Below are 56707 nucleotides of genomic sequence, written 5' to 3' on the forward strand. Positions count from 1 at the left end.
CGGCCGTGACATAACCCCTGGGGGCGCCGCCGGCGGCCTGGAGGCGCTCCCGTCCGCGCCGGAGGGGGGCGCGCAGCTTGGCATCGAGCGACGACAACGGCTCGTCCATCAGATAGATCGAGGGCTTGCGCACCAACGCGCGCCCGATGGCGACGCGCTGCATCTCGCCGCCGGAAAGTTTGGTGGAGCGGTTGTTCAGCTTGTGGTGGATACGCACCATCTTGGCCACATCCTCGACGCGGCGGCGCACCGCGTCCTCGCTCAGCCGCCGCGCCGGCGAGCGCAGCGGAAAGGCCAGATTGTCGTAGACCGACAGATGCGGATAGAGCGAATATTGCTGGAAGACGAAGGCGGTGTCGCGCTCGGCCGGCGACAGCATTGTCGCATCGCGGCCGCCGATATGGATCGAGCCCGTATCCGGCCGTTCCAATCCGGCGATAAGTCTGAGCGTCGTCGTCTTGCCGGCCCCGGTCGGGCCGAGCAGCACGACGAATTCGCCGTCGGCGACGTGCAGATCGAGAGTGTCCACGGCGACATGTTCGCCGAAGCTCTTGGTCACGCCATTGATCTGCACGTCAGCCATGATGCGCTCTTCCCTGGGAAGCCCCGTCATGGATTGCGGTTCGCACCGCGCGGCCGGAGCCCTTCTCGAACAGCGACAGCCGTGCGCTGCTCAGGGCCAGGCCGACATGGTCGCCCGCATTGAGCCGGATTTCGGCCGGCACCCGCGCCTTGATGATGCCGCCGGATGTCTCCACCGCAACGATCTGCGTGGTGCCGAGATATTCGGTGCCATAGATGGCGCCGCGCAGCTTCGAAGCGTCGTCGAAGCGGATGTGTTCCGGTCGGATGCCGAGCGCCATGTCGGCCGGCGCGATGTCCTCGCGCACCTCCGGCACCGCCACTTTGGCGCCTTGCACCAAAATCTCGCTGGCGCCCTTTGTAAGCCCGCCGCCAAAGCCGAGAAAATTCATCGGCGGCGAGCCGATGAAATCGGCGACAAACATCGTCGCCGGCCGGTCGTAGATTTCGCGTGGACTTCCGAACTGCTCGATGACGCCGTGGTTCATCACCGCGATCTTGTCGGCCATCGACATCGCTTCCATCTGGTCATGCGTGACGTAGACCGTGGTGGCGTGGATGCGGTTGTGCAGTTCGCGCAGCTCATGCACCATGAGATCGCGGAATTCGGTGTCGAGCGTGCCGAGCGGCTCGTCCATCAGGAAGCATTTTGGCCGCCGCACGATGGCGCGGCCGAGCGCCACGCGCTGGCGATCGCCGCCGGCAAGACCGGAGACCGACTTGTTGAGCAGATGGTCGATGCGCAACAGCTTCGCCGTCTCTTCGACGCGCCGGCGGATTTCGATGCCTGGCGTGCCTTGCGCCAGCAGCGGGAAGCCGATGTTCTTGCGCACATTCATATGCGGATAGAGCGCGAACAGCTGGAAGACAAAGGCGATGTCGCGCTCGCGGGCACGCCGCATGGTAACGTCCTCGCCACCGAGCAGGATCTTGCCGCCGGTCGGCAATTCCAGGCCGGCGATCATGCGCAGCGTCGTCGTCTTGCCGCAACCCGACGGCCCCAGCATGACGAAGAACTCTCCATCCCCGACGACGAAGTTGGAATCCTGCACGGCGACGAAATCGCCGAATGCCTTCCTCAGATGCTCGACCCTGATCTCCGCCATCGTCTACTCCGGAAACTTCGAGACGATGATGAACATCGCCGTGCCGGCCAGCATGGTGATGAAGGAATAGGTGTAGAGCGGCAGCGCGAACGGCTGGAACAGCATCAGGAAGCCAATGGCAATGATTACCGTGGCGATATTCTCCATCAATCCGCGCCTCGCCCAGACCGGCCAGCGCGACTTGCGTTTTGCGGGTTGGGTCATGCTCATTTGCGCACCGCGCCGAAAGTGATGCCGCGCAGCAACTGCTTGCGAAGCAGGATGGTGAACACCAGGATCGGCACCAGGAAGATCGTCGTGCCCGCGGCGACCGCCGGCCAGTCCTGGCCGCCTTCGCCGATGATGGTCGGGATGAAGGGCGGTGCGGTCTGCGCCGTGCCCGAGGTCAGCAGTGCGGCGAAGGCATATTCGTTCCAGGCGAAGATCAGGCAGAAGATGGCGGTCGCGGCAATGCCGGTGGTCGCCTGCGGCAGCACGGTGCGCCAGAAGGCCTGCAGCCGCGTATATCCGTCGATCATCGCCGCTTCTTCGTACTCGCGCGGGATCTCGTCGATGAAGCCCTTCAGCAGCCACACGGCGAGCGACACATTGACCGCCGTATAGAGCAGGATCATGCCGAGCGCGGTGTCCGACAGGCCAATCTCGCGATACATCAGGTAGATGGGAATAGCGACCGCGATCGGCGGCATCATCCGCGTCGACAGGATGAAGAACAGCAGGTCGTCGGCCAGCGGCACCTTGAAGCGCGAGAAGCCATAGGCCGACAATGTGCCGAGGAATACCGCGCAAAAGGTCGAGCCGAAGGCGATGATCAGCGAATTGACGAAGCGCGGCATGAAATTGGACGGGCCGGCGATCACCATGTTGCGCTTGCGCACTGTCTCATCGCAGATGCCCGTCGCCGGTCCCAGCGCGTTGATGTATTCCGGTGTCTGCCGGGTGCGGGTCGAGAACAGATTGCAGTAGCCCTCGAGGCTCGGCTGGAATAGGATTTTTGGCGGATAGGCGATCGAGTCCGGCGGCGTCTTGAAGCTGGTGGCGAAGATCCACAGCAGCGGCACGATCGAGATCAGCGCGTAAAGCACGATAATTGTGCCGGCGACGCGCTTCGAAATCGCCGAGGGTGCGACAACAGAATGGGCTGACGTCAGGCTCATCTCTGCTTCACCTTGTTGAGCGCCTTGACATAGATGTTGGCCAGCCCGAACACCGCAACGAACAGGATGATTGCGAAGGCTGAGGAATAGCCGGTTCGCCAGCTTTCGAAGGCCTGCCGCTTCAGCGTGATCGAAGCGACCTCGGTGGTCGATCCCGGTCCGCCGCCGGTCAGCAGGTTGACCATGTCGAACATCTTGAAGTTCTCGATGCCGCGGAACAGCACCGCCAGCATGATGAAGGGCAGCGCCATCGGCAGCGTGATCGACCAGAACTGCCGCCAGTTGGAGGCGCGGTCGACCTCGGCTGCCTCATAGATGTATTCGGGGATCGAGCGCAGGCCGGCGAGACAGATCAACATCACGTAAGGCGTCCACATCCATGTGTCGACGACGACGATCGACCACGGCGCCAGAGACACGTTGGAGAGCATGCCGATCTGCGTTGCCGGAATGCCGGTGACGAATGAGATGGCATAGGCGAACAGGCCGATCTGCGGCTCGTAGAGGAAGCGCCAGAAATTGCCGACCACTGCCGGCGACAGCATCATCGGCACCAGAATGATGGTCGTCCAGAAGGCGTGGGCGCGAAACTTTCGATCGATCAGCCAGGCCAGGGTAAAACCGATCAGCGTTTGCAGCAGGATGGTCCAGAACACGAAATGCGCCGTCGTCTGCATGGCGATCCAGATGTCCTGGTCGCCGAGGATGCGCTTGTAGTTGGCAAGGCCGACGTTCCTGACCACCTCGTTGGGACGGTTGGCGCGGTAATTGGTGAAGGACAGATAGATCGCCCAGAACAGCGGGAAGATGTTGACGGCGAGCAGCAACAGGATCGTCGGCGAGATGAACAGCCAGGCGAGGCCCTTGTCGCTGATGCCTCGGACCTTGCGGGCCAACGGCTCAGGCGTAGCCCGGGCGACGCTGTCCGCAGTCCGATTGAGCATGGTCAGTCCCGCTTCGGTCACTTGGGTCGTCTCGACAGTGGAATTTATCTGAGCTGTGTCCCGTGCCAAGGGTGGCACGGGACACGCGGTCGTGGCTCGGGAGGAGCCGATTGGATACTGCCCCAACTACATCTTGCCGTCGTCCTGGAAGACCTCGGTCCAGTCCTTGACCAGGCCATCAAGTGCATCCTTGGCCGAACCCTGGCCGGCGACGACATAATCATGGAAGCGCTTCTGCGACGCCTGCAGCAGCGGCGCATAGCTTGGCTCTGCCCAAAAATCCTTCACGATGGCCATGGAGTCGAGGAAGGTCTGCGCGTAAGGCTGGCTGGCCGGGAAGCCTGGATCCTTGACGACTGCGTTGAGGCAGGAAAAGCCGCCGAGCGACCACCATTTGGCCTGAACATCCTTGTTGGCGAACCACTTGATGTATTTGAGCGCAGCCTCCTGCTTGTCGGAGTAAGAGACCACCGAGATGCCCTGGCCGCCAAGCTGGGCGAATTGATCGCCGTCGGGCCCCTTGGGATTGGCGAAATAACCAATCTTGTCACCGCCGACATTTTCGTCCTTCTGCAGGCCTGGCCAGGTAAAGGCGAAGTTCATGTGCATCGCCACCTGGCCGGATTTGAAGGCGTCGACGCCTTCGCCCATGTAGCTGTTGGAAGCCCCGGGAGGCGTGCAGCAGTCATAGAGCGCCTTGTAGAACTCAAGACCCTTCACCGATTTCTCGGAGTTGACGAAGCCGTCCATCTCGTATGGCTTGTCGGGATTCTCATATTTGAAACCGAAGCTGTAGAGCCCGTCCATGGCGCCCATGGTGATGCCTTCGGAGCCGCGCTCGGTATAGATCGATGCGCCATAGACCGTCTTGCCGTCGATCTCGCGCTTCTGGAAAAACTCGGCGATCTGCTTCAGCTGGTCGAAGGTCGTCGGCGCTGCGAGATCCCAGCCGTACTTTTCCTTGAATTCCTTCTGCAGTTCCGGCTTGGAGAACCAGTCCTTGCGATAGGTCCAGCCGACGACGTCGCCCATGGCCGGCAGCGCCCAGTAATTCGGCGAGTTCTTCGGCCATTCGGAGTAGCCGACGACGGTCGCTGGCACGAAGTCGTCCATGCTGATCTTCTCCTTGTCGAAGAAGTCGTTCAGCTTGACGTAGTGGCCGTTCTCGGCCGAGCCGCCGATCCACTGGCTGTCGCCGATGATCAGGTCGCACAGCTTGCCCTTGGAATTCAGTTCGTTGAGGAAGCGATCGGCATAGTTGGTCCACGGCACGAATTCGAATTTCATGCCGATGCCGGTTTCCTTGGTGAAATCCTTGGACAATTCGACAAGCGCGTTGGCCGGGTCCCAGGCTGCCCAGCAAAGCGTCAGATCTTCAGCCTGCGCGACATTCGAAACGGCGGTCGACGCAAACATCGCCGATGTCAGTCCCAACGTCAGTTTCAAGGTCGATTTCATGCCTTCCTCCCATTTGCGAAACGCGCCCGGATGACGGTTTCAAAACCTCAACCCCCTCCTCAGGGGTCTAAACATGACGACGCAGTTAAGCGGCGGATGTTTAGTAATTTGTTTAGTGATGCAATTTTTACTAAACAACGCAAGCGAATTCGTCGCTGCGCCGCAGCATAATTTGCTTGTATCTGGGCGGTGATCCTGGCCGCGCCGTTCTATCAGGAAATATCCCGACTTCCTGTCGCTCCTCGGCCGCGCCATGGTCGGTGGCTCCCGCCTTTGACCATGGCGAGTAGGTGGACCCACTTTGAGTTGGTCCGTTGCCCGGTTGCGCGGCGACCGCCACCGCTGATATGCGGGGCGCGACCGACCTGCCGCGATTGGATGGATGCATCCCTGAAACAATGACCAGAAAACCCTTGCCAGAGCTTCCGGTCTCCGCCGTCCTGCCGGCGCTCGGTGAAGCGCTCGGCCATGGCAACAGTGCCGTGCTGGTGGCGCCGCCCGGCGCCGGCAAGACGACGCTGGTGCCGCTGGCGCTGCTCGATGCAGCTTGGCTCGGCACGGGGAAGATCATTCTGCTCGAGCCGCGCCGGCTCGCTGCCCGCGCAGCCGCCCGCCGAATGGCGGAACTGCTCGGCGAGGAGCCCGGCGAAACGGTCGGCTATGCCATGCGGATGGAGAACCGCACTTCTGCGAGGACCAGAATTCTTGTCGTCACCGAAGGCGTGCTGTCGCGGATGATCCTCGACGATCCGGAGTTGCCCGGTGTCTCGGCGGTATTCTTCGACGAGTTCCACGAGCGCTCGCTCGACGGCGATTTTGGTCTGGCGCTGGCGCTCGATGTGCAAGGTGCGCTGCGGACCGATTTGCGATTGCTGGTCATGTCGGCGACGCTCGACGGCGCGCGCGTCGCTCGGCTGCTTTCCGGCGCCCCGGTGATCGAGAGCGAAGGCCGCGCCTTTCCCGTCGACATCCGCTACGACGAGCGGCCGGCCGGCATCGCCATCGAGGACGCGATGGCCAAGGCGATCCGCGCGGCACTTGCCGAGGAGAGCGGCAGCGTGCTCGCCTTTCTGCCCGGCCAGCGCGAGATCGAGCGCACCGCCGAGCGGCTGCAAGGCCGCGTCAGTGCCGACACCGACATCGTGCCGCTCTATGGCATGCTCGACAACAAGGCGCAGGACGCAGCGATCAAGCCGGCGCCGTCCTGCCGCCGCAAGGTGGTGCTGGCGACCTCGATCGCCGAGACCTCGATTACCATCGACGGCGTGCGCGTCGTCATCGATTCCGGCTTGTCGCGCCTGCCGCGCTACGAGCCGGCCAGCGGCCTGACGCGGCTGGAGACGGTGCGGGTCAGCAAAGCCTCCGCCGACCAGCGCGCCGGCCGCGCCGGCCGCACGCAGCCCGGCGTCGCCGTCCGGTTGTGGCGGACCGAGCAGACCGCGGCACTTCCCGCCTTCACGCCGCCGGAAATCCTCGAGGCGGACCTTTCCGGACTTCTGCTCGATTGTGCAGCCTTCGGTGTCGCCGACCCGTCGAGCCTCTGCTTCCTCGATCCGCCGCCGGCCCCGGCACTCAGCGAGGCAAGGGCGCTGCTTCGTGCGCTCGACGCCATTGACGAGGCAGGGCGACTGACGCAATCGGGTGCTGCGATGCGCAGGCTGGCACTGCCGGTGCGGCTGGCTCACATGGTCACCGAGGTGGCAAACACCGGCCGGGCGTTCGAAGCGGCCATGCTCGCCGTGCTGCTCACCGAGCGTGGCCTGGGCGGCGACGGCGCCGACCTCGAACGGCGGCTGCTTCGGTTCCGATCCGAAAGATCGCCGCGCGCCACCGCCGCCCGGCAGCTCGCCGAGCGGCTGGCGAAACAGGCTTCACCCTCGCCCTCGAGGAGGGCCGAAGGACGGGCGAGACCCGTGGTTCGCCCCGGTATGTCGATCCGCGAAGCAGATCGGGGTGGGGTTGGGTCGGGCACGTCATCGCCGACCCCACCCCGTCTCCCTCGCCTCGCTGGGCAAGGCTCACTGGCCGACCCTCCCCTCGGGGGGGAGGGCAGCGCCGGCGCTCTCCTCATCCACGCCTGGCCGGATCGCGTCGCCAGGGCGCGCGGAGAGCGCGGCCGTTTCGTGCTGGCCAACGGTTCAGGCGCCATGCTTGACGCCGCCGACCCGCTGGCGGGCGAAACCTGGCTTGTCGTCGCCGATCTGCAGGGCAAGGCGCAGAACGCCCGTATTACGGCAGCGGCGGCGATAGACGAAGCCGACATTCGCGCTTCGCTCGCCGACAAGATCGAGACAAACCACGAAACCAGTTTCGACCGCGACAGGCGTGCGGTGCGTGTGCGTGAAACCGTTCGCCTCGGCGCCATCACCCTGTCCGAACGCATGCTGCCGGCGCCGGCCGGCATCGCCGCAGATCGCGCCATCCTTGACGCCCTGCGCCAACACGGGCTGTCGCTTTTGCCGTGGGGCAAGGAGGCCGAAACGCTGCGCCAACGGCTCGGCTGGCTGCATCGCGGTCTTGGCGCGCCCTGGCCAGATGTTTCCGATGCGGCGCTCATCGACCGCCTCGACGACTGGCTGCTGCCCTTCCTTTCCGGCGCGGCGTCCTTTGCCGCGATCGATCCGGGCGTGCTTTCGGCCGGCCTCATGGCATTGGTGCCGCACGATCTGCAGCGCCGGATCGAGGTGCTGGCGCCGACCCATTTCGACCCTCCATCCGGCAGCCGCGTGCCGATCCGCTATGACGGTGAATGGCCGGTGCTGGCGATCCGCGTCCAGGAGCTGTTCGGTCTCGACCGGCATCCCGCGATCGCCAACGGCGCGGTGCCGCTGACGCTCGAGCTATTGTCACCGGCGCACCGACCGATCCAGACGACGCGTGACCTGCCCGGTTTCTGGCGCGGCTCCTGGGCCGATGTGCGAGCCGAGATGCGTGGCCGCTATCCCCGGCATGTCTGGCCGGAGAACCCGCTTCTCGCCACCGCCACCAGCCGCGCCAAACCGCGGGGGACCTAGCCTTTCTCCTTTTCCGGCTATAATCCTTGGCCATGATAAACATCCTGCGGGCGCCCGACTTCCAGCAAAGCCAGCGGCTGCGCCTCAACACGCTGATCAGGCTGCGCTGGCTTGCCATTGTCGGCCAGAGTCTGACGGTTCTCGTCGTTGCCTACGGGCTGAAATTCCCGCTGCCGGTCAGTCTCTGCTTCGCGCTGATCGCCTGTTCGGCCTGGATGAACCTGTTGCTGACCTTCCGTTATCCGGCGGCGCATCGGCTGACCCCGCTGCAGGCTTTCGCCATCCTGACCATCGACAGCCTGCAGCTTGCCGGTCTGCTCTACCTGACCGGCGGCCTCACCAACCCGTTTTCAGTGCTGGTCACCGTGCCCGTGGTCATCTCGGCGACGTCGCTGCCGCTGCGCCTGACCGCCATCCTCGGCGCGCTGGTGATGGTGACGGCGAGCCTGCTGGTGTTCTTCCATCTGCCGCTGCCCTGGTACGAGGGCGCGCCGCTGGAGATGCCGTTCATTTACGTCGCTGGCATGTGGATGGCGGTGTTTTCCTCGATCGCCTTCACCGCGATCTACGCCTTCCGCGTGGCCGAGGAAGCCCGGCTGCTCGCCAACGCGCTTGCCGCCACCGAGCTCGTGCTGCAGCGCGAACAGCATTTGTCGGCGCTGGACGGCCTTGCCGCTGCCGCCGCGCATGAGCTCGGCACGCCGCTCGCCACCATCACGCTTGTTGCCAAGGAGATGGAGAAGGCGCTCCGCAATGACCCGAAATACGGGGAGGACGTGACGCTGCTGCGCTCGCAGAGCGAGCGTTGCCGCGAGATCCTCAAACGCCTGACCAGCCTGTCCTCCGAGGGCGAGGCGCATCTCTCCCGCCTGCCGCTGACCTCGCTGGTCGAGGAGATGACCGCCCCGCACCGCGATTTTGGCATCTCGATCAAGCTTCGCCCCGGCGAGCGCATCGGCCCCGAACCGGTGGGACGGCGCAATCCCGGCGTCATCTACGGCCTCGGCAATCTGGTCGAGAACGCCGTCGATTTTGCCCGCAAGAGCGTCACCGTGCGCTGGAGCTGGAACGAGGCAACGGTCACCTTCTCGATCACCGACGACGGGCCGGGCTTTCCTCCCGAAATCATCGATCGCATCGGCGAGCCCTATATGTCGACACGCCAGGGCACCGAGGCCGGCGGCGGGCTCGGACTGGGGCTGTTCATCGCCAAGACCCTGCTTGAACGCTCGGGCGCCACGCTCGATTTCCGCAATTCAAACGAGCCGGGCGAGGGCGCCGTCGTGCGGATATCGTGGCCGCGCAGCGTCTTCCTCAATCCTGAATCGGCTTCGGCCACCATGTTTGACACGGCTTGAATTGGACAATAGCGCTCCAAAACTATATCTGCGTAAAATTCGGGCAGCAGGAATGTCAAGACGATGAATGGCGACGAAACGATTGGCGCAATGGTTGAGGGCGAGGACACCTCGCTGCTGATCGTCGACGACGACAGGCCATTCCTCACCCGCCTTGCCCGCGCCATGGAGACCAGGGGTTTCGTGGTCGAGACGGCCGAGAGCGTCGAGGAGGCCGTGGCCAAGGCGCGCGCCAATCCGCCAGCCTACGCGGTGGTCGACATGCGGCTCGCCGACGGCAACGGCCTCGACGTCGTTGCCGCCATCCGCGAGAAGCGCGACGACGCCCGCACCGTCATTCTCACCGGCTATGGTAACATCGCCACCGCGGTTACGGCGGTGAAGCTCGGGGCCATCGACTATCTGTCGAAACCGGCAGATGCCGACGAGGTTTTCGCGGCTCTTACCCGCACTGCGGGCGAACGCGCCGCACCGCCTGAAAACCCGATGTCGGCCGATCGCGTGCGCTGGGAGCACATCCAGCGCGTCTACGAAATGTGCGACCGCAACGTCTCCGAGACGGCCCGCCGTCTCAACATGCATCGCCGCACGCTGCAGCGGATTCTCGCCAAACGCGCGCCGCGCTAACGCCTGACCGTCCTTTGCGCGCGCCAAGGTCGCGTGGCACTGTAAGAACTGCCCTGCCATCGGCGGTTGCGCATCATCGCACAGGGTGATGTTGTCCCTGCCGGCTGGTAGGCGACACGACGGAGACGACATGCAGGACCAGAAGCCGCGGCCGACTTCCACCTTTCGCGAATTCCTGGCCAGCGAGGCGACAGGCGGCATCGTCCTGATGGCAGCCGCGGCCTTGGCGCTGGTCGTCGCCAATTCGCCGCTGGCCAAAACCTATTTCGACGCCCTCCACGCCTATCTGGGACCGCTCAGCGTATCGCATTGGATCAATGACGGCCTGATGGCGGTGTTTTTCCTGCTGGTCGGCCTGGAGATCAAGCGCGAGATGCTGGACGGCCAGCTCTCGACCTGGCCACGCCGCGCTCTGCCCGGCATCGCCGCTGCCGGCGGCATGCTGGTGCCGGCACTTGTCTATGTCGCCATCAACCGCGACAATCCAGCCGCCCTGTCCGGCTGGGCGATCCCGACCGCCACCGACATCGCCTTTGCGCTCGGCGTGCTGTCGCTGCTCGGCAGCCGCGTGCCAGGGTCGCTGAAGGTATTCCTCACCGCGCTCGCCATCATCGACGACCTTGGCGCCGTCATCATCATCGCGGTGTTCTATACGAGCGGCCTGTCGCTCGCCTATCTCGGCGCCGCCTTCGCGGTCATCGCTCTGCTCATCGTGCTCAACCGCATGAAGGTGCTGACGCTGCTGCCCTATCTCCTGCTTGGTGTCGTGCTGTGGGTGCTTGTGCTGAAATCGGGCGTCCATGCCACGCTCGCCGGCGTGGCGCTGGCCCTGACCATACCTTTGAAAATCACCCCCGGCATCAGCCAGGATTCAGACCATTCACCGCTGCACCGGCTCGAGCACGGCCTGCACAGGATAGTGCCCTTCGTCGTCGTCCCGATCTTCGGCTTCGCCAATGCCGGCGTCCCGCTCGCCGGCCTCAGTGGTGCCACCCTGGTCGAGCCACTGACGCTGGGCGTCGCCGCCGGCCTCGTCGCCGGCAAGCTGGTCGGCGTGTTCGGTTCTTCTGCGCTTGCCATCCGGCTCGGCCTCGCCGATCTGCCGGTCAATGCCGGCTGGCTGCACATGGTCGGCATTTCGCTGCTCTGCGGCATCGGCTTCACCATGAGCCTGTTCATCGGCCTGCTCGCCTTCGCCAGCAATGTCGAGCTCCAGGACGCGGTGAAAGTCGGCATCCTCGCCGGCTCCTTCATCGCCGCCATCCTCGGCGCCGCCGTGCTGCTGATGGCGCCGGCAGCGAATGGGATGGACCAAGAGGAAGAGTAGCCGACGAACGTTGCGCCGCCCCTCATTGCCCTGCCGGGCATTTCTCCCCGTTTAGAGACGGGGAGAAAGACGCCTTCGCAAAAGATTTCGCCAATCTCCAGCGTTGCAGAAAGGGTGCAGAGGTTGCGGCCAGCGCCCCTTCTCCCCGTTCACGGGGAGAAGATGCCGGCAGGCAGATGAGGGGCAGCGCAAACGTCGAAGGTTGCAGGGGGATCCGAAAACCCTCTACTCGCTCTCGCCCTCCAGAGCCGGCACCGCCACGCCGGCAAGTTCCGCCGCGAGCAGCCGCGCTGCTCCGGCCCGCGCGATCCTCAGCATCAGCGCCTTGCGCGTCGCCGCCGCCATGCGGTGCTCGGGCGCGTCGCGCAGGATTTCGGCGCCGTAGCCGTCGGAAAGGATAAAACCGCATTCCTGCGGAAAGATCTCCGACGGCACACCGGGATGCGTGGCGAAAAAAAATCGGTCGGAGTGCAGCCGGTAGTCCGGCCATTTGCGGTCGACCTTGAAATCCTCGATCGAGGATTTGATCTCGATGATCCAGATGTCGCCCTGGCGGGTCAGCGCGACGATGTCGGCGCGGCGCCCGGTCGCCAGCGACAGTTCCGGCAGCACATGCGCGCCCATCTCCCTGAGCAGCCGCTGCACGCCGCGCCGAACCAGCATCGCGCGCTCCGACTGGCGGCCATCGATCAGGGGATTGAGAGGAATCGGTGAGATAATTGGCATGGGCGCACCATGACAGACTTTGTTCACGGTTTGAACCGTTTTCTGGAAGGCACCCAAGGCGCGCTTGAAATGTGATTTCTGCGTGAAATCTTGGTACTCAAACGGACGCTGCACGTTCCACACATTAGCAATATGAGATACTGTGCGAATGCGGGTGGCTCCAGGGAGTGTGGATGATGAACGCGGACGAGGTGCAGGCGGTAGCCGACACCCTGATGCGGGTCGTGACGCCTGACATGGCACCCAAGCAATTGATCAAAGCGGCCAGGAAGGAACACCCGAACGCGTCAAAGAGGACATCGCCCGCGCGGCGTTCTTCTCGATTATCGCCAACGCCGAAGAAGACCACGGCAAGGCAAGGAACCTGCAGGCATTCGCCATAGCCGAGCGTGTCGACGGTACCTCTTGATCCCTGGAAATCCCAACCTGCAAAACGGCTGGCATTACGGGTCTCGCCCTTCACACCTGTGCGGGAACGACTTTGTCAGATGGCAAAACCGCCCCCGCAATATCGTCCAGGATTGGGCAGTCCGGCCGGTCATCGCCGTGGCAGGCATGGATCAGCTTCTGCAGGGTCGAGCGCATCGACTGCAATTCGCGCACCTTCTCCTCGATTGCCGTCACATGCGCGGCGGCGATCTCGCGCACGTCATGGCTGGCGCGGCTGCGGTCCTGGTAGAGCGCCATCAGCTGGCGGCAGTCGTCGATGGAAAAGCCGAGATTGCGCGCGCGGCGCAGAAACGTCAGCCGGTGGATGTCGTCGCCCGAATAGTCGCGGTAGCCGTTGCCGGCGCGCTGCGGGCGGATCAGGCCGATCTCCTCATAGTAGCGAATGGTCTTGGCCGGCAGGCCGGAACGCTGGGCGGCATCTCCGACATTCATGATTGGTTCCCTAACTTCCGGCGGCCTGGCGGACCGCCCCATTGAATTTCCTACATAATCTTATGAGTGCCGTTGCCGAAAAGCCACAGCTGCGGACTTACCGGCATGTAAGCCCCTGCATATAGGCATCGCCCGCTTGGCAAGCAAAGCAAATGCCAGCATGAATGATGGCGACAAGGCGGCCGTCTCGTGCCGCTATCTTTCGGGCGGGGCATCGGACCTTTTCATGCGCATGAAGTCATTCGCAATCGTCGCCGCACTTGCGCTGTCGACGGCTATTGCTGGTTGCAGCACCATCGGCTCGCAGATATTCACCAACAACTATGGCCCGATGACCGATGCGGGCTATCAACTGCCGCGCATTCCGATCGAAAAGGTGCCGTTCAAATACCGCCGGCAGATCGTGAGCTACGACACCGGTGAAAAGCCGGGCACCATCGTCGTCGATACGCAGAACAAGTTCCTCTATTATGTCATGGGCGGCGGCGAGGCGATGCGTTACGGCATCGGCGTCGGCCGCGAGGGTTTTGAATGGCGCGGCACCGCCCGCATCGCGGCGAAGCGCGAATGGCCGACCTGGACGCCACCTTCGGCGATGATCAAGCGCCAGCCGGAACTCGCCAAATTTGCCGGCGGCATGGATCCCGGATTGACCAACCCGCTCGGCGCGCGCGCCCTGTATCTGTTCAACAAGGGCGGCGATTCAGGCTACCGCCTGCATGGCAGCCCGGAGTGGAACTCGATCGGCAAAGCGATGTCGTCGGGCTGCATTCGGTTGATGAACCAGGACATCATCGACCTTTACGACCGCACCTCCGTCGGCGCCAAGGTCATCGTTCTCTAGAGCTCATACGCGGACCGTCTAGGCAACAACTGACGTCCCAAAACAAAAAACCGGGCAATTTGGCCCGGTTTTTTGTGTCGCGCGAAGGGGCGAATTGACGTCCTTTGATCTTAAGAGACCTGTTCGACCTGCTGCACCTCGGGCACAAAATGCCGGAGCAGGTTCTGGATGCCGTGCTTCAGCGTCGCCGTCGACGACGGGCAGCCGGCGCAGGCGCCCTTCATGTGCAGGAACACGGTGCCGTTCTCGAAGCCGCGGAAGGTGATGTCGCCACCGTCCTGGGCGACCGCCGGACGCACTCGCGTGTCGAGCAGTTCCTTGATGGTGATGACCAGTTCCTCGTCGGCCTTGTCGTAGAATTCGCCGGTCTGGCTGGTCTCGGCGGCGGGGCCGGCCCTGGCCATGACCGGCGCGCCGGACATGAAGTGCTCCATGATGGCGCCGAGGATCGCCGGCTTCAGATGCTGCCAGTCGGGGCCGTCCTTGGTCACGGTGACGAAATCATAGCCGAAGAAGACGCCGGTCACGCCCGGGATCTCGAACAGCCGGCCGGCCAGCGGCGAAGCCGCGGCAGCGCTGTCGGCATCGCGGAAATCTGCGGTGCCTTCGACAAGCACTTCCTTGCCGGGAAGGAACTTCAATGTCGCCGGATTTGGCGTCGATTCGGTCTGGATGAACATGGACGTCTCCGAGCCCGTTCGGGCATATAGTTTGGAATAATTCTAAATAGGCCCTATCGGCAGGACATTCAAGCGAAAGCCATCGCCGGAACGGCTGGCTGGGAGAATGTTTTTGCGGTCTTCTGCAACACACCTTAGGCCAGGCTGTCGATTTCTTCGTCTGACAGGTTCTGCGGCACCACTGTCACCGGGATCGGGAAGGCGGCGCCCTTGCCGGCGACCGCGCCGACCAGCGGGCCCGGCCCCTCCTTGCCGGCGCCGGCGGCCAGCACGAGGATGGCGATATCCTGGTCCTCCTCGATCAATTTGTGGATCTCTTCCGTCGGCTTGCCTTCGCGCACCACCAGTTCCGGCTCGATGCCGAGCTTCTGGCGCACCTTGTTGGCATAGCTGTCCAGTGCGGCGCGCGCGGTGGCGGTGGCCTCCTCGCGCATGATCTTCTCGACACCCAGCCAATGCTGGAAATCGTCCGGCTCGATCACATAGAGCAGCACCAGCACGCCGCTGGTGCTCTGCGCGCGCTTCGAGGCGTAGACGACGGCCCGTTCGCATTCGGGCGTGTCGTCGATAATCGCCAAAAACTTGCGGCGATGGCCGGCTTCGCGGCTGAGGCGTTTGGAGACCATATTCTACCTTCGATGGTTTCGGTCGCAATCTGCCACCGCCACGGCCCGGCCGCAAGCGACCGGCGGATGTAGCGATATTGGCTGCAGATTAACCCTGCAGCAGGCCGATGATGTCGCGCACGGTCTTCATCGTCGCCTCGGCCAGCAGGCCGGCCCGCTCGCCGCCATCCCTGAGCACCGCGTCGACATAGGCGCGGTCGTCGGAAATGCGGCGCATTTCGCCGGCGACCGGCGCCAGCTTTTCCACGGCAAGGTCGGCCAGCGCCGGCTTGAACACCGAAAACTGCTGGCCGCCAAACTCTTTCAGCACTGCCTCCTTCGATATCTCGGCGAGACCCGCATAGATGCCGACCAGGTTTTCGGCTTCCGGCCGGCCGGCCAGGCCGTCCAATTCGCCAGGCAACGCCTCCGGGTCGGTCTTGGCCTTGCGGATCTTCTTCGAGATGCTGTCGGCATCGTCGGTCAGATTGATGCGCGACAGGTCCGACGGATCCGACTTCGACATCTTCTTCGAGCCGTCGCGTAGCGACATGATGCGCGCCGCCGGTCCGCCGATGATCGGTTCGGTCAGCGGGAAATAACCGTTCACGGTCTCCTCGCCGACCTTCATCTCGACGCCGACGCCAAGGCCGGCGATGCGGTCCGAAAAGTCGTTGTTGAATTTTTGCGCGATGTCGCGTGTCAGCTCCAGATGCTGCTTCTGGTCATCGCCGACCGGCACATGGGTGGCGCGGTAGGCTAGGATGTCGGCCGCCATCAGGCTCGGATAGGCAAGCAGCCCAAGCGAGGCGTTCTCGCGATCCTTGCCGGCCTTGTCCTTGAACTGCGTCATCCGGTTCATCCAGCCGATGCGGGCGACGCAATTGAAGATCCAGGCGAGCTCGGCGTGCTGCATGACCCGCGACTGGTTGAAGACGATGTGCTTCTTCGGGTCGATGCCGGAGGCGAGAAACGCCGCGGTGATCGCGCGCGTCTGGTCCTTGAGATCCTCATGGACAAGCTGCGCGGTCAGCGAATGCAGGTCGACGACGCAATAGATGCAATCGGAGGTGTCCTGCAGGGCGACGAATTTCTTGATGGCGCCGAGATAGTTGCCGAGGTGCAGATTGCCGGTCGGCTGGACGCCGGAAAACACGAGGGGCTTGAAGGCAGGCTGATTGGCGTCAGTCATGGTGTTTCCCTGGCTTGTGGAGGGCCGTTTCGCGCGCGGCGAAAGTCTTGCGACGGCGCGCTTATGGACGAGAGCGAGTAGACGATCAAGGGGCTGTAGGCGATCGCAGCAGAGCGATTGCTTCAGGTCGGATTGCTTGTTCGATGTTGTTGGCGCTGCGCCTATAGCGCCTGTCGGCTTGACAGGTCGGCGCTGCCCCTCATTGCCCTGCCGGGCATTTCTCCCCGTATAGTGACGGGGAGAAAGACCCGTCGTCGACGGTTTCGCCAACGACAGGCGTTGCAGGACGAGCGCCGAGGGGCAGCCAGCTTCTTTCTCCCCGTAAACGGGGAGAAATGCCCGGCAGGGCAATGAGGGGCGGCGCCGACATCGATATGGTATGATAGGAGCATATTCTGCAAACGATCTGACGAGAAATGGATGACCATCTCAAACGAGAAAGCTTTGGAGCACCGACATGGCCGCGAGACGCCGCTAGAGACAGCGGCGCGGCTTCGGGCCGAATTCGGGATCGAACTTAGCAAGCAGGCACGTAAGCCGCTGCCGCGCCCGGTCTATGACGAATTGTCCGGCGAAGACTGATGCTTGTCGACGGGGTCGCTACGGTTAGCTTACGGATCTGGAGACTGTCCCCTGACAGACGGTGATCCCTTCCGCGCCATACTGCGCCGGATCATGCCGAAATCGGCGCCGCCGATGGCGAAGGCGGTGACGAAGTAAAGCAGCGCCCCGCCGGCGACGAGCCCAAGCAGCGTTGCAGTCTTGACCACCAGCGGCGAGCCGGAAGCGAGGCTGGCGGCAAACCAGTGTTCGGCAAAATACAGCGCCGCCGCCATCACCGCGGCCGACAGCACCAGCCGTGGGATGCGTCTCATGAGCGGCACGTCGCGGCCCCAATGGCCGCGCCGGATCAGCACGCCGAGCAGCATCAGCGCATTGACCCAGCCGGCGACGGCCGAGGCGACGGCGATGCCCGGCGCGCCCATCTGCGGAAACAGCGTCAGCGCGGTGGTGATGTTCACCGCCACCGAGATCGCGGCGAAGATCATCGGCGTGCGTGTGTCCTCGCGAGCGAAATAGCCGGGGGTGAACGCCTTGATCAGCACGAAGGCGGGCAGCCCCAAGCCGAAGATCGCCAGGATCGCCGCCACGATCGGCGTCGAGTTGTTTGCGGCAAATGCTCCGCGTTCGTAGACCAGCCCGACGATCGGCTCCGCCAGGACCAGCAGTGCCGCCGCCGCCGGCAAGGTCAGGAACAGCGTGAACTCCACCGACCGGTTTTGCATATTGGCCGCCTCGATCAGATTGCCCGACTTCAGCGCCCGCGACAGTTCGGGCAGAAGCACGATTGCGACGGCGATGCCGACGACGCCGAGCGGCAGCTGGTAGATGCGATCGGCATAGGCGAGCGACGACACCGCACTGTCCTGCGCCGAGGCGATTGCGGTGCCGATCAGCTGGTTGATCTGGGTGATGCCGCCGGTGATCGCCGCCGGCAGCGCCAGGATCAGCAGCCGCTTGACATTGGGCGTCATCCTTGGCCGGCGAAAGCCGATCGAGATGCCGGCATGGCGCACCGCCACCCAGACGATCGCCAGTTGCACCAGCCCCGCCGCCAGCACGCCCCAGGCCAGTGCGAAGCCAACGGTGCGCGCGTCCGATCCCTTGTGCCACGCATAGGCGAGCACGCCGATCAGGATGACGTTCAGGAACACCGGCGCCACCGCGGCGGCGAAATAGCGGCGCAGCGAATTCAGCATGCCGGCCATCATGGCGCCGAGCGACATGCAGATCAGATAGGGAAACATGATGGTCGCGAGCCGGACCGTCATCTCGAACTTTTCCGGCGAGTCGGCAAAGCCCGGCGCCACCAGGTAGCGCACGATCAGCGGCATCGCCAGTTCCATGGCGATGGTCAGCGCCAGCAGCGCCGTGAACAGCACGCCGAACACCTCTTCGGAAAAGCGCTTGGCGCCATCGGTGCCGTGGGTTTCGATCTCCTTGGCGAACAGCGGCACGAAGGCGGCGTTGAAGGCGCCTTCGGCAAACAGCCGCCGGAAGGTGTTGGGAAACTGGAAGGCGGCGTTGAAGGCGTCGGCGATCGGCCCGGTGCCGAGCGCGGCCGCCATCAGCATCTCACGGCCGAAGCCGAGGGCGCGGCTCATCAGCGTGCCGGAAGCGACCGTCGCGAACTTTTTGACAAGGCTCATGCGTCTGGAGACTGCCTGCAGGATTGGGACAAATGAGTGGTGGCTGTCACTCGGCCGCAGCCTTGGCCTTGCCGCCGCGCTCGGGCACGGTGCCTTCGAGGACCGCGATCAGTCTGTTTTTGATAGCGGCCATCCGGGTCGGGCTGTCGATCTTCTGGCCAGTGAGATCGGTGACATAGAAGGTGTCGATGACCTTTTCGCCGAAGGTGGTGATGTGGGCCGAGGCGATGTCGAGCGACAGGTCGGACAACGCCCCGGTGATCTCGGACAGCAGGCCCGGCCGATCCAGCCCCTCGACCTCGATCACCGAGAACCGGTTCGACAGCGTGTTGCGGATTTCGGCGCGCGGCTGGATGCGGAAGACCTTGGCGCCGCGCCGCGGCTTGGTGCGCTTCTCGATCATCTCCGGCAGCCAGCTCTTGCCCGACAGCACGTCCTCGATCAGACGGCCGACGCGCTCGGCGCGGCGGCGCTCGTCCTCGTCGCGGTCGAATTCCCTCGAGATCAGGATGGTGTCCAGCGCGCGGCCATCGGAGGTGGTGAAGATCTGCGCGTCGACAATGTTGCCGCCGGCCGCCACACAGGCGCCGGCAATGACCGACAGCAGGCGGGGATGGTCCTGCGCCAGCACGGTGATCTCGGTCACCGCCTCGAACTGATGGGTCTTGATCATCGTGGCGAGCTTCTTGCCCGCCGCATCCGCCTCGCGGATGAATTCGGCGTGGCGAAGCTGGTCGGCGAGATCGACCGCCAGCAGATAATTCTCATAGTGCTTGGCGACATAGCGCTTGCGGGCCTTTTCCGGCCAATCGGCGAGCGCCTCGGCCAGCTTTTCGCGGGCGGCCGCGGTGCGCATCGCACGCGACACCTCCGAAAACCCGCCGGTCAACAGCAATTCGGTCTCGTAGTAGAGCGTGCGCAGCAACTGCCCCTTCCAGCCGTTCCAGACGCCAGGCCCGACGCCTCTGATATCGCAGACGGTCAGGACGAGCAGCAGCTTCAGCCGTTCGACCGACTGCACGATCGCGGAAAAGTCCTCGATCGTCTTGCGGTCGTTGAGGTCGCGGGTCTGCGCGGTCATCGACATGACGAGATGGTTCTCGACCAGCCAGGCGATCGTTTCGGTGTCGGCCGCCGACAGCCCCATATGCGGGCAGATCCGCCGCGCGATCCGGGCGCCCGCTTCGGAATGGTCCTCGGGCCGGCCCTTGGCGATATCGTGCAGCAGCACCGCGACATAAAGCGCCTCGCGGCTTTTCTTCAGCCCCGGCATCAGCGAGTGGGCAAGCGGGTGGACCTTTTCACCGTCGCCGCGCTCGATCTCGGCCAGCACGCCGATGCAGCGGATCAGGTGCTCGTCCACCGTATAGTGGTGGTACAGCGAGAACTGCATCATGGCGACGATCTTGCCGAAATCCGGGATTAGCTTTGCCAGCAGTCCCGCCTCGTTCATCCGCCTGAGATTGAGTTCGGCATTGCGGTCCGACGTCAATATGTCGAGGAACAGCCGGTTGGCTTCCTCGTCGCGCCTGAGCGCCTTGCCGATGAGGCCGAGCGAACGGGTCAGCAGCTTCAGCGCATCGGGGTGAAATTCCAGCCCGTGCTTGTCGGCGACCCAGAACAGCCGCAGGAGATTGACCGGATCGCGCTCGAACACCAGGTCGTCGGCGATGTTGATGCGATGGTTGTCGATAATGAAATCGGACGTGCCGGCAAGCTTGCGCTTGCGGCGCGAGAAGGTGAGGAAGATACGGTTGAAGCCCGGCACATGCTTGGCCTGCTCTTCCTCCAGCGCCGCGCAGAAGATGCGGGTCAGGTCGCCAACATCCTTGGCGACGAGGAAGTAATGCTTCATGAAGCGCTCGACCGCCGACAGGCCCGGATGTGTGGTGTAGCCCAGGCGCTCGGCGATCTCGCGCTGGATGTCGAAATGCAGCCGTTCCTCGGCCTTGCCGGTGAGGAAATGCATGTGGCAGCGCACCGCCCACAGGAAGTCCTCGGCCTTCTGGAATTCCCGGTATTCGGTGCCGGTGAAGACGCCCTTGTCGACCAGTTCCTCGCCGGTGCGGACCCGGTAGAAATACTTGCCGATCCAGAACAGCGTCTGCAGGTCGCGCAGGCCGCCCTTGCCGTCCTTGACATTGGGTTCGACCAGATAGCGGCTTTCGCCGGCCTTGGCATGACGCTCGTCGCGTTCGGCAAGCTTGGCCTGCACATATTCGGGTCCGGTGGTGCGCACCACCTCGCGGTCGAAGCGCTGCAATAGCTCGTCATAGAGCTTCTGCTCGCCCCACAGGAAACGCGCCTCCAGGATCGAGGTACGGATGGTGATGTCGGTGCGCGACTGCCGCAGGCATTCGTCGATGTTGCGGGTGGCGTGGCCGACCTTCAGTCCCAGGTCCCACAGCACGTAGAGCATGTATTCGACGATCTGCTCGCCCCATGGCGTCTGCTTGTAGGGCAGCAGGAAGAGCAGATCGATATCGGATCCCGGCGCCAGCGTGCCGCGGCCATAGCCGCCGACCGCGACGACGGCCATGCGTTCGGCCGATGACGGGTTTTTGATGCGATAGACGTGGGTGGCGGCGAACTCGTAGAGCGCGCGGATGATTTCGTCCATGAGATGCGACAGCCGGGCGGCGCAGGCTGTGCCGCTGCCGTCGTCCATCAGCATGCGTTCGGCGATGCTGCGGCCGGCGGCCAGCCTGCCCTTGAGAAGCTGCAGAACACCGGTGCGCGCAGCCTTGCCGGAGCCGTCGCCTGCCGTGGCCGCGGTCAGCGCGGTCATCTCGCGGCGCAAGGCTTCGCCGTCGATCAGTTCGTCGAGCTTTAGAGAGATTCTTGCCATAAGTGTCGTTCGGCCTCGCCGTTTTGGCGGCGTCTATAGCGCGTTTTCGCGGCGCTGGGTATGGGGCGGACGGACACGCTCTCCACGGGAGTCGAAACCGGATGATCGCCTCTTGCCGCACTTGATAGATGGTCTTGCTGGACGATGTTGCCAAGCCCGGAAGTGGCGGCGGCCATAAGCATGGAAGCGGTTTGGGTCAGGCAGTCCGGCATGCACCACGGCACCAAAGGTCGAAATTGGCCTTGACCTTCCAGTTACTGGAAGCACTACCTCTGTTGCAAGTTCGAGACAGAGAGGCCTTTCCGCATTGACGCACTCCGACCACCACCATCACGCCCATAGCGGTTTCTGCTCGCCGAAAGCTGCTCCGTCCGTCGCCGACGCAGTCATTCGCGACCCGGTCTGCGGCATGACCGTCGATCCGGCCGCCGGCAAGCCGACCGCCGATCATGGCGGCCATCGCTATCATTTCTGCAGCGAGCGCTGCCGTTCGAAGTTCACGGCCGAGCCGGAAAACTACATTACCGCCACCGATCCGGTCTGCGGCATGCGTGTCGAGCGTGCCGCCGCGAAGCACTTTTCCCGGCATGAAGGCCAGGGCTTCTATTTCTGCTCGGCCGGCTGCAAGGTGAAGTTCGAGGCGGAGCCGGCAAAGTATCTTGGCGACAGGCCGGAGCAGCAGGCGATGCCGAAAGGCACGCAATACACCTGCCCGATGCATCCCGAAATCGTCCGCGACAAGCCAGGCGCCTGCCCGATCTGCGGCATGGCGCTGGAACCGATGGGCGTGCCGACCGGCGACGAGGGCCCGGAACTGGTCGATATCTGGCGCGGATCGTCGAGCTCGTCGCCAAGGCGCAGCGTTCGCGCGCGCCGATCCAGGGCCTGGCCGACCGCGTCTCCTTCTATTTCGTCCCGGCCGTCGTGGTGGTTGCGATCGTTGCGTTCATCGCCTGGGCGATTTTCGGGCCGCAACCCAGTCTGATCTTTGCAATCGTCTCGGCGGTCTCGGTGCTGATCATCGCCTGTCCCTGCGCGCTGGGCCTTGCCACGCCGATGTCGATCATGACCGCCACAGGGCGCGGCGCGCATGCCGGCGTGCTGATCAAGGACGCCGAGGCGCTCGAGCGCTTTGCCTCGGTCGACACGCTGATCGTCGACAAGACCGGCACATTGACCGAAGGCCGGCCGAGATTGACCGAAATCGTCGCTGCCGAGGGCATGGCGGACGATGATCTGCTGGCCATTGCCGCCGGCCTCGAAAAGTCGGGACAGAAGGTGGCGCTCGGCAACGCCGCGATGATGGCCGCTCTCGGCATCGATATCGCATCCATCTCGACCAGCGCCGAGGCGCTGCCGAGGGCAAGACCTCGATGTTCGTCGCCGTCGGCAACAAGCTGGCCGGCATCGTCGCCGTCGCCGACCCGATCAAGGCGACGACATCAGAGGCGATAAAGGCGCTGCACGAGCGCGGCCTGAAGATCATCATGGCGACCGGCAGCGGCGATGAGCCTGTCCTCGGTTTCGGTGATGACCAATGCGTTGCGGCTCAGGGCGTTGAAACTCTGAGCCAAGTCCCCAGATAGGAACTCGTTCAAAAAGGAGATCATGAATGACGTTGGCCAAGAAGATCGTGCTGCTGCTGATGGCGGCCGGAATGCTGCTCGCCGTTTTCCTGGAAAGCATTCCGTCGCAAGCCCAGGAGACGAAACACGACATGGGGGCGCACGACATGGGAGCGATGGGCGCGCCGGGTGCCTCGACCGATGGCTACAAGGCGGCGATGGACAAGATGCACACCGCGATGACGGCGATCGAATATTCCGGCAATGCCGATGTCGATTTCGCCCGCGGCATGATCCCGCATCACCAGGCGGCTATCGACATGGCCAAGGTCGAGCTTGCCAATGGCAAGGATCCGGAAATGCGCAAGCTGGCCGAAGCGGTGATCGCGGCGCAGGAAGCCGAGATCAAGCAGATGCAGGATTGGCTGGTCGCCCATCCGGTGGAGTAGACATCGGGCAGTCTGCAGGCAATCCAGGGCAGGACTTTCGTCTGGATTTCTCCCGAAAGCTGTGGTGCCATCGGGTCTCGACTGGAGCGCGCCATGCCGTCAACGATAAGAACCACGACATTGCCCTCGGGCGAAGCCGTTCCCGTGCTGGGTCAAGGCACCTGGAAAATGGGCGAGGACGCCCGCCGCCATGCCGATGAGGTCAATGCCCTGAAGCTTGGGCTGGATCTCGGCATGACGCTGATCGACACCGCCGAAATGTATGCCAGCGGCGGCGCCGAGGAAGTGGTGGCGGATGCTACTGCCGGGCGCCGCGACGAGGTGTTCCTGGTCTCCAAGGTGCTGCCGTCCAACGCCTCGCGCACCGGCGTGCCGGCTGCCTGCGAGGCAAGCCTCAGGCATCTGCGCACCGACCGCATCGATCTCTATCTGCTGCACTGGCCCGGCAGCGTGCCGCTGCCGGAAACGGTCGAGGCCTTCGAAGCGTTGAAAAGGGCCGGCAAGATCCGCCATTGGGGCGTCAGCAATTTTGACACTCATGAGATGGAGGAACTGGTCAGCCTGCCGGCCGGCGACGGCGTCCAGACCAACCAGATCCTCTACAATCTGTCCCAGCGCGGCCCCGAATTCGACCTTGCGCCCTGGAGCCGGCAGCGCGGCATTCCGCTGATTGCCTATTCGCCGGTCGATCAGGGCGTATTGGCGCGCAACGCCAGCCTCGAAACCATCGCCGCCCGCCACGATGCGACGCCGGCTCAGCTGGCGCTGGCCTGGGTGATGGCACAGGACGGCATCATCGCCATTCCAAAGGCCAGCAAGCAGGAGCATATCCGCCAGAATGTCGCGGCGCTCGACATCGAGCTTACGCGTGAGGATTTCACCGAAATCGACCGCGCCTTCCCACCGCCGAGGCGCAAGCAGGGCCTGCAGATGATTTGAGGGATGGGAGCGGACGAGGCCCAGCTATTTCCCCGCCATTCCCTTCAGCCGATACAGCGCCTCCAGCGCCTCCCGCGGCGTCATCTCGTCGGGGTTGATCGCTCCGAGCGCGGCGCCCAGTGCATCGTCCTTCACCGGCTTCGGCGATTCCCGTTTCAGCGCCACCGAAAACAGCGGCAGATCGTCGACCAGCCGGTTGGCCTTGCCCGAAACCTCGCCAGCTTCCAGTTGGTGCAGCACTTCCCTGGCCCGCCCGACCACCGCCTCCGGCAAGCCGGCCAGGCGCGCCACCTGCACGCCGTAGGAGCGGTCGGCGGCACCCTTGTCGACCTCGTGCAGGAAGACCACGTCGCCTTCCCATTCCTTGACCCGCATAGTGACATTGTGCAGTCGAGCGAGCTTGCTGGCCAGCGCAGTCATTTCATGGAAATGGGTGGCAAAGATCGCCCGGCAGCGGTTTTTCTGGTGCAGATACTCGACCGCCGCCCAGGCAATCGACAGGCCGTCGAAGGTGGCGGTGCCGCGGCCGATCTCGTCGAGGATCACCAGCGCGCGTTCGCCGGCCTGGTTGAGGATCGCCGCCGTTTCGACCATCTCGACCATGAACGTCGAACGGCCGCGCGCCAGATCGTCGGAGGCGCCGACACGTGAAAACAGCCGGTCGACGACGCCGATATGGGCTGATGCCGCCGGCACGAAGGAGCCGGTCTGGGCGAGGATGGCGATCAGCGCGTTCTGCCTGAGGAAGGTCGATTTGCCGCCCATATTCGGGCCGGTCAGCAGCCAGATCGCGCCGTTTCTGGCATTGCCTTCCGGCGACAGATCGCAATCATTGGCGACGAACGGTCCTTCGCCCGAACGCCGCAGCGACTGTTCCACCACCGGATGCCGTCCGCCCGAAATGGCGAAGGCGAGGCTCGCGTCCACGATGGGTCGGCACCATGCCTCGCTTTCGGAAAGCAGCGCCAGTGCCGCCGACACGTCGAGCACGGCGAGTGCTTCGGCGCCGGCGCGGATCTTGTGCGCCTCGCCGACGGCTTCCGCCGTCAGCCTGTCGAAGGCGGCAAGCTCGATCGCCAGCGCCCGGTCGGCGGCATTGGCGATCTTCGATTCCAGCTCGGCCAGTTCGGTCGTGGTGAAGCGCATGGCGTTGGCCATGGTCTGGCGATGGATGAAGCGCGCCTTCGCCCCGTCGCTGCTCGTCATGATCGCATGGTTGTTGGCGGTGACTTCGATGTAGTAGCCAAGCACATTGTTGTGCCGGATTTTCAGCGAGCGGATGCCGGTTTCGTCGATCAGCGAGCGCTCCAGCCCGGCGATCACCTTGCGCGATTCATCGCGCAGCGCCCGCATCTCGTCGAGCTCGGCGTTGTAGCTGGAACGGACGAAGCCGCCGTCGCGCTTGAGCAGCGGCAGCTCGTCGGCGAGCGCCCGTGTCAGATGCTCGGCCAGCGGGCGCGGCAGCGCCTCGATCGCCGCCAGCGCCGCCGCCAATTCTGGCGACAGGGCGGTCGCCCCAAACAGTTCGGCAATAGCGCCGGCGGCCTCGAACCCGGCACGCAGCGCGCCGAGATCGCGCGGGCCACCGCGGTTGAGCGCCAGCCGCGACAGCGCGCGTGGCATGTCGGCGACACTCTTCAGGCTCGCCCGCACCGCCTGGCACAGCCGTGTCTCGGACCGGAAGAACGACACCGAATCCAGCCTTGCGCCAATTGCCGCCGGATCGGTCAGCGGCGCCATCAGCCGGTCGGCGAGCAGCCGCGCGCCGCCGCCGGTCACCGTGCGGTCGATCGCCTTGAACAGCGAGCCCTCGCGGCTGCCGGACAGCGTGCGCAGCAGTTCCAGATTGGCGCGTGTCGCCGGATCGATGAACAGCGTCGAACCCTGCTCCTCGCGCTCGGGCCGCGACAGCGGCGGCCGCTCGGCCTTCTGCGTCTTCTCGACATAGGCGATGGCGCCCGAGATCGCCGACAGTTCGGCGCGGGAAAACGTGCCGAAACTGTCCGGCGTCGCCACCTCGAAGAAACGGGCGATGCGCCCGGCGGCCGACGCTGAGTCGAACAGGCTCGGCGGCTGCGGACTGGCGATGCGGCCGAGCACATCGAACACCGGTTTCAGCTCCGGATCGTAAAACACCGGCTCGGCGACGATCAGTTCGCGTGGGTCGACGCGAAAGACATCGGCGAGCAGCCGGTCGGCGCTGGTCTCGGCAACGCGGAAGGCGCCGGTCGAGATCTCGATCCAGGCCAGCGCAAAACTTCCTTGGTTCCCTGTCGCGCTGCCGCGCTCCCCGCTTCTTTGTTCGGCTCCGCCCTTGACCCGGCCAAGTGCCATCAAGAAACTCGATTCCGACGGCGCCAGCAATTTGTCCTCGGTGATGGTGCCGGGCGTTACCAGCCGCACCACGTCGCGGCGCACCACCGATTTGCCACCGCGTTTCTTCGCCTCTGCCGGATCCTCGATCTGCTCGCAGACGGCGACGCGGAACCCTTGTCCAATCAGCTTCTGCAGATAATCGTCGGCGGCATGCACCGGCACGCCGCACATCGGGATGTCGAGGCCCTGGTGCTTGCCACGCTTGGTCAGGACGATGCCGAGCGCCCGGCTCGCCTTCTCGGCGTCGTCGAAGAACAGCTCGTAGAAATCGCCCATGCGGTAGAACAGCAGCGAATCCGGGTTCGCCGCCTTTATCTCGATATACTGCTCCATCATCGGCGTTGCCGGCGCAAAGGCCGGCGTAGCGCTGTCGCTGCGAATGGGCGTTTCGTCGTTCAAGAAGTTGCTTCCAAAATTTCCCAAGCCATCTGCTTGGCGGTTTACAGCGGCGAAGTGTAGCCTTAATCCCGAACGTTCCACAAAAGAAAGCACCGCGCCCGTCTCAACGAGGTGCTGCACGGGTGAGGAAATCGAAAGCATCATGGCCAAGAAAACCGAAAGCAACGGCCCCTCCGTCAGTGCGCAGGAGGCGCTGGAATTCCACGCCATGGGCCGCCCGGGCAAGCTGGAGATCGTCGCCACCAAGCCGATGGCCACCCAGCGCGACCTAAGCCTCGCCTATTCGCCGGGCGTCGCGGTTCCGGTGCTTGCCATTGCCGAGGATCCCAGCCGCGCCTTCGACTACACGGCGCGCGGCAACATGGTCGCCGTCATCTCAAACGGCACCGCCATCCTCGGCCTCGGCAATCTCGGCGCGCTGGCCGCCAAGCCGGTGATGGAAGGCAAGGCGGTGCTGTTCAAGCGCTTCGCCGATGTCGATTCGATCGATCTCGAAGTCGACACCGAGGATGCCGAAGAGTTCATCAATTGCGTGCGTTTTCTTGGGCCGTCGTTCGGCGGTATCAATCTGGAAGACATCAAGGCGCCGGAGTGCTTCATCATCGAGCAGCGGCTGCGCGAACTTATGGACATACCGGTCTTTCATGACGACCAGCACGGCACCGCCATCATTTCGGCGGCCGGCCTGATCAACGCGCTGGAAATCACCGGCCGCGACATGAAGACCACCAAAATGGTCTGCAACGGCGCCGGTGCCGCCGGCATCGCCTGCATCGAGCTGATGAAGGCGATGGGCTTTGCGCCCGAAAACATCATCCTGTGCGACACCAAAGGCGTCGTCTTCCAGGGCCGCACCGAAGGCATGAATCAGTGGAAGTCGGCGCATGCCGTCAAGACCGACGCACGCTCGCTGGCCGAGGCGCTCGACGGTGCCGACGTGTTCCTCGGCCTCTCGGCCAAGGGCGCGCTGACCACCAAGATGGTGCAGTCCATGGCCGAGAAGCCGATCATCTTCGCCATGGCCAACCCCGATCCGGAGATCACGCCGGAGGAAGTCGCCGAAATCCGCGCCGATGCCATCATGGCCACCGGGCGTTCGGACTATCCGAACCAGGTCAACAACGTGCTCGGCTTCCCTTACATCTTCCGCGGCGCGCTGGACGTGCGGGCGACCACCATCAATGACGACATGAAGATCGCCGCGGCGCGTGCGCTCGCCGAACTGGCGCGCCAGGATGTACCCGACGACGTCGCCGCCGCCTACCAGGGCATGCGGCCGAAATTCGGCCCCAACTACATCATCCCGGTGCCGTTCGACCCGCGCCTGATCTCGGCCATTCCGATCGCGGTTGCCAAGGCCGCGATGGAATCCGGCGTCGCGCGCAAGCCGATCCTCGACCTCGACCGCTACGCGCAGGAGCTGTCCGCCCGCCGCGATCCGATCGCCTCGACGCTGCAGCGCATCTACGACCGTGTGCGCCGCCAGCCCAAGCGCATCGTTTTCGCCGAGGGCGAGGAGGAGCAGGTGATGCGGGCCGCCGTCTCCTATGTGAACCAGCGGCTCGGCACCGCCATCCTGCTCGGCCGCGACGATATCATCAAGGAGAACGCCAGGAACGCCGGCATCGAACTGAACAAGCAAGGCATCGAGATCATCAATGCCAGGCTGTCGCGCCGCAACGGCGTCTACACCGACTATCTGTACGAGCGCATGCAGCGCAAGGGTTTCCTGTTTCGCGACTGCCAGCGCCTGATCAACAACGACCGCAACCATTTCGCCGCCTGCATGGTGGCGCTGGGCGATGCCGATGGCATCGTCACCGGCGTCACCCGCAACTACTCGACGGCGCTCGACGACATCCGCCGCATTATCGACGCCAAGCCTGGCCACCGCGTCATCGGCGCCTCGATCGTGCTGGCGCGGGGCCGAACCGTGATTGTCGCCGACACCGCCGTGCACGATATGCCGAATGCCGAACAGATCGCCGACATCGCCGAGGAGGCCGCCGGCTTTGCCCGCCGCATGGGTTATGAGCCGCGGCTGGCCATGCTTGCCTATTCCACCTTCGGCCATCCGCAGGGCGAGCGCTCCGAACGCATCCAGGAAGCGGTGCGCATCCTCGACAAGCGGCGCGTCGATTTCGAATATGACGGCGAGATGGCAGCCGACGTGGCGCTCAGCGCACGCGCCATGGCGCAATACCCGTTCATCCGGCTGACCGGCCCGGCCAATGTGCTGATCATGCCGGCCTTCCACTCGGCCTCGATCTCGACCAAGATGCTGCAGGAGCTCGGCGGCTCGACCGTCATCGGCCCGCTGCTGGTCGGCCTGGACAAGCCGGTTCAGATCGTCTCGCTCAACGCCAAGGACAGCGACATCGTCAACATGGCGGCGATTGCCGCTTATACGGCGGGGGCCTGAGGAGCGAGCGCCTCTTCCTAAATCAGGCCTGCCTGCTCAGCCTCGTGGCGTAAATTCTGCCGCGGCCTTGGCCCGATCTGCTGGATCACCAGCCCGGCCGCCAGCGAGCCGAGATCGCCGCAATGCTTCAGGCTGCGGCCTTGTGTGTAGCCGTAGAGGAAGCCGGCGGCATAGAGGTCGCCGGCGCCGGTGGTGTCGACCAGCTCGCGGATTTCCGTCGCATTAATGGTGACCGTCTCGTCGCCGCGCACGATGACCGAGCCCTTTTCGGAGCGGGTGACGGCGGCGATCTTGCAATCCTTGCGGATCTGGGCCAGCGCCTCGTCGAAGGAGGCGGTCTGGTAGAGCGACTTGATCTCGTGGCTGTTGGCAAAGACGATGTCGACGGTGCCCGAGCGCATCAGCTCCAGAAACTCGTCGCGGTAGCGGTCGACGCAGAACGAATCCGACAATGTCATCGACACTTCGCGCCCGGCTGCATGGGCGAGCTTCGCCGTCTGCCGGAACGCTTCCTTGGCGCGCGGCGGGTCCCACAGATATCCCTCGAAATAGGTGACGGCGGCGCCAGACGCCTTGTCCGCTTCGACATCCTCAGGACCGAGCTCGACGCAAGCGCCGAGATAGGTGTTCATCGAGCGCTCGCCGTCCGGCGTGACGAAGATCATCGAGCGCGCCGTTGGCGGTTCGCCTTTGAGCGGCCTGGTGTCGAAGGCGACGCCCTGCGCGTGCATGTCATGGGCGTAGATTTCGCCGAGCGTGTCGTTCGAGACCTTGCCGAAGAAGGCGGCGCGACCGCCGAAGCTGGCGACGCCCGCCGCCGTGTTGCCGGCGCTGCCGCCGGAGGCTTCGATGGCCGGGCCCATGCGGCTGTAGAGCAGCTCGGCGCGCCTCGTATCGATCAAATTCATCGCGCCCTTGATGATGCCGTTCGTCTCAAGGAATGCCTCGTCGCACTGGGCGATGATGTCGACAATGGCATTACCGATACAAAGCACGTCATAGTTCGGCATCAATCATGTCTCCGCGAAAAACCACCGGCTTTCTGGCATGCCGGCCGCGGGCGGGTCTAGCGATTTGATGCGGCTTTGCCTAGCCAACAATCACGGTTGGATAATGATCGAAGCATTTCTTTCGTGCCTCGCTTACAAGGATGGCGTCGCCGATCAATGTTCCCCCGAAGGTTGCGAACCCGCCATGCCTGCAAAAACCGACATGAAGACCGAGCTGGCGCTCCTCATTGCGCTCGCGGTGCTGTGGGGTGCTTCCTATACCTTCATCAAGATCGGCGTCGAGACGATCCCGCCGGTAACGCTGATCGCAGCCCGAACGTTGATTGCGGGTGGAATTCTTCTCGCCCTCATCCGCTGGCGTGGCCTGACCCTGCCGCGCGATACCGCCAGCTGGCGTCGGTTCGCGTTCCAGGCATACCTCAACAGCGTTGTGCCGTTCACGTTGATAGCCTCGGCCGAGCGCTCGCTAGACGCCGGCCTGGCCACGATCCTGAATGCGACGTCCCCAATCTTCACCTTCTTGCTGACCGCGCTCATCACGCGCCACGAACCAGTGACCATGCGCAAACTGTTCGGCGTCGGTGCGGGAACAGCTGGAATATGCCTCATCGTCGGCACCCAGGCGCTTGGCGGCCTTGGTCACCAGTTGTGGGCGCAGCTTGCCGTCGTCGCGGCGACGGTCTGCTACGCAGGTGCCGCCATTTTCGGTCGCGGCTTCAAGGGCCTCGATCCGATGATTCCAGCCGCCGGTTCGATGCTTTGCGGCGCCGCGATACTCGTCCCCCTCAGCCTTGTGTTCGACCGCCCTTGGGCGTTGGCGCCATCAACGGCCTCGATCCTTGCTCTGCTCGGACTTTCGGTTTTTTCAACTGCGCTGGCCTTCTGCCTTTATTTCCGGCTCATCCATACGCTGGGCTCCGTCGGCACCACCTCGCAGGCCTATCTGCGCGTGCCGATCGGCGTGGGTATCGGGGCCGTATTCCTCGGCGAGAGCCTTGGCCCGACGGCGTGGCTGCGATGACCATTCCTGTCCGCAAGCCGGTGTTTGCGCGGTAACTTGCGTTATCAGCAGCAGTTGCGCTGATGATTTCCCTGTCCTATCTCGGGGGGCGTCCTGCCCAAAACGGGCGCGTTGCATATGGGTTTGAAACGCGATGATACTCGACGCCGCCCGCGCCGCCCTGAGCCGGCTGTTCTCGCCCGAATTCCGCTCGGTTTTCATCAAGACGCTGGGGCTCACCTTGCTGGCGCTGGTGGCCTTGTGGTTCGGGTTGACGAGCCTTGTCGAGTGGCTGGCCTTGCCGTGGTTGGAGTCCCTGATACCCGGCCTGCCGTCCTGGGCCGGCTGGTTGGGCGGCATCATCGCCGCCATCGCCCTTGCCTTCGGTCTGGCCCTGCTGATCGCGCCGGTGACGGCGATCATCGCCGGCCTGTTCCTCGACGCCGCCGCCGAACTGGTCGAGCGCACCGACTATCCCAATGACCCACCCGGCCGCGCGATGCCGGCACTGCGCTCGCTGGTGTTGGCGATCAAATTCTTTGGCGTCGTCATCGTCGGCAACCTTTTGGCCTTGCTGCTTCTGCTGGTGCCGGGCATCAACATCGCCGCCTTCTTCATCGTCAACGGCTATCTGCTGGGACGTGAATTCTTCGAATTCGCCGCGATGCGCTTTCGCCCGGAGGCCGACGCCCGGGCGTTGCGCAAAAAACATGCCGTCACGGTGTTCCTCGCCGGGCTGGTTGTCGCTGCCTTCCTCGCAGTGCCGCTGCTCAACCTTTTGACGCCGCTGTTCGCCGCCGCCATGATGGTACATCTGCACAAGGCGATCTCGGCGCGGGAAGCGGCTTAGGAGTGCTGATGTTCTGGTGATGCAGGCTTGCGAATGGCGGTTGTAGCCAAACGTTACGCTCCGTTCCGTTTTGTTGGGTTCGGCGCTAGCGTAAAAGAAAACCACGTCCCAACTCGTCCTCGGGTTCGACGATGAATTCGGCCCGGCCGCTGTAGAAGGCGCGGCCGCCGACACGGGCGATGATGGCATCATGCGGCCCGGTTTTCGCGGTCCTCGCCACGCTGCCGGAAAAGCGCGAGCCGGCGATACTCTCGAACAGCCGCGTCTGGCCGGCGATTTCGCCCCTGGCATGCATCGCCGCCAGCCGCGCGGTGACGCCCGATCCGGTCGGCGAGCGGTCGACCTGAGCCTCGGCGAAGACGCATATGTTTTTGGTCGGGCTATCGGAATATGCGTCCTGTCCGTCGGTCAGGATGGTGCCGTAGAGAAAGGCAAGCTCGGCATGGTCGGGATGCGACAGCGGGAATTCCTTCTCCAGCTTCTCCGTCAGTGCCGTCGCCGCATCGACGAAATCGCACACGCGGTTTTCGCCGAACTCCAGCCCGAACTGCCGGCAATCGGCGAGCGCATAGAAGGCGCCGCCATAGGCGATGTCGAATCCGATCGCCCCGTAACCCGGCAATTCGATCTGCTGGTCGCGGGCGAACAGAAAGGCCGGCACGCTTTCGAATGACACAGCACCGGCCTTGCCGTCCTGCACCTCGACCGAGGCGACGACCAGCCCGCACGGCGCCTCGATGTTGACTGTCGTTAGCGGCTCCTGCCGCGCCACCAGCCCCTCGTCGACGGCGTAGCGGCCGAGCGCGACGATGGCGTGGCCGCACATCGTCGAATAGCCCTCATTGTGCATGAACAGCACGGCGAGGTCGGCGCCGGGCAGGTCGGGTTCCACCAGCAGCGCGCCATACATGTCGTAATGGCCGCGCGGCTCGAATATCAGGATCTTCCTGAGATGATCGAGATGATCGCGCACATAGGCGCGTTTTTCCAGGATCGTGCCTGCAGGAATCCTGGGATAACCACCGGTGACGATCCGCAGCGGCTCGCCGCCGGTGTGCATGTCGACGACGCTGAGCTTCATGCGTTGGGTTCGGCAAACAACGCCTGCAGCTTGCCGAACGGCATGGCGGTGCGGGTGAAGCCGAAGGTGCCGTCCTGCTGGATCTCGCGCGCCGCCGTTTCCAGCATGCCGAAGGCGTAGTTGGTCAGCCAGGGCCCGAGCGAAATGCGCTTGACCCCTGCCTGGGCAAGATCGGCGATGGTGAAGCCGGGCCTCACCATGACGTTGACCGGCTTGGTCAGCGCCGAGCAGACGGTTTGCACCGTCTCGACATCGCCGAGGCCTGGCGCGTAGAGCACGTCGGCGCCGGCCTTCTCGAAGGCCTGCAGCCGCTTGATCGTGTCGTCGATGTCTGGCCTGCCCCACAGAAAATTCTCGGCCCGCGCGGTGAAGACGAAGTCGTGCTTCAGCGCCCGTGCCGCCTCCGCTGCAGCGGCGACGCGCTCGACGGCATGCGAAAATTCATAAATCGGCTTGTCGGGCTCGCCGGTGTGGTCCTCGATCGAGCAGCCGGCGAGGCCTGCCGCTTCGGCTGCGAAGACAGTTTCCGCGGCACTTGTCGCGCTGTCGCCCTTGCCCTTCTCAAGGTCGGCCGAGACCGGCAGGCCGGTCGCCGCGGTCACGTCGCGGCAGTGGTGGATCATCGCCTCGAAGGTCACCGCGCCATCGGGCAGGCCGCGCGAAAAGGCAAAGCCGGCGCTGGTCGTCGCCAACGCCTTGAAACCGAAGGAGGCCAGCAGTTTCGTCGTGCCGACGTCCCAGGGGTTGGGCATGACGAAGATCGAACTGTGCAGGTCGCGAAAGGTCTTGCCCTTGTCCATGGATGCTCCCCAGAGTGCGAAGCGCATTTTATCCCGCCACTGCCCGCCGGGCAAACGAATGCGATTGGGTCAGAAGCGATTGGCGTTCTCTCCTGCCAATTTGTCCAGTGCGTCGGACCCCTTGACGTACGCGGCCCCTTCCCAATGGTAGGTGACGGAGATGTCGCGCGAGGAAGCCTCGGGCGCCGCATCGTCGCAGCTTTCGCCATTCGGCATGGTGGCATCGGTCACCGTCGCCTTGATGGCCGCATAGGGCTGGCCTTCCGCAGCGGTCTGAAACGCCAACTCCTGCGTGCGCCTGTAGGCGCACAGGGATACGTCGAACGTAGAGATCATGTCGATCAGCTCGAACCTGTCGTCGCGGACCAGGATCAGCGGCGTGCTCACATAGCCCTGGCTCGAATTGAAATGCGTGCTCAGGGTGATGATGACGTCATCGCCTAGCCCGATCGGAAGCTTGCCCGGATCGCGGAAATAGGTGCTCCGGTCGACGGCGACATTGACAGCGTCGAGCAGTCTCGGCTTGCCGGCAAGATCGTAGAGCGCCAGCACCGCAAAGCCCTCTGCGCTGTCGGAGGAACTGCCGAGGTCGAACAGCATGGCCAGCCGTTCCTTGCCGCCGGCCCTGATCTGGAGCACGCCAGCATTGGAAAAGCCCGACGTTTCGGGCGGCGAGCCACCGCTATCCCCACCTTCGATATGGCGCATCTCGATCGGCATGGAGCCACGGTAGAAGCCATCCTTGTCCGCCGCCAGATCGGGAATGACCATCCTGGCGAGGTCGAGATAGGTCGTGTTCTCGTGGCCGGGGAGGGTGCTGCCAAGGTCCGGGAAGCTGACGCCCTGCGCGCTGGCCGCGGCCCACAGACACGGCAGCAGCAAGCAGGCGAGGGTGAAGCGAGACAGGATCGAGTTCATAGGCTGGGCGCATCCCACTGTCGGACATTGGCAAGCTAGCATAGGCGCCTGGCGCGTCCAGCCGGATAACAACCTGAAGACCAGATCAGGGGATCGGCACCAGCCCGGCCAGCTCGCGCATGTCGTCAAACAGGATGCCGCCGGCCTCGGTCAGGCCGTCGCGGTCGGAATGCGGGTCGCCGTAGTAGGAAAATACGCGCATGCCGGCGGCAATGCCGGCTAATGTCCCGGCGACGCTGTCCTCGATGACGATGCAGTCGGCTGGCGCGAAGCCCATCGTGCTTGCGGCATGCAGGAACAGGTCGGGAAAAGGCTTGCCGCGCGAAACCATGGTCGAGCTGAACAGTGCATGCTCGAACAGCGGCAGCAGCCCGGTCTGGCCGAGCGTGATGTGCATTTTACTCACCCGCGCCGACGAAGCGACGCAAGTTGCGATGCCGGCAGCGTGCACGGCTTCGATGAACTGCCTGACATAGGGGACGGCTTCGACGCCATGCGCGAACAGGTCCGGCAGACCGGCGTTCCAACGGTCGACGAAATCGGCGCCGAGGCTGGCGCCGGTCGCCTCGACTTCCTTCTGCACCGAGACCATGGCGCGGCCGGAGAAGTTCTTGCGGCAATATTCGAAGCTTGCCGGGTAGCCGGCGGCGCTGAGCCATTCGGCGAGGCGCCGATTGGCCAGGTTCTCGGTGTCGACCAGAACCCCGTCGCAATCGAAGATGACGAGTTTGGGTAGCGACATCAGGCCGTGCCGGTCGATCCGAAGCCGCCGGAGCCGCGCGTCGTTCCGCCGGCCAAGCTGCGCTCATCGACCGTCGCCTGCGTCACCGGGGCGAAGACGATCTGCGCGATCCGCATGCCGCGCGTCACCGCGAAATCCTCGTCGCCAAGATTGATCAGCAGCACCTTGACCTCGCCGCGATAGTCGCTGTCGATGGTGCCCGGCGTGTTGAGACAGGTAAGCCCGTGCTTGAAGGCGAGGCCCGAGCGTGGCCGGACCTGGCCTTCCACCCCCTCCGGGATCTCCAGGATCAGTCCGGTCGGCACCAGCGCGCGTTTTCCCGGCAGGATCAGCAGCGGCCGGTCGTCCGGCACCGCGGCGCGCAGATCCATGCCGGCGGCGCCCGCGCTTTCATAGGCGGGAAGCGGCAGGCCTTCACCATGTGGCAGCCTGATGAAGCCGACGGCCGGACCGATGACGGAGGAAGTGTAGAGTGCTGCGCGCATGAGGCTGATCCTATCGCTGTCAACGCCGATTCAGTCAACTCGGCGGCCAGGCTATCAACGGCTTTCTTTCAGCGCAGTTCCGTTTCAGCGCAGTTCTACGGGAATGATCGTCGTCTCCTTGATCTCCTCCATGACGAAGGACGCCGAAACATCCGACAGCGCCACCTTGGCGATCAGCCGCTGATAGAGCCGGTCATACGCCTTCACGTCGGCGACGCGGGCACGCAATACATAATCGAGGTCGCCGGACATGCGGTAGACGCCGGTGATCTCGGGAAAACTGGTGACTGCCGCCCGGAATTTCTGCAGCCAGTCCGGATCGTGGTTGGAGGTCCGGACCAGGATGAACACCGAAAGGCCAAGGCCAAGCTTGTCGGCATCGACCAGCGCCACCCGGCCGGTGATGACTCCGTCTTCTTCGAGCCGCTTGACCCGGCGCCAGCAGGCGTTGCGCGACAGCGACACTCTTTCCGACAATTGGTCGACCGACAGCGTGCCGTCGCGTTGCAGTTCGGCCAGCAATCTTCGGTCGATCTCATCGATTTCCAGCGGCATGTGGGATGTTTGTCCCAATAATTGGCCAAACACAAGGATGATTTGGGACCGATGAACCGAAAGCTTGTGCCAGAATATTCAGCATCGGGGGCTTACCCAGCCAGGAGGGATCACCATGACGACACGGCTTGCAAGGCTCTTTACCTCTCACCCGGCCAAGGTGGGCGAGACCTATTTCAGCCATATGGCCTTCGCGGCGTGGTTCTGCTCGCGTCTGTTCATGGCAGCGTTCGCCGCACTCATTCACGCTTTCTTGCCGTTTCTGTTCGAGACTACGGCCAGCCGAATCATCCGCGAGCTCTATGAGCGCACGCACAACAGAGGCACACACGCGATCAAGGAGCCTGCGGCTCTCATGGATCGCGCCTGAGGGGGATTAAGCGATGTGCCGGTGGGCGGCCTACCTCGGCGAAGCGGTTTTCCTCGAAGACATCGTCACGGCACCCTGCCATTCGCTGATCGCCCAGAGTCATTGCGCCCAGGAAGCCAAGTCGCCGACCAATGGCGATGGCTTTGGTCTCGCCTGGTACGGCGACCGGCCCGAACCGGGTCTCTATCGCGACATCCTGCCGGCCTGGTCCGATCCCAATCTGAAGAGCCTGTGCCGGCAGATCAGGTCCAGCCTGTTCCTTGCCCATGTGCGCGCCTCGACCGGCGGCGCCACCAGCCGCATGAACTGTCATCCCTTCACTGCCGGCCGCTGGTCGTTCATGCACAACGGCCAGATCGGCGGCTTCGAAAGAATCCGCCGCGCGCTGGAAAATGCGCTCTCCGACGATGTCTTCGATCGCCGCGAGGGCACCACCGATTCCGAACTTTTCTTTCTCCTGATGATCGACGAGGGTCTGGCGGGCGATCCGCAAGGCGCAGTGTCGCGCGCTACGGCGCGGGTGATCGACGCCTCGCGCCGCGCCGGCTTCGAACCGGCGCTGAGACTTACCGCCGCCTTGTCGGACGGCGAATCGCTCCATGCGGTGCGCTATGCGACCGATGCCCACGCGCCGACCCTCTACACCTCCGTCTTCCGCAATGGCGGCGGGCGATGCCTTATGTTGGAGCCTTTCGACCGTGATAGCGGCGACTGGCAGCCGATCCCGCCCTCTAGCTTCGTCACCATTACCAGAGACGGCATGACCATTCGTCCGTTTGCGCCGGAGCCGGCAAGACTGGCGCTGGCCGTGTAGATCCCTCGCTATCGCGGAATATCGCGGGACGGTGCCGACCTCAGCAGACCCTTGCAGCGCAATTCCAATCAAGCACCGCCAGTCCTCGAATGCTGAACTCGGCTTGAAGACGCGCCGTAGTTCGCCATTTGGTGAGGCTGGCGCCGCTAGCAAGCCGGAGCATTGGTCATGGACCTCGTCTTTTCCTCCACCAGAGAATTGGCTGCCGCGATCCGCGACCGCAAGATTTCCGCCGTGGAAGCGCTGGACGCGCATTTGGCTGAGATCGACAGGCATAATGAGGCGGTCAACGCGGTCGTCACGCTCGACAGGGAAGGGGCTCGCGCTCGCGCGAAGAAGGCCGACGAAGCGCAAGCGCGCGGCGACGCTCTCGGGCCGCTGCACGGCGTGCCGTTCACGCTGAAGGACACTCACGAAACAGTGGGGATGAAGACGACGGTCGGCTTTCCGCCTTTTGCCGACTATGTGGCGAGAAAAGACAGCCCGGTCGTTCTCAGGTTGAAGGCGGCCGGCGGCGTGCTGGTCGGCAAGACAAATGTCGCAACGATGCTGGGCGACTGGCAGTCGAACAACCCACTGTTCGGCCGCACCAGTAATCCGTGGGATCAATCGCGCACCGCCGGCGGTTCCAGCGGGGGAGCGGCGGCAGCACTTTGCGCTGGCATGACGCCATTCGAACTCGGCACCGACATGCAGGATTCGATCCGCCTGCCGGCAGCCTTCTGCGGTGTCCACGGCCTCAAGCCGACCGAGCATCGCGTCTCCTTGGCCGGCGCCTTTCCCGATCCCGGTGGCGTACCGCGCGGCGTACGGCTGATGTCCTGCATCGGTCCGCTGGCCCGCAACGTCGAAGATCTGGCGCTGATCCTGAGGATCATTGCAGGACCGGATGGCAGCGACACCGACCTTGCCCCGGTGCCTGTCGAGGGCACGCCGGAGGTTGATCCCAAGACCCTGCGCATCGCTTTCGCGCCGGCCTTTCCGGGTTTTCCGGTAGCCGGCGAGATCAGGGCCGCGGTCGAAAGTCTGGCCGAGCAACTCAAGTCTGCGGGGGCAGCCGTCGAGGAAGCAAGACTGCCGACGCTCGACCTGCATGACGATCTGACGCAAGGCGGCGCGCTGATCGGCATGATGCTGGAGGCTGCGCAACCGGAGCCGCCAGAAGAACCGACACCGGTCTCGCGCTGGTTCGAGGCGCTCGCCCGCCGCGACCAGTCAATCCTTGCCTGGGACTGGTTTTTCGAAGGTTGCGATGTCTTGCTTTGCCCCGTCGCCATGACCACGGCCTTTCCGCATTGCGAGCCGGGAACACCAATCAAGGTCGATGACAGGGAGCAGAGCTACTGGCTGCTGCCAGCCTATGGCGCGGTGTTCAACTACAGCGGCCACCCAGCACTGTCGATGCCCTGCGGGCAGGACCGCGACGGCCTGCCCATCGGCTTGCAGCTGGTCGGCCGTCGCTGGTCAGAATCGCGGCTGCTTGGCATCGCCAGGGCGATAGCGCCGCTGAGCGGCGGTTTTCGCCCTCCGCCCGGCTATTGAGCAAACCGCGCCAACCCATAGGGCTCAAGCAGCGGGTCGCGCGCGTCGTCCAGTATTTCCCGGCCGGCGAACAGGCCGACGGCAGGCGCCAGCGTGATGCCGGAATGCATGACCGCGACATAGAGGCCGCTCACGCCTTGAGCCCGTCCGATGATCGGAAAGCCGTCGATCGGCGTCGGCCGATAGCCGACAGTGTGAAAATCCAGATCCAGCCGGTCGGCGCCGCGCAGCATGGTTTTCATCGACGCATACAACTCGCGGGCTGTGGCTTCGGTATCCATGCCCGGATCGGCGCCGCCGAAATCCAAGCCGGCGATGATGCGGCCCTCGGCAGTCTGGCGCATGTGCAGCCGGTCGCCGATCACCAGGCCGTTGAGCAGCTTTTCGTACGGGCGTGAATGGACGATCAGGCCGGGCGGCGTCTCGATCGGCAGTTTTAGCCCGGCCGTTGCCGCAATTGCCGCAGAGCCGGCGCCGGCCGCGATCACCACCTCGTCGGCGACAATCCGTCCGCCTGACGTATCGACGCCGCTAATCCTGCCATTGGTCTGTATCAGCGCGGTGACTGTCGTGCTGGTAATCACCCGCGCGCCAACCCGCTCGGCGTCGGCCAGCAGCGTCTGCGTGGCCGCGACCGGTTCGGCCACGCCCTCCTCAGCGACGTGAAGGGCGAAGTCGGGAAGCTCGGTCAAATTGGGCTCTATACGTGCGGCTCCCACGCGGTTGACGCGCTCGATCCCGTAGCCCCAGGCGGAATGCTCGGCGGCATAGGCCTCAAGCTCGGCCGGCGGCATGTCCCAGCACAGGCCGCCGCACCAGGCGAGCGGAATGCCGGGCACGTCATGGGCAAGCCGCGTCCACTCGGCCATCGAACGGGTACGCAGCCGGAAATACGGCTCTGGATTGCCCCAACTGGCATTGATCCAGGCAAAGGAATTCGGCGTAGCGACACCGCCGGCGCCGCTGTCGGCAATGATCGTCACGTTCGCGCCAGCCTTCGCCAGATGCCAGCCGATGGACGCGCCGATGATGCCGGCGCCGACGACGATGACGTGCTTGGCTGCGCTCATGGATGGACCTTTATCGAACCGCCTCATGTTGATGCCATTGCGGCGGACCTATCTCAAGGCGGGGCAACCGCCCAAAATTGTTCGACAGGCTGCAAAAGCGCTGCTAGAAGCCCGCGCACCACATGGGATTCCATAAATTGGCTGAAGACATCACGAACGCGGTGGCGCGCCGCCGCACTTTCGCGATCATCGCGCATCCGGACGCCGGCAAGACGACGCTGACCGAAAAGCTGCTTTTGTTCGGCGGTGCCATCCAGCTTGCCGGCGAGGTCAAGGCCAAGAAGGATCGCATCCAGACCCGGTCGGACTGGATGAAGATAGAGCGCGAGCGCGGCATTTCGGTCGTCACCTCGGTGATGACCTTCGAGTATGAGGACAATGTCTTCAACCTGCTCGATACGCCCGGTCACGAGGATTTCGCCGACGATACCTATCGCACGCTGTCGGCGGTCGATGCGGCGGTCATGGTCATCGACGCCGCCAAGGGTATCGAGCCGCGCACGCTAAAACTGTTCGAGGTCTGCCGGCTTCGCGACATCCCGATCATCACCTTCGTCAACAAGATGGACCGCGAAAGCCGCGACCCGTTCGAGATCCTCGATGAGATCGAGCAGAAGCTGGCGCTGGACACCGCACCGATCACCTGGCCGATCGGCCGCGGCAAAACCTTTTCCGGCACCTATCATCTGGCGCTGAACGCGGTGCGCAAGGGCGACGCCGAGAAAGAACGCACGCCGGTCAATGGTCCCGACTCCAACCGCGTCGCCGGCCTGTTGCCGGAGAACGAGCGCGAGGCTTTCATCGAGGAGCTGGAGCTGGCGCGCGAAGCCTGCCGCCCGCTCGACATCGGTGCGTTTCGCGAGGGCCATCTGACGCCGGTTTATTTCGGTTCGGCGCTGCGCAATTACGGCGTCCGCGACCTGATCGAGGCGCTTGGTGCCTACGGGCCGCCGCCACGCGCGCAGGAAGCCGATACCCGCAAAGTCGAGGCGACCGAGGATAGGATGACCTCCTTCGTCTTCAAGATCCAGGCCAACATGGATCCCAACCACCGCGACCGCATCGCCTTCGTCCGCGTCTGCTCGGGCAAGCTCGAGCGCGGCATGAAAGCCAAGCTGGTGCGCACGGGAAAACCGATGAGCCTGTCGGCGCCGCAATTTTTCTTCGCCCGCACCCGCGTCACCGCCGACGAGGCCTTTGCCGGCGACGTCGTCGGCATCCCCAACCACGGCACGCTGCGCATCGGCGATACGCTGACCGAGGGCGAGGAGATCCTGTTCCGCGGCGTGCCGAATTTCGCGCCGGAAATCCTGCGCCGCGTCCGGCTCGGCGACGCGATGAAGGCCAAGAAGCTGAAGGAGGCGCTGCACCAGATGGCCGAGGAAGGCGTCGTGCAACTGTTCTCGCCAGAAGACGGCTCGCCGGCAATCGTCGGCGTCGTCGGTGCGCTGCAGCTCGACGTGCTGAAGGAGCGGCTGAATATCGAATACACGCTGCCGGTCGATTTCGAGATGTCGCGCTTTTCCGTCTGCCGCTGGATATCGGCCGACGACAAGGCCGAGGTGCATCGCTTCATCGAGGCGCATCGCGGCGACATTGCCCGCGACCTCGACCACGATCCGGTGTTCCTTGCCCAGCACGCCTTTTCGCTCAACTACGAGGCCGAGCGCTGGAAGGCGATCCGCTTCGCCGCGGTCAAGGATTATCAGGTCCGCGACAAGGCGGCTTGAACTAGACTCAGCGCCTTCCCTTCCCCCTCGTGGGGAAGATAGATTGGCACGGAGAGCCGAGCCGGATGAGGGGTGTTGGACAGAGTGCCGGCGGCGCCAAGCTGGAACACCCCTCATCCGACCGAGCTTCGCTCGGCCACCTTCTCCCACAAGGGGAGAAGGGAAGATCGGACGGCTCGATCACCCCCTGGCCGCCTCTTCGATCTTGGCGATGTCGATCTTGCTCATCTGCATCATAGCCTGCATGACGCGGCCGGCCTTTTCCGTGTCGGGGTCCTGCAGCAGCCTCGGCAATTGCTCCGGCACGACCTGCCAGGACACGCCGAATTTGTCCTTCAGCCAGCTGCACTGGCTGGGCTCGCCACCGCCCTCGATGAGCCTTTCCCAGAAATAGTCGACCTCCTCCTGCGTCTTGCAGTCGATGGAGAGCGAGACTGCCTCGGTGAACTTGAATTGCGGCCCGCCGTTGAGCGCCTGGAACTGCACGCCGTCGAGCTCGAAATAGGTCACCAGCACCTTGCCCTCATTATCGCCGCTGCCCTTGGGCCAGCGCATCACGCTCAGCACCTTCGAGTTCTTGAAGATGGAGATGTAATGGTTCATGGCCTCCTCGGCCTGGTCGTCGAACCACAGGCACGGGGTGATCTTTTGCATTTTCTTGCTCCTTGGGCTGTTTTGGCTTGTTTTCACGCGTCCAACGGCCGGCTGGCGATTGATGCCGGTCGCCGCCGTCTGCCCAAGGACGCTCAAACAAAACACGATCCGACAGCACCTCTGACTTTTTTTACTGCCTGGACCGGCTTGCCGTCTTTGGCTCAAGATCCCGGCGCATCGCAAAACCGTGGCCAGACCAGACGGTGGCGTATATAACGCCGCTCAGTTCCGGTTTTCCGCCCCTGTTCGGACGACGCAAACAGCAAGGACAGTTTAATGCCCGCCTACCGTTCCCGCACCACTACCCATGGCCGTAACATGGCCGGCGCCCGCGGCCTGTGGCGCGCCACCGGCATGAAGGATTCCGATTTCGGCAAGCCGATCATCGCTGTCGTCAATTCCTTCACCCAGTTCGTTCCGGGCCACGTCCATCTCAAGGATCTCGGCCAACTGGTCGCCCGCGAGATCGAGAAGGCCGGCGGCGTCGCCAAGGAGTTCAACACCATCGCTGTCGACGACGGCATCGCCATGGGTCATGACGGCATGCTCTATTCGCTGCCTTCGCGCGAGCTGATCGCCGACTCCGTCGAATATATGGTCAACGCCCACTGCGCCGACGCCATGGTCTGCATCTCGAATTGCGACAAGATCACGCCGGGCATGCTGATGGCGTCGCTGCGTCTCAACATCCCGACCGTCTTCGTCTCCGGCGGCCCGATGGAGGCCGGCAAGGTGGTGCTTGCCGGCAAGACGCAGGCGCTCGATCTGGTCGACGCCATGGTCGCGGCTGCCGACGACAAGATCTCCGACGAGGACGTCAAGGTAATCGAGCGCTCGGCCTGCCCGACCTGCGGCTCCTGCTCGGGCATGTTCACCGCCAATTCGATGAATTGCCTGACCGAGGCGCTCGGCCTTTCGCTGCCCGGCAACGGTTCGACGTTGGCGACGCACGTCGACCGCAGGCGGCTGTTCGTCGAGGCCGGCCACCTGATCGTCGATCTCGCGCAGCGCTACTACGAGCAGGACGACGACACCGCGCTGCCGCGCAGCATCGCCTCGAAGGGCGCCTTCGAGAACGCCATGACGCTCGACATCGCCATGGGCGGCTCGACCAACACCGTGCTGCACATCCTGGCTGCCGCGCATGAGGGCGAGATCGATTTCGGTCAGGACGACATTGACGCGCTGTCACGCAAGGTGCCGGTGCTATGCAAGGTTGCCCCCGCCAAGGCGGATGTGCACATGGAAGACGTCCACCGCGCCGGCGGCATCATGGCGATCCTCGGCCAGCTCGATAACGCCGGACTGATAAACCGCGACCTGCCGACCGTGCACACCGCAAGCCTCGGCGAAGCGCTCGACCATTGGGATATCTCGCGCACGTCAAGCCAGAATGTCCGCGACTTCTTTCTGGCGGCCCCGGGCGGCGTGCCGACGCAGGTCGCCTTCAGCCAGGATCGCCGCTGGGACGAACTCGATCTCGACCGGGAGAAGGGTGTCATCCGCTCGGCCCAATATCCTTTTTCCAAGGATGGTGGCCTTGCCGTGCTGAAAGGCAACCTGGCGCTCGACGGCTGTATCGTGAAGACCGCGGGCGTCGATGAATCGATCCTGAAATTCACCGGCCCGGCCAGGGTGTTCGAAAGCCAGGACGCCAGCGTCAAGGCGATCCTGTCCAACGAGATCAAAGCCGGCGATGTCGTCGTCATCCGCTACGAAGGGCCGCGCGGCGGCCCCGGCATGCAGGAAATGCTCTATCCGACCAGCTATTTGAAGTCGAAGGGCCTCGGCAAGGCCTGCGCGCTGGTCACCGATGGCCGCTTCTCCGGCGGCACCTCCGGCCTGTCGATAGGCCATGCTTCTCCCGAGGCGGCGGAAGGCGGGCTGATCGGGCTGGTGCATGAGGGCGATACGATCGAGATCGATATCCCGAACCGCACCATCCGGCTTGCCGTCGACGATGCCGAACTGGCCGCCCGCCGCGCCGCGATGGAGGCCAAGGGAGCCGCCGCCTGGAAGCCCGAGGAAAAGCGCAAGCGCAAGGTGACAATGGCCTTGCGCGCCTACGCCTCGATGGCGACCAGTGCTGCAAAGGGTGCGGTAAGGTATGTGCCGGAATAGGTTCGCTTCTTCAAAGGGATGACGGTAGATGGATTTCGACCTTATCGTCCGCGGCGGCACGCTGCCCGACGGCAGGATCGCCGATATCGGCATCATCGGCGAGACGATCGCGGCCATCGAGCCGGAGCTGAACGCTGGCGCGGGCACGGCGATCGACGCCCATGGCAATCTGATCTCGCCGCCCTTCGTCGATCCGCATTTTCACATGGACGCCACGCTCTCGCTAGGCATCCCGCGCATCAACGTGTCGGGCACGCTGCTCGAAGGCATCTCGCTGTGGGGCGAACTGAAGCCGCTGTTGACGCACGAAGCGGTGCGCGACCGCGCGCTCGCCTATTGCGACTGGGCAGTGTCCATGGGCCTGCTCGCCATCCGCAGTCATGTCGATGTCTGCGATACCAGGCTGCTGGCGGTCGAAGCCCTGCTCGATGTGAAGAAGACCGTCGCGCCCTATATCGACCTGCAACTGGTCGCCTTCCCGCAGGATGGGTTTTATCGCTCGCCGACGGCGCGCGATAATGCCATCCGCGCGCTCGACATGGGTGTCGACATCGTCGGCGGTATTCCGCATTTCGAGCGCACCGTGGCCGACGGCACGCGTTCGGTGACGGAACTGTGCGAAATCGCGGCAGAACGCGGCCTCATGGTCGACCTGCATTGCGACGAGACCGATGATCCGCTGTCGCGCCATATCGAACAACTGGCCTATGAGACGCAACGCCTCGGCCTGCAGGGCAGGGTCGCCGGCTCGCATCTTACGTCGATGCACTCGATGGACAATTACTATGTCTCGAAGCTGTTGCCGCTGATATCAGAGGCAGGCGTCTCGGCGATCCCCAATCCGCTGATCAACATCATGCTGCAGGGCCGCCACGACACATTCCCCAAACGCCGCGGCCTGACGCGGGTCAAGGAAATGCTTGCCCACGGCATCCGCGTCGGCTGGGGCCAGGATTGCGTGCTCGACCCCTGGTATTCGCTGGGCACCGCCGACATGCTCGACGTCGCCTTCATGGGCCTTCACGTCGCCCAGATGTCGAGCCCGGCCGACATGGCGCGCTGCTTCGACATGGTCACCAACGTCAACGCCGCCATCATGGGCCTCGACCATTTCGGCCTGTCGGTCGGCAAGCGCGCCAGCCTCGTCGTCCTCGATGCCGGCGATCCGGTCGAGGCCTTGCGCCTGCGTCCCGAGCGACTCTGTGTCATCGCCAGGGGCAAGGTGGTGGCCGAGCGGGCCAGGCAGGAAACACGGCTCTCGATCGCCGGACGGCCGGCAACAGTGAACCGCAGGCATCGCCGGTCGCAAAACTCCATCGATCAGATTGATAGGTCCTGACCGCAAGTCTACAATCAACCTCCAGTTTTATGCCGAGGAGGATGTCATGTGGCACAAGGCGGCGATGATGGTCGTGTTGGCGGCGACCTGTGCAGGCTGCATGACGGCCGAAGACCGTCGTGCCGCGGATGAGGCGAAATGTCGATCCTACGGCTTCGTCAGGAAGAATGATGCCTTCGCCGAATGTCTGCAGCGCATCGATCTGGCGCGCCGCGCCGAGCTCAGAAGTGCGTCGGTCTTCGATCCCTGGGATCGGCCGGTGATCTATCGTCCGGTTATCATTCGGCCACGGCCAAAGTAGGCCGTTGCGATCGTCCGTACAGGCCCAGCCGATTTCCGGTCCCTGGTCTGGCCGGCTTCCCGATTTCCGCTCGTCAAAGCGGCCGCTTGCGTCTACGACGCTGCTCACCGGGCTTTCATGCGGGAGGAAGCGACATCGGCATGGCACAGCCAACAGCCCAGAATTCAACGTTCAGGAACGTGCTTTTGGCTGGCATTCTGCTGATGCTGGCCGGCGATTTCCTGTTTGCTTTGAATGATGCGATGGGCAAATGGCTGGTCGCCAGCTTTTCCGTCGGCCAGGTCGTGCTGATCCGTTCCATCGGCGCCTTTTTCGTGCTCGGTCCGATGATCGCGCGTCAAGGCGCGGCCAGGCTGTTCCGCATGGAGCGCCTGGAACTGCAGGTCTTGCGCGTCGTCATGACGACGCTTGACACGGCGCTGTTCTACGCCGCCGTCGTCTATCTGCCGCTCGCCGACGTCATGAGCTTCTACATGGCAGGGCCGATCTACGTGGCGGCGCTGTCCCACCTGCTGCTTGGTGAAAAGGTCGGCTGGCGCCGCTGGATGGCGATTCTGGTCGGGTTCTGCGGTGTGCTGATCATGCTCGAACCGTCCTCGGCCGCGTTTTCGCTGTCGTCGACCTTCGCGCTGGCCGGAAGCATTTCATTCGCCTTCGCGATCATTCTCAACCGGCGGTTGCGTAGCACCAGCGACACCTCGCTCGTTACCTGGCAAACCATCGGCACGCTGCTGGTCGGCGGGTTTCTCACCATCGGCAACTGGCAGACGCCGTCCTCGCTCGATTTCGGCGCCATGCTGCTTCTTGGCATCGTCTCCTGCGGCGCGCATCTGATGATCACCAGGGCGCTGAAGCTGGCGCCGGCGTCGACGCTGGCGCCGCTGCATTACAGCCTGCTGCTGTGGGCCGTCATCTTGGGGCTGGCCTTCTTCGGCGACATGCCCGGCCCGCGCATCCTGATCGGCTCGGGCATCATCGTGCTGGCCGGCCTGTTCATCTTCCATCGCCAGAAAGTGGTCGACACGTTGCCGCCCGAAAACGTGCCGAAAGGTGTCAACTAGGGTCCAGATTTCTGGTGCCTTAAGGTTCAGAGTTTTGGCACTTAACCGGCGCGCACCGCCGCCAGATGCGTTGAGAAGTCGGCCGTCTCCATCAGCGCCCTGCAGCGTGAAAAGCGACCGTCGGCATAGGCGCGGAAATCGTCGGCCGGATTGCTGTTGGCAAGCTGGATCAGTCCCCACAGCGTCCACAAGAGATCGCACATCGCCTTGTAGATGACGATGCGGCCGCGCTCCGCCGGCGTCGGCTCGCCACCGAAATAGGCGCCCATCATCTCGTCCTCCTGCGCCGTATCAAACTGGCCTTCGACGCTGAGGTCGCCGAGATCCCAGAGCGGGTCGTTCATGCCGGAATATTCCCAGTCGACGATCCACATCCTGTCGCCCGTATCGAGAAAATTTTCGCACAGCGGATCGCAGTGACAGGCGACGAGAGGCAGGGGATGCGCGGCAAGCGCCGAGCGCACGGTTTCCGCCTCGCGAACGACGTCGTGGTAACCGGCAGGCAGGGCGACGTCCTTGGTCGACAGCACCTTCAGGTAGTCGTCGATCATCGCAAACAGCTCGAAGCGGAAGGGAAACACCGCGCCGGATGTATGCAATCTGCGGAAGGCTTTGCCGGCACGCTCCGGACTGCCCGGCCGGGTCTTGAATTTATCCGGCGACATCGTCTCGGCGCCCGCGATGAAGCGCGTCACCATCACGCCTGTCTCGCCGTCGACATGCAGCAGCTCGGGGCTGACGCCGGCCATCGCTGCCTCCCGCGCCGCCACCGCCTCGTTGGCGCGGTTGATATACTCCTGCGTGCCCTTGCCGGGAATCCGCAGGCAGGCATCTCCAGCCCTGAAGACGAGGTTGGTGAGGCCACCCAGCCGCTCCAGCGGTCCCTCGTAGCCGGCCAGCGCCGGAATGGCTGCAAGCGCCGCGCGTGCTTCCTCGTCCACCATCGCTTCTGCCCTCTTTTCGCGTCTATTTGTGGTGACGACGGTTCCACAAATTTCGCCGTTTGGCTATCATCGCTTGCATGCGGTTCACTCCAGCGCCGTGCGTTCCTGTACGACGCGCTAAGAACGCTGCGGCACTTTGATTTGCGGACGAGACTGTAATGGCGGACAGGAAAAACAAAGGCGCGCTCGCCGCGGCCTATGCAGCGAAGCGGCCAGAGGAGGTGGCGGCGCTCTACGACCGCTGGTCCGACACCTACGACGCCGACATGTCGGCGGCCGGTTATCGCCATCCGACCATCTGCCTTGCCCTGCTTGCCCGCCACCTGCCGCGCGGCGCGGCACCGCTCCTCGATGCCGGTGCCGGCACCGGGCTCATCGGCGAGTGGCTGAAGATCGCGGGCTATCCGCAGGTCGAGGCGCTCGACATTTCCGAAGGCATGCTGGCCCAGGCAGCGCGCAAGGGCGTCTATTCGGCGCTTCACTGCCTGGCGCTCGGCGGCCCGCTGCCCTTCGCGGATGAAGCCTATGCCGGCATCATATCGGCCGGCGTCTTCACCTCGGGCCATGTCGGCGCTGAGGGGCTGGACGAACTGATCCGCATCTGCCGGCCGGGCGGGATGATCGTGCTGACGGTCAAGAACACCCTGTGGGACGCCGGCTTTTCCGCAGGGATAGCCGACCTCGAGGCGAAGGGCGTCGTCACGCGCGCCGAGGAGACATCGCCCTATGTCTCCATGCCGGGCGAGGCCGACACCGTGCCCAGCCGCGGTCTCGTTCTGCGCGTGAACTGACCATCCCCGCTCTTATGCATGTCGCGCAAAAGTGCGCAGCGGTTTTGCGATAACGACATGCATAGAAACAAGAACTCAAAGCGCCTCGCATGAAGCCGTTCAGACGCGACGCGCTTTAGGCTCTGATCCTTTCTCCGGCCGGGTCGTAAAGCGGCTCGAGATGGATTTTTGCCGGCGTCCGCTCCATAGCCACCACCAGCTCGTAGTCGCCGCAGGTGAGGAAATCGTCGCTGACGCCGTCGGCGTTGCGCACATAGCCGTAGCCGATGTTCTTTCCGACCGTGTAGCCATAGCCGCCGCTGGTCAGGTAGCCGACCGGCTCGCTGTTGCGCAGGATCGTTTCGCGCCCGAGCAGCACGATCTCGCAATCGTCGACGGTGAAGCCGGCAAAGCGTTTTTTCAGAACCGCGCCGCCGATCTCTTCCAGCGCCCGCCGCCCGAGAAAATCTGTGTTCTTGCGAAGCTTCACCGCCCAGCCAAGGCCGGCCTCCTGCGGCGTGTCGTTGGGCGTGATGTCGGAGCCCCAGGCGCGGTAGCCTTTTTCCAGCCGCAGCGATTCCAGCGCCCTGTAGCCGACCGGGCGGATGCTGTGCTCCTCGCCCGCCGCCATCAGAGCGTCGAAGATTTCGCCCGTCGCCGCGATCGGCACATGCAGCTCCCAGCCGAGCTCGCCGACATAGGTGACGCGCAGCGCCCTAACTGTGGTGCCGGCGATGGAGATTTCCCGCACCTGTCCGAACGGGAAAGCGGTGTTCGACACGTCCGCATCGGTCACCGCAGCCAGCACGTCGCGGGCCCGCGGCCCCATCAGCGACAGCGTGCCGAAATCCTCGGTGACATCGGTGAGCGTCACGTCGAGCTCGTTGCCGACATGGTCGCCGATCCACGAGAAGTCATGCGTCCTAAAGCCGGTGCCGGTGACGACGTAGAATCGGTCTTCGCCGAGCCGCGCCACGGTCAGGTCGGCCTCGATGCCGCCGCGCGTGTTGAGAAGCTGCGTGTAGGTCAGCCGGCCGACCGGCTTGGCGACGTCGTTGGCGCAGATCCAGTCGAGCGCCTTCAGCGCATCCGCACCGGTCATTTCGTATTTGGCGAAGGACGATTGGTCGAAGATGCCGACGTTCTCGCGCACGTGCCGGTGCTCGTCGCCGACCGGCGAAAACCAGTTCTGCCGGCCCATCGAATAGATGTCGTTCGGCTCGACGCCTTCGGGCGCAAACCAGTTCGGCCGCTCCCAACCGAGCTTGGAGCCGAACACGGCGCGGTGCTTTTGCAGCCGTTCATAGAGCGGCGACACGATCCGTGGCCGGCCCGTGGCATACTCTTCATGCGGGAAGCCGATCGTATAGTGCTTGCCATAGGCTTCGAGCGTGCGGTCGCGGACCCATTGCCGGTCGCGGTGCAGGTCGGAAAAGCGTCTGATATCGACCACCCACAGGTCGAGTGGCGCCTCGCCGTCGACGACCCACTGCGCCAGCACCCAGCCGGCGCCGCCGCCTGCAGCGATGCCGAAGGCGTTGAAGCCGGCGCCGACGAACATGTTGGCGCATTCGGGTGCCACGCCGAGAATGAAATTGCCGTCCGGCGTGAAGCTCTCCGGCCCGTTGATCATCTGCTTGACGCCGGCGGTTTCGAGCGCCGGAACCCGCTTGATCGCCTGGTTCATATGCTGCTCGAAATGATCGTAGTCGTCGTCGAACAGCCGGAACTGCCAGTCGTCAGGGACATCGCCGCCGGGAAGATCGGTCGTCCAGGCTTGCGGGTTCGGCTCATAGCCGCCCATCACCAGCCCACCGACCTCCTCCTTGAAATAAATGCGGCGGTCGGGGTCGCGGATCGTCGGCGCATCGCTCGCCAACCCGTCAATTCTCTCGGTGACAATGTACTGGTGCTTCACCGGCTGCAGCGGCACGTTGATGCCGGCTAGCGCCCCCACCTGCCGCGCCCATTGCCCGGCACAGTTCACCGCCTTGTCGCAGGCGATATCGCCCCTGTTGGTCTTTATCGCTGTGATGCGGCCATCCTGCATGTCGAAGCCGGTGACGCGGACATCCTCGAACAGCCTGGCGCCGTGCATGCGCGCGCCTTTGGCCAGCGACTGCGTGATGTCGGAAGGGCTTGCCTGGCCGTCGGTCGGCAGCCAGCTGGCGCCGACGAGATCGCCGGTTGCCAGCAGCGGCCACATTGCCTTGACTTCGGCTGGTGACAGCAACTGCATATCCATGCCGAAGCTTTTCGCCGTCGTCGCCAGCCTCTTATACTCGATCCAACGGTCGGCTTTGGTGGCGAGCCTGAGGCACCCGGTCATCTTCCAGCCGGTGGCCAGCCCGGTTTCGGCTTCCAGCCCCTTATAAAGATCGACCGAATATTTGAGCACGCGGGTGATAGAGGCCGAAGACCGCAATTGACCGACCAGCCCCGCCGCATGCCATGTCGAGCCCGAAGTCAGTTTGCCCTGTTCCAGGAGCACGACATCGGCCTTGTGGTCACGCGCCAGATGATAAGCCGTCGAACAGCCGATTATGCCGCCGCCGATGACGACGATCTCGGCGTGGGCGGGCAAGGTCATGATATCTGTCCGTATTTTGTTCTGTAGTTTTCCAGCGCGGCATCGAGCCGCGTCAGGTTTTCGTCGGTATAGGCGACGTAGTCGATGCCTGGTGCGTCGAGATAGAGTTCGGAAACCATGCTCCACATCGCCTCGCGCAGCAGCGATGCGCATTGCATGGCCGCATGCGAGCGGCGGATCGCCTCGTCCGGCTCCTTCATGAAATAGGCGGTCAGGAAGGCGAAGGACTCCTCGTCGTTCATGGTGGCGTTCGAGGCAACGCCGGCGAGGTCGAACATCGCCGTGTTGAAGCCGGCATATTCGAAATCGATCAGCCACAGCCGGTGGCCATCATCGAGAATATTAGCCGGCAGAAGGTCATTATGACCGAAGACGATCGGCAGCAATTTCTGCGCCCGTTCGAGTTCGTCTGCAAGCGTCAGCAGCCGCGGCAACTCGCTTCGCATGCGGCTGTCGGCTTCCTCCAGCGTGCGCGCATAGTCGCGGATGACATGGAATACCCAGAACATGAAGCCGGCGCCGGAGACATGGTTGGGCATCTCGCGATGGAAGCCGCGCATCAGGGCGGCGACGCGGTCGATATTGGCGCGGACGTCCTCGGCGACAAAAGTCTTGGCGCCGAGAAATTCCGTTACCAGGATGCCGGGCTCGGAATGGCGGACGGCAGGCGCGAAGCCGGCGGCATGCGCCGCGCGCGCGGTCATCACCTCGCGCTCGCGAAAGACGTGATGGAACGGAAAGTCCTGGCCAAAGCGCACGACATGCCGCCCGGCGGCGTCCTTGACCAGATAGTTGGCGTTGCTCAGGCCGCCCGGCAGCGGCGCGATCTCGATGCTGCCGGTCCAGCAGGGCAGGGCGCGGATGCGGTCCTCGGCGGTCACGGGTGAATCCCTCGTTGCGCGGGGTTCAAGGCGTCGCGGGCGACGCAAAGAGGGCGGCCGGCAGGAGGGAGCAATACGAAGTCCTCGTCGGTGCGGGATCCCGGGATCGGTATCCCGCACCGCACCGACGAGCCCCAGTGCCGGGTTCTTTGACTCCGGCATCCGCCCCCGCGGATTCAAAAAAGTCCTTTTCCCTTACGTCAGACGATTTCCCGGACGTTCGGGCAGGCGAATTTTGGTGCGGCTCTGCCATCGTTCTCCCGTGGCAGTTCCGAAGCCTGTCACAAGCCAGTGTCGCGCCATGTGATCCGGCTTGTCAACGACAACTTGTGGCTTTTTGCCCGAAATCACAAGGATTTCTTGTAAACTGTGGCCGATTTGCCTTAGAAGCGGTCAGTAGCGCAACAAACCGATTGGGTGAGACCGATGCCCTCGAAGCGGCATGGCGAGATCCTGCGTCTCCTCCATGAGGAAGGCACCGTCACCATCGCCAGCCTGGCCGACCGGCTGGGCGTCTCGCTGGAGACCGTGCGCCGCGACGTCAAGCCGCTGACCAGTGACGGTTCGATCCTGAAGATGCATGGCGCTGTCGGCCTGCCGTCGATGGCCGGCGAGGCGCCGTTCGAGCGGCGTATGCGCGAGAATGCCGATGCCAAGCGCGCCATCGCCCGCATGGTTGCCGCCACCATCCGCGACGGCGAAGCGATCATGCTCGACACCGGCACCACGACCTCTTTCCTGGCCCGCGAACTGCTCGGTCACCGGCGGTTGACGGTGGTCACCAACTCCTCCGACATCGCCCGCACGCTGGCCACCGTCAACGGCAACAAGGTCTATATGGCCGGCGGCGAACTGCGCAGCGATTCGGGCGCCGCCTTCGGCGTCTCGGCCATTGCATTCGTCAGCCGCTTTTCCGTCAGCCACGCTGTGATCTCCACTGGCGCGGTCGATGCCGTCACCGGCGTGATGGACTATGATCTGGACGAGGCGGAGTTCGCCCGCATGGTGCTGTCGCGCGGCCAGCGCTCGCTCGTCATCACCGATCACACCAAGTTCGGCCGCCAGGGCCTGGTCCAGGTCTGCGGCCTCGACGGTTTTTCCGAACTCGTCACCGATCGGCCGCCGCCGCACGCCATCGCCGCAGCGCTTGCCCAGGCTGGCGCACGGCTCAGCATTGCCGGCAGCGAAAGCGGGATCTGACCTGGCCAGAGCAGTAATGCGGTGAGCCTGGGATCGGCGGCTTTTCTTCCTTGCCGTCCCGGTGTTTAGTCCGGCGATGGCTTTCACCATCCGTCAATTGCAGTTCTTCATCGCCGTCGCCGAGCAAGGCACAGTGTCTGGCGCCGCCCAAAACCTGTCCATCTCGCAATCGTCGGTCACCGAGGCGATCAAGGAGCTCGAAGGCGATCTCGGCGTCGAACTGTTCGAGCGCCATCCGCGCGGCCTCAACATCACCCACAAGGGCCACCAGTTCCTGCGCCACGCGACAAAGATCCTTGCCGATGTTTCCGATGCGCGCCGCGCCTTCTCCGGCGAGCAAGCGGCGGCTGGCGGCCGGCTGCAACTCGGCGTCACCTCGCTGGTCGCCGGCTATGTCCTGTCCGACCTTCTCGCCCGCTATCGCCGCGCCTATCCGGGCGTCGAGATCTCGGCCATCGAGGACAATGGCGACTACCTCGAACATCTGCTGGTCGGCGGCAAGCTCGACATCGCCGTCATGGTCACCTCGAACCTGCGCGACCGCACCGCCCTGCAATCGGAAATTCTCGAAGTCTCGCCCTACCGGCTATGGCTGCCGCTTGGCCATCCGCTGTCCAGCGCCGACATCATCGGCATCAGCGACATCGCCTCGGAACCGCTGATCATGCTGACCGTCGATGAGATCGAAGAGAATACCGGAAAATTGCTGGCGGCGATCGCCGCCAAGCCGCATGTCGCCTTCCGCACCCGCTCGGTCGAAGCGGTGCGCAGCCTCGTCGCCACCGGCGCCGGCGTGGCGCTGCTGCCCGACCTCGTCTACCGGCCATGGTCGCTTGAAGGCGACCGCATCGAATCGCGCGATATTTCGGGCTCGTTGCCGGTTGTCCAGGTCGGCACGGTCTGGCGGCGCGGCTCCGGCCTGCCGCAGGCCGCGCGCGACTTCATCGGGCTTGCCCAGTCGCAGCGCATGGTTCGTCAGCGGCCGGACAAGAACGGCCGCTGATCTATCGGAAAAACCGATATCGCCTTTCTGATAAATGAATTTGCGAAACCGGAAATTTCACAGCACCTTCATGATCAGGGAGCAAAGCCACCGCGAGAGTGCGGCCCTCAAATGGGAGATCGACGATGAATTCATTCCTGAAGTCATGCACTGCATTGACGGTCGCGCTGGCCTTCTCCGGCCAGGCGATCGCCCAGGTTAAGGAACTCGGCAAGGGCGAAGGCCAGGTCAACATTGTCGCCTGGCCCGGCTACATCGAACGCGGCGAAACCGACAAGAACTATGATTGGGTCACGTCTTTCGAGAAGTACACAGGCTGCAAGGTCAACATCAAGACCGCCAACACCTCCGACGAGATGGTCGCGCTGATGAACGAGGGCGGTTTTGACCTCGTTACCGCCTCGGGCGACGCTTCGCTGCGCCTTGTCGCCGGCAAGCGGGTCCAGCCGATCAACACCGATCTGATCCCGAGCTGGAGCACGGTCGACGACCGGCTGAAGGATGCGCCGTGGTTCACGGTCGGCGGCATCCACTACGGCGCCCCCTACCAGTGGGGGCCGAACGTGCTGATGTACAACACCGAGGTGTTCAAGGAAGCGCCGAAGAGCTGGAACGTCGTCTTCGAGGAGATGACCTTGCCCGACGGCAAGCCGAACAAGGGCCGCGTCCAGGCCTATGACGGGCCGATCCACATCGCCGATGCCGCCAACTATCTGATGTTCCACAAGCCGGAGCTCGGCATCAAGGATCCCTACGAGCTGACCGAGGACCAGTACAAGGCCGCCCTCGATCTGCTGCGCGTCCAGCGCACGCTGGTCGGACGCTACTGGCATGACGCCGCCATCCAGGTCGACGATTTCCAGAACGAAGGCGTCGTTGCCTCCGGTTCATGGCCCTATCAGGTCAACACGCTGGTTGCTGCCAAGAAGCCGGTCGCTTCGACCATCCCCCAGGAAGGCGTGACCGGCTGGGCCGACACGACCATGCTGGCAGCCGACGCAGCCCACCCGAACTGCGCCTATATGTGGATGGAGCACTCGCTGTCGCCGAAAGTGCAGGGCGATGTCTCCGCCTGGTTCGGTTCGCTGCCGGTGGTGCCGGCTGCCTGCAAGGGCAACGAATTGCTCGGCGACGAAGGCTGCAAGACCAACGGCTACGACAATTTC

The 56707-nt window shown here is 64.0% G+C and carries 51 protein-coding genes and 2 pseudogenes (1 of these 53 cut by a window edge); 25 read left to right on the plus strand and 28 right to left on the minus strand.

The window, feature by feature from the left end; translation table 11 throughout:
• The 6 genes from AC0L3D_RS21575 to AC0L3D_RS21600 form a co-directional block, all read right to left on the minus strand.
• A partial coding sequence (locus AC0L3D_RS21575; RefSeq protein ID WP_473645756.1) for an ABC transporter ATP-binding protein occupies positions 1-583 on the minus strand: 583 nt, incomplete at its 3' end.
• Positions 576-1688, minus strand: a complete 1113-nt coding sequence (locus AC0L3D_RS21580; protein WP_473627041.1) for an ABC transporter ATP-binding protein — start codon at positions 1686-1688, stop codon at positions 576-578. The genes AC0L3D_RS21580 and AC0L3D_RS21575, both read right to left, overlap by 8 nt.
• A 3-nt stretch (positions 1689-1691) precedes the next feature.
• Complete coding sequence (locus tag AC0L3D_RS21585; protein WP_473627042.1) at positions 1692-1898, minus strand: hypothetical protein; 207 nt, start codon at positions 1896-1898, stop codon at positions 1692-1694.
• Positions 1895-2845 (minus strand): carbohydrate ABC transporter permease, encoded by a 951-nt coding sequence (locus AC0L3D_RS21590; protein ID WP_128183364.1) that lies wholly within the window; start codon positions 2843-2845, stop codon positions 1895-1897. Before AC0L3D_RS21590 ends, AC0L3D_RS21585 begins: the two co-directional genes overlap by 4 nt.
• Complete coding sequence (locus AC0L3D_RS21595; RefSeq protein ID WP_473627074.1) at positions 2842-3789, minus strand: carbohydrate ABC transporter permease; 948 nt, start codon at positions 3787-3789, stop codon at positions 2842-2844. The genes AC0L3D_RS21590 and AC0L3D_RS21595 overlap by 4 nt, the downstream gene beginning before the upstream one ends.
• A gap of 126 nt (positions 3790-3915) precedes the next feature.
• Positions 3916-5247 (minus strand): ABC transporter substrate-binding protein, encoded by a 1332-nt coding sequence (locus AC0L3D_RS21600; RefSeq protein WP_023796720.1) that lies wholly within the window; start codon positions 5245-5247, stop codon positions 3916-3918.
• A gap of 398 nt (positions 5248-5645) precedes the next feature.
• Here AC0L3D_RS21600 and hrpB point away from each other — a divergent pair, with 398 nt between their 5' ends.
• From hrpB to nhaA, 4 genes are all read left to right on the plus strand, one after another.
• Positions 5646-8261 carry an ATP-dependent helicase HrpB gene (hrpB, locus tag AC0L3D_RS21605; protein ID WP_473645758.1) on the plus strand — a complete coding sequence of 872 codons (2616 nt, stop codon included), beginning with the start codon at positions 5646-5648 and terminating at the stop codon, positions 8259-8261.
• 32 nt (positions 8262-8293) lie between these two features.
• Complete coding sequence (locus tag AC0L3D_RS21610; protein WP_287226932.1) at positions 8294-9619, plus strand: ActS/PrrB/RegB family redox-sensitive histidine kinase; 1326 nt, start codon at positions 8294-8296, stop codon at positions 9617-9619.
• Positions 9620-9682: 63 nt separating this feature from the next.
• The gene (locus tag AC0L3D_RS21615; protein ID WP_128168331.1) at positions 9683-10246 is read left to right on the plus strand and encodes an ActR/PrrA/RegA family redox response regulator transcription factor; all 564 of its coding nucleotides are present in this window, start codon (positions 9683-9685) and stop codon (positions 10244-10246) included.
• Positions 10247-10376: 130 nt separating this feature from the next.
• A complete protein-coding gene (gene nhaA / locus AC0L3D_RS21620; protein WP_473645760.1) occupies positions 10377-11573 on the plus strand; it encodes a Na+/H+ antiporter NhaA in 1197 nt (398 codons plus the stop codon).
• A gap of 225 nt (positions 11574-11798) precedes the next feature.
• On the opposite strand, the gene AC0L3D_RS21625 is transcribed toward nhaA, so the two are convergent.
• The 3 genes from AC0L3D_RS21625 to cueR form a co-directional block, all read right to left on the minus strand.
• Positions 11799-12299, minus strand: coding sequence for an MmcB family DNA repair protein (locus AC0L3D_RS21625; RefSeq protein WP_473645762.1), 501 nt, complete (start codon positions 12297-12299; stop codon positions 11799-11801).
• Positions 12300-12423: 124 nt separating this feature from the next.
• Complete coding sequence (locus AC0L3D_RS21630; protein WP_473645764.1) at positions 12424-12762, minus strand: hypothetical protein; 339 nt, start codon at positions 12760-12762, stop codon at positions 12424-12426.
• Positions 12759-13181, minus strand: coding sequence for a Cu(I)-responsive transcriptional regulator (gene cueR, locus AC0L3D_RS21635; RefSeq protein ID WP_036261399.1), 423 nt, complete (start codon positions 13179-13181; stop codon positions 12759-12761). Before cueR ends, AC0L3D_RS21630 begins: the two co-directional genes overlap by 4 nt.
• A 226-nt stretch (positions 13182-13407) precedes the next feature.
• On the opposite strand from cueR, the gene AC0L3D_RS21640 reads away from it, so the two are divergent.
• Positions 13408-14025 (plus strand): L,D-transpeptidase, encoded by a 618-nt coding sequence (locus AC0L3D_RS21640; RefSeq protein ID WP_027151583.1) that lies wholly within the window; start codon positions 13408-13410, stop codon positions 14023-14025.
• A gap of 110 nt (positions 14026-14135) precedes the next feature.
• On the opposite strand, the gene AC0L3D_RS21645 is transcribed toward AC0L3D_RS21640, so the two are convergent.
• The 3 genes from AC0L3D_RS21645 to trpS all read right to left on the minus strand — a co-directional run bounded on the left by AC0L3D_RS21645 (position 14136) and on the right by trpS (position 16502).
• Positions 14136-14705: a NifU family protein gene (locus tag AC0L3D_RS21645; protein WP_023796710.1), complete on the minus strand. Its 570-nt coding sequence runs from the start codon at positions 14703-14705 to the stop codon at positions 14136-14138.
• A gap of 134 nt (positions 14706-14839) precedes the next feature.
• Complete coding sequence (locus AC0L3D_RS21650) at positions 14840-15331, minus strand: universal stress protein (protein WP_023796709.1); 492 nt, start codon at positions 15329-15331, stop codon at positions 14840-14842.
• Positions 15332-15419: 88 nt separating this feature from the next.
• Positions 15420-16502 carry a tryptophan--tRNA ligase gene (gene trpS, locus AC0L3D_RS21655; RefSeq protein WP_473627048.1) on the minus strand — a complete coding sequence of 361 codons (1083 nt, stop codon included), beginning with the start codon at positions 16500-16502 and terminating at the stop codon, positions 15420-15422.
• 420 nt (positions 16503-16922) lie between these two features.
• On the opposite strand from trpS, the gene AC0L3D_RS21660 reads away from it, so the two are divergent.
• Positions 16923-17084, plus strand: coding sequence for a hypothetical protein (locus tag AC0L3D_RS21660; protein WP_023803758.1), 162 nt, complete (start codon positions 16923-16925; stop codon positions 17082-17084).
• A 29-nt stretch (positions 17085-17113) separates the two neighbouring features.
• On the opposite strand, the gene murJ is transcribed toward AC0L3D_RS21660, so the two are convergent.
• Both murJ and AC0L3D_RS21670 read right to left on the minus strand, forming a co-directional pair.
• On the minus strand, positions 17114-18712 hold the full coding sequence (murJ, locus tag AC0L3D_RS21665) for a murein biosynthesis integral membrane protein MurJ (RefSeq protein ID WP_473629020.1): 1599 nt from the start codon (positions 18710-18712) through the stop codon (positions 17114-17116).
• Positions 18713-18758: 46 nt separating this feature from the next.
• The gene (locus tag AC0L3D_RS21670; RefSeq protein ID WP_473629019.1) at positions 18759-21560 is read right to left on the minus strand and encodes a [protein-PII] uridylyltransferase; all 2802 of its coding nucleotides are present in this window, start codon (positions 21558-21560) and stop codon (positions 18759-18761) included.
• 307 nt (positions 21561-21867) lie between these two features.
• Between AC0L3D_RS21670 and AC0L3D_RS21675 the strand changes: the two are divergent.
• A pseudogene (locus AC0L3D_RS21675) lies at positions 21868-22835 on the plus strand (HAD-IC family P-type ATPase); the annotation flags it as partial.
• A 98-nt stretch (positions 22836-22933) separates the two neighbouring features.
• Positions 22934-23002, plus strand: a pseudogene (locus AC0L3D_RS21680) (hypothetical protein); the annotation flags it as partial.
• Here the strand turns inward: AC0L3D_RS21680 and AC0L3D_RS21685 are convergent.
• Complete coding sequence (locus tag AC0L3D_RS21685) at positions 23003-23170, minus strand: hypothetical protein (RefSeq protein ID WP_287226952.1); 168 nt, start codon at positions 23168-23170, stop codon at positions 23003-23005. It abuts the pseudogene before it with no gap.
• Between the two features lie 2 nt (positions 23171-23172).
• Between AC0L3D_RS21685 and copM the strand changes: the two genes are divergently transcribed.
• Positions 23173-23574, plus strand: a complete 402-nt coding sequence (gene copM / locus AC0L3D_RS21690) for a CopM family metallochaperone (protein ID WP_128168323.1) — start codon at positions 23173-23175, stop codon at positions 23572-23574.
• 93 nt (positions 23575-23667) lie between these two features.
• Complete coding sequence (locus AC0L3D_RS21695) at positions 23668-24513, plus strand: aldo/keto reductase (RefSeq protein WP_473629018.1); 846 nt, start codon at positions 23668-23670, stop codon at positions 24511-24513.
• Positions 24514-24537: 24 nt separating this feature from the next.
• Here AC0L3D_RS21695 and mutS read toward each other — a convergent pair whose 3' ends face one another.
• Complete coding sequence (gene mutS, locus AC0L3D_RS21700) at positions 24538-27225, minus strand: DNA mismatch repair protein MutS (RefSeq protein ID WP_473629022.1); 2688 nt, start codon at positions 27223-27225, stop codon at positions 24538-24540.
• Positions 27226-27430: 205 nt separating this feature from the next.
• On the opposite strand from mutS, the gene AC0L3D_RS21705 reads away from it, so the two are divergent.
• Positions 27431-29710 (plus strand): NADP-dependent malic enzyme, encoded by a 2280-nt coding sequence (locus AC0L3D_RS21705; RefSeq protein ID WP_128244462.1) that lies wholly within the window; start codon positions 27431-27433, stop codon positions 29708-29710.
• A 17-nt stretch (positions 29711-29727) separates the two neighbouring features.
• Here AC0L3D_RS21705 and AC0L3D_RS21710 read toward each other — a convergent pair whose 3' ends face one another.
• Complete coding sequence (locus AC0L3D_RS21710; RefSeq protein WP_473490612.1) at positions 29728-30720, minus strand: adenosine kinase; 993 nt, start codon at positions 30718-30720, stop codon at positions 29728-29730.
• 184 nt (positions 30721-30904) lie between these two features.
• On the opposite strand from AC0L3D_RS21710, the gene AC0L3D_RS21715 reads away from it, so the two are divergent.
• Positions 30905-31741 (plus strand): DMT family transporter, encoded by an 837-nt coding sequence (locus AC0L3D_RS21715; RefSeq protein WP_473645766.1) that lies wholly within the window; start codon positions 30905-30907, stop codon positions 31739-31741.
• Between the two features lie 133 nt (positions 31742-31874).
• Complete coding sequence (locus AC0L3D_RS21720) at positions 31875-32570, plus strand: sulfate transporter family protein (RefSeq protein ID WP_128174097.1); 696 nt, start codon at positions 31875-31877, stop codon at positions 32568-32570.
• Between the two features lie 85 nt (positions 32571-32655).
• Here AC0L3D_RS21720 and AC0L3D_RS21725 read toward each other — a convergent pair whose 3' ends face one another.
• The 6 genes from AC0L3D_RS21725 to AC0L3D_RS21750 form a co-directional block, all read right to left on the minus strand.
• A complete protein-coding gene (locus tag AC0L3D_RS21725) occupies positions 32656-33651 on the minus strand; it encodes a proline racemase family protein (RefSeq protein WP_473629015.1) in 996 nt (331 codons plus the stop codon).
• Complete coding sequence (locus AC0L3D_RS21730) at positions 33648-34451, minus strand: isocitrate lyase/PEP mutase family protein (protein WP_287344930.1); 804 nt, start codon at positions 34449-34451, stop codon at positions 33648-33650. Before AC0L3D_RS21730 ends, AC0L3D_RS21725 begins: the two co-directional genes overlap by 4 nt.
• Positions 34452-34520: 69 nt before the next feature.
• Positions 34521-35369 (minus strand): hypothetical protein, encoded by an 849-nt coding sequence (locus AC0L3D_RS21735; RefSeq protein WP_473629014.1) that lies wholly within the window; start codon positions 35367-35369, stop codon positions 34521-34523.
• Positions 35370-35454: 85 nt separating this feature from the next.
• Positions 35455-36111 (minus strand): HAD family hydrolase, encoded by a 657-nt coding sequence (locus AC0L3D_RS21740; RefSeq protein WP_287055152.1) that lies wholly within the window; start codon positions 36109-36111, stop codon positions 35455-35457.
• Positions 36111-36596: a dUTP diphosphatase gene (gene dut, locus AC0L3D_RS21745; protein ID WP_287194544.1), complete on the minus strand. Its 486-nt coding sequence runs from the start codon at positions 36594-36596 to the stop codon at positions 36111-36113. The genes AC0L3D_RS21740 and dut overlap by 1 nt, the downstream gene beginning before the upstream one ends.
• A gap of 84 nt (positions 36597-36680) precedes the next feature.
• Positions 36681-37151, minus strand: coding sequence for an Lrp/AsnC family transcriptional regulator (locus tag AC0L3D_RS21750; protein ID WP_128183289.1), 471 nt, complete (start codon positions 37149-37151; stop codon positions 36681-36683).
• Between the two features lie 115 nt (positions 37152-37266).
• Between AC0L3D_RS21750 and AC0L3D_RS21755 the strand changes: the two genes are divergently transcribed.
• The 3 genes from AC0L3D_RS21755 (at position 37267) to AC0L3D_RS21765 (ending at position 39877) form a co-directional block, all read left to right on the plus strand.
• Entirely contained in the window at positions 37267-37521 is a 255-nt protein-coding gene (locus AC0L3D_RS21755) for a DUF6356 family protein (protein ID WP_128244455.1), read from the plus strand.
• Positions 37522-37534: 13 nt separating this feature from the next.
• Positions 37535-38335: a class II glutamine amidotransferase gene (locus AC0L3D_RS21760; RefSeq protein ID WP_473629013.1), complete on the plus strand. Its 801-nt coding sequence runs from the start codon at positions 37535-37537 to the stop codon at positions 38333-38335.
• A 168-nt stretch (positions 38336-38503) separates the two neighbouring features.
• Positions 38504-39877, plus strand: a complete 1374-nt coding sequence (locus AC0L3D_RS21765) for an amidase (RefSeq protein WP_473629012.1) — start codon at positions 38504-38506, stop codon at positions 39875-39877.
• On the opposite strand, the gene AC0L3D_RS21770 is transcribed toward AC0L3D_RS21765, so the two are convergent.
• Positions 39871-40947 carry an NAD(P)/FAD-dependent oxidoreductase gene (locus tag AC0L3D_RS21770; RefSeq protein ID WP_473645768.1) on the minus strand — a complete coding sequence of 359 codons (1077 nt, stop codon included), beginning with the start codon at positions 40945-40947 and terminating at the stop codon, positions 39871-39873. The genes AC0L3D_RS21765 and AC0L3D_RS21770 overlap by 7 nt on opposite strands.
• A 122-nt stretch (positions 40948-41069) precedes the next feature.
• Between AC0L3D_RS21770 and AC0L3D_RS21775 the strand changes: the two genes are divergently transcribed.
• The gene (locus AC0L3D_RS21775; RefSeq protein WP_023803735.1) at positions 41070-42677 is read left to right on the plus strand and encodes a peptide chain release factor 3; all 1608 of its coding nucleotides are present in this window, start codon (positions 41070-41072) and stop codon (positions 42675-42677) included.
• A gap of 180 nt (positions 42678-42857) precedes the next feature.
• Here the strand turns inward: AC0L3D_RS21775 and AC0L3D_RS21780 are convergent, their stop codons facing one another.
• Positions 42858-43331 (minus strand): VOC family protein, encoded by a 474-nt coding sequence (locus AC0L3D_RS21780; protein WP_027151605.1) that lies wholly within the window; start codon positions 43329-43331, stop codon positions 42858-42860.
• Between the two features lie 276 nt (positions 43332-43607).
• Here AC0L3D_RS21780 and ilvD point away from each other — a divergent pair, with 276 nt between their 5' ends.
• From ilvD to AC0L3D_RS21800, 4 genes are all read left to right on the plus strand, one after another.
• Entirely contained in the window at positions 43608-45452 is a 1845-nt protein-coding gene (gene ilvD / locus AC0L3D_RS21785; protein ID WP_473629010.1) for a dihydroxy-acid dehydratase, read from the plus strand.
• 28 nt (positions 45453-45480) lie between these two features.
• Entirely contained in the window at positions 45481-46791 is a 1311-nt protein-coding gene (locus AC0L3D_RS21790) for an amidohydrolase family protein (protein ID WP_473645770.1), read from the plus strand.
• 46 nt (positions 46792-46837) lie between these two features.
• Positions 46838-47092, plus strand: coding sequence for a hypothetical protein (locus tag AC0L3D_RS21795; protein ID WP_128174082.1), 255 nt, complete (start codon positions 46838-46840; stop codon positions 47090-47092).
• Positions 47093-47232: 140 nt separating this feature from the next.
• The gene (locus AC0L3D_RS21800; RefSeq protein WP_473645772.1) at positions 47233-48153 is read left to right on the plus strand and encodes a DMT family transporter; all 921 of its coding nucleotides are present in this window, start codon (positions 47233-47235) and stop codon (positions 48151-48153) included.
• A 41-nt stretch (positions 48154-48194) separates the two neighbouring features.
• Here the strand turns inward: AC0L3D_RS21800 and AC0L3D_RS21805 are convergent, their stop codons facing one another.
• On the minus strand, positions 48195-49097 hold the full coding sequence (locus tag AC0L3D_RS21805; RefSeq protein WP_128174080.1) for a phosphotransferase family protein: 903 nt from the start codon (positions 49095-49097) through the stop codon (positions 48195-48197).
• A 158-nt stretch (positions 49098-49255) separates the two neighbouring features.
• Here AC0L3D_RS21805 and AC0L3D_RS21810 point away from each other — a divergent pair, with 158 nt between their 5' ends.
• A complete protein-coding gene (locus AC0L3D_RS21810; protein ID WP_473645774.1) occupies positions 49256-49888 on the plus strand; it encodes a class I SAM-dependent DNA methyltransferase in 633 nt (210 codons plus the stop codon).
• A 115-nt stretch (positions 49889-50003) separates the two neighbouring features.
• On the opposite strand, the gene AC0L3D_RS21815 is transcribed toward AC0L3D_RS21810, so the two are convergent.
• Together AC0L3D_RS21815 and AC0L3D_RS21820 are read right to left on the minus strand one after the other, a co-directional pair.
• Positions 50004-52457, minus strand: coding sequence for a GcvT family protein (locus AC0L3D_RS21815; protein WP_473629007.1), 2454 nt, complete (start codon positions 52455-52457; stop codon positions 50004-50006).
• On the minus strand, positions 52454-53338 hold the full coding sequence (locus tag AC0L3D_RS21820) for a phosphotransferase family protein (RefSeq protein WP_023802867.1): 885 nt from the start codon (positions 53336-53338) through the stop codon (positions 52454-52456). Before AC0L3D_RS21820 ends, AC0L3D_RS21815 begins: the two co-directional genes overlap by 4 nt.
• A 426-nt stretch (positions 53339-53764) precedes the next feature.
• On the opposite strand from AC0L3D_RS21820, the gene AC0L3D_RS21825 reads away from it, so the two are divergent.
• From AC0L3D_RS21825 to AC0L3D_RS21835, 3 genes are all read left to right on the plus strand, one after another.
• Complete coding sequence (locus AC0L3D_RS21825; RefSeq protein ID WP_128183265.1) at positions 53765-54538, plus strand: DeoR/GlpR family DNA-binding transcription regulator; 774 nt, start codon at positions 53765-53767, stop codon at positions 54536-54538.
• 76 nt (positions 54539-54614) lie between these two features.
• Positions 54615-55541: a LysR family transcriptional regulator gene (locus tag AC0L3D_RS21830; protein ID WP_023802869.1), complete on the plus strand. Its 927-nt coding sequence runs from the start codon at positions 54615-54617 to the stop codon at positions 55539-55541.
• A 125-nt stretch (positions 55542-55666) separates the two neighbouring features.
• Positions 55667-56707 carry the 5' portion of an ABC transporter substrate-binding protein gene (locus AC0L3D_RS21835; RefSeq protein ID WP_473645776.1) on the plus strand. It continues 111 nt past the right edge of the window, so the window shows 1041 of its 1152 coding nt (coding positions 1-1041); its start codon is at positions 55667-55669; its stop codon lies beyond the right edge, outside the window.

The organism is Mesorhizobium sp. WSM4837 (genome assembly GCF_055811435.1).

Coding starts and splice junctions, on each gene's coding strand:
- AC0L3D_RS21580 (WP_473627041.1), bottom strand. CDS start 1,688: ATGGCGGAGATCAGGGTCGAGCATCTGAGGAAGGCATTCGGCGATTTC.
- AC0L3D_RS21585 (WP_473627042.1), bottom strand. CDS start 1,898: ATGAGCATGACCCAACCCGCAAAACGCAAGTCGCGCTGGCCGGTCTGG.
- AC0L3D_RS21590 (WP_128183364.1), bottom strand. CDS start 2,845: ATGAGCCTGACGTCAGCCCATTCTGTTGTCGCACCCTCGGCGATTTCG.
- AC0L3D_RS21595 (WP_473627074.1), bottom strand. CDS start 3,789: ATGCTCAATCGGACTGCGGACAGCGTCGCCCGGGCTACGCCTGAGCCG.
- AC0L3D_RS21600 (WP_023796720.1), bottom strand. CDS start 5,247: ATGAAATCGACCTTGAAACTGACGTTGGGACTGACATCGGCGATGTTT.
- hrpB (WP_473645758.1), top strand. CDS start 5,646: ATGACCAGAAAACCCTTGCCAGAGCTTCCGGTCTCCGCCGTCCTGCCG.
- AC0L3D_RS21610 (WP_287226932.1), top strand. CDS start 8,294: ATGATAAACATCCTGCGGGCGCCCGACTTCCAGCAAAGCCAGCGGCTG.
- AC0L3D_RS21615 (WP_128168331.1), top strand. CDS start 9,683: ATGAATGGCGACGAAACGATTGGCGCAATGGTTGAGGGCGAGGACACC.
- nhaA (WP_473645760.1), top strand. CDS start 10,377: ATGCAGGACCAGAAGCCGCGGCCGACTTCCACCTTTCGCGAATTCCTG.
- AC0L3D_RS21625 (WP_473645762.1), bottom strand. CDS start 12,299: ATGCCAATTATCTCACCGATTCCTCTCAATCCCCTGATCGATGGCCGC.
- cueR (WP_036261399.1), bottom strand. CDS start 13,181: ATGAATGTCGGAGATGCCGCCCAGCGTTCCGGCCTGCCGGCCAAGACC.
- AC0L3D_RS21640 (WP_027151583.1), top strand. CDS start 13,408: ATGCGCATGAAGTCATTCGCAATCGTCGCCGCACTTGCGCTGTCGACG.
- AC0L3D_RS21645 (WP_023796710.1), bottom strand. CDS start 14,705: ATGTTCATCCAGACCGAATCGACGCCAAATCCGGCGACATTGAAGTTC.
- AC0L3D_RS21650 (WP_023796709.1), bottom strand. CDS start 15,331: ATGGTCTCCAAACGCCTCAGCCGCGAAGCCGGCCATCGCCGCAAGTTT.
- trpS (WP_473627048.1), bottom strand. CDS start 16,502: ATGACTGACGCCAATCAGCCTGCCTTCAAGCCCCTCGTGTTTTCCGGC.
- AC0L3D_RS21660 (WP_023803758.1), top strand. CDS start 16,923: ATGACCATCTCAAACGAGAAAGCTTTGGAGCACCGACATGGCCGCGAG.
- murJ (WP_473629020.1), bottom strand. CDS start 18,712: ATGAGCCTTGTCAAAAAGTTCGCGACGGTCGCTTCCGGCACGCTGATG.
- AC0L3D_RS21670 (WP_473629019.1), bottom strand. CDS start 21,560: ATGGCAAGAATCTCTCTAAAGCTCGACGAACTGATCGACGGCGAAGCC.
- AC0L3D_RS21685 (WP_287226952.1), bottom strand. CDS start 23,170: ATGATCTCCTTTTTGAACGAGTTCCTATCTGGGGACTTGGCTCAGAGT.
- copM (WP_128168323.1), top strand. CDS start 23,173: ATGACGTTGGCCAAGAAGATCGTGCTGCTGCTGATGGCGGCCGGAATG.
- AC0L3D_RS21695 (WP_473629018.1), top strand. CDS start 23,668: ATGCCGTCAACGATAAGAACCACGACATTGCCCTCGGGCGAAGCCGTT.
- mutS (WP_473629022.1), bottom strand. CDS start 27,225: ATGATGGAGCAGTATATCGAGATAAAGGCGGCGAACCCGGATTCGCTG.
- AC0L3D_RS21705 (WP_128244462.1), top strand. CDS start 27,431: ATGGCCAAGAAAACCGAAAGCAACGGCCCCTCCGTCAGTGCGCAGGAG.
- AC0L3D_RS21710 (WP_473490612.1), bottom strand. CDS start 30,720: ATGCCGAACTATGACGTGCTTTGTATCGGTAATGCCATTGTCGACATC.
- AC0L3D_RS21715 (WP_473645766.1), top strand. CDS start 30,905: ATGCCTGCAAAAACCGACATGAAGACCGAGCTGGCGCTCCTCATTGCG.
- AC0L3D_RS21720 (WP_128174097.1), top strand. CDS start 31,875: ATGATACTCGACGCCGCCCGCGCCGCCCTGAGCCGGCTGTTCTCGCCC.
- AC0L3D_RS21725 (WP_473629015.1), bottom strand. CDS start 33,651: ATGAAGCTCAGCGTCGTCGACATGCACACCGGCGGCGAGCCGCTGCGG.
- AC0L3D_RS21730 (WP_287344930.1), bottom strand. CDS start 34,451: ATGGACAAGGGCAAGACCTTTCGCGACCTGCACAGTTCGATCTTCGTC.
- AC0L3D_RS21735 (WP_473629014.1), bottom strand. CDS start 35,369: ATGAACTCGATCCTGTCTCGCTTCACCCTCGCCTGCTTGCTGCTGCCG.
- AC0L3D_RS21740 (WP_287055152.1), bottom strand. CDS start 36,111: ATGTCGCTACCCAAACTCGTCATCTTCGATTGCGACGGGGTTCTGGTC.
- dut (WP_287194544.1), bottom strand. CDS start 36,596: ATGCGCGCAGCACTCTACACTTCCTCCGTCATCGGTCCGGCCGTCGGC.
- AC0L3D_RS21750 (WP_128183289.1), bottom strand. CDS start 37,151: ATGCCGCTGGAAATCGATGAGATCGACCGAAGATTGCTGGCCGAACTG.
- AC0L3D_RS21755 (WP_128244455.1), top strand. CDS start 37,267: ATGACGACACGGCTTGCAAGGCTCTTTACCTCTCACCCGGCCAAGGTG.
- AC0L3D_RS21760 (WP_473629013.1), top strand. CDS start 37,535: ATGTGCCGGTGGGCGGCCTACCTCGGCGAAGCGGTTTTCCTCGAAGAC.
- AC0L3D_RS21765 (WP_473629012.1), top strand. CDS start 38,504: ATGGACCTCGTCTTTTCCTCCACCAGAGAATTGGCTGCCGCGATCCGC.
- AC0L3D_RS21770 (WP_473645768.1), bottom strand. CDS start 40,947: ATGAGCGCAGCCAAGCACGTCATCGTCGTCGGCGCCGGCATCATCGGC.
- AC0L3D_RS21775 (WP_023803735.1), top strand. CDS start 41,070: ATGGGATTCCATAAATTGGCTGAAGACATCACGAACGCGGTGGCGCGC.
- AC0L3D_RS21780 (WP_027151605.1), bottom strand. CDS start 43,331: ATGCAAAAGATCACCCCGTGCCTGTGGTTCGACGACCAGGCCGAGGAG.
- ilvD (WP_473629010.1), top strand. CDS start 43,608: ATGCCCGCCTACCGTTCCCGCACCACTACCCATGGCCGTAACATGGCC.
- AC0L3D_RS21790 (WP_473645770.1), top strand. CDS start 45,481: ATGGATTTCGACCTTATCGTCCGCGGCGGCACGCTGCCCGACGGCAGG.
- AC0L3D_RS21795 (WP_128174082.1), top strand. CDS start 46,838: ATGTGGCACAAGGCGGCGATGATGGTCGTGTTGGCGGCGACCTGTGCA.
- AC0L3D_RS21800 (WP_473645772.1), top strand. CDS start 47,233: ATGGCACAGCCAACAGCCCAGAATTCAACGTTCAGGAACGTGCTTTTG.
- AC0L3D_RS21805 (WP_128174080.1), bottom strand. CDS start 49,097: ATGGTGGACGAGGAAGCACGCGCGGCGCTTGCAGCCATTCCGGCGCTG.
- AC0L3D_RS21810 (WP_473645774.1), top strand. CDS start 49,256: ATGGCGGACAGGAAAAACAAAGGCGCGCTCGCCGCGGCCTATGCAGCG.
- AC0L3D_RS21815 (WP_473629007.1), bottom strand. CDS start 52,457: ATGACCTTGCCCGCCCACGCCGAGATCGTCGTCATCGGCGGCGGCATA.
- AC0L3D_RS21825 (WP_128183265.1), top strand. CDS start 53,765: ATGCCCTCGAAGCGGCATGGCGAGATCCTGCGTCTCCTCCATGAGGAA.
- AC0L3D_RS21830 (WP_023802869.1), top strand. CDS start 54,615: ATGGCTTTCACCATCCGTCAATTGCAGTTCTTCATCGCCGTCGCCGAG.